The following is a 57671-nucleotide window of genomic DNA, read 5'->3' as shown; positions in this document are numbered from 1 at the left end:
GAGGCGCTCGCGGTCCTCGTCGGTGTAGGTGGCGACCGTGGCGATCTCGAAGTCGGCGAAGGCGGCGCGGAAGCCGGGGCGGCGGCGCAGGATGGTGATCCAGGACAGGCCGGACTGGAAGGCCTCCAGTGACAGCCGTTCGAACAGCGCGTCGTCGCCGTGGACCGGGCGGCCCCACTCCTCGTCGTGGTACGTCACGTAGTCCGGCGTGGACAGCGCCCAGGGGCAGCGGAGCGCGCCGTCCGGGCCGGCCAGGGCGGTGCCGTCGCTCATCGCTGCTCGTCCTCCCGGCCCGGCTTGTCCATGGGGACGCGGGCGGCGGCCTGCGCACCGGCCAGGGCGGACTCCAGGTCGGCGATCCGGGCTTCCCGCTCGGCGAGCTCGGCGGCGAGGCGGTTGAGGGCGTCGTCGACGTCGGCCATGCGGTAGCCGCGGGCGGCGAGGGGGAAGCGCAGGGTGTCGATGTCCGCGCGGCCGACCGGGCGGTCCAGGGGCAGCGGGTCCTGCAGCCGTTCGGGAGCGGCCTCGGGGAGCGGGCCGTGCTCGCCGCCGCCGACCACGGCGAGGGTCACCGCGGCGACCACGACGGCGAGGGCGACGACCAGGAAGAAGAACATAACCATCGCTGAGGTCCCCACGCGGAGTGTGCCGGCATACGTGTGGCGTACGCCGACGTCGGATGTGTCAGGGTCCGATCGTGCCATGCGAGTCTGACAGTTAGGGTCGCAGGCGGCCGCAAAGGGCCAGGACCAGGACGAACGAGGAGAGGTCACAGGGGATGCTCAGGCTGGGCAGGCGGGAGTTCGACCCGCGCGAGCCGGTGATCATGGCGATCGTGAACCGGACCCCGGACTCGTTCTACGACCAGGGCGCCACGTTCCGCGACGAGCCGGCCCTGGCCCGGGTGGAGCAGGCGGTGGCCGAGGGTGCGGCGATCATCGACATCGGCGGGGTCAAGGCGGGACCCGGCGAGGAGGTGACCGCGCAGGAGGAGGCGCGGCGGACGGTGGGGTTCGTCGCGGAGGTGCGGCGGCGGTTCCCCGACGTGGTCATCAGTGTCGACACCTGGCGGCACGAGGTCGGCCGGGCCGTGTGCGAGGCCGGCGCGGATCTGCTGAACGACGCGTGGGGCGGGGTGGATCCGCGGCTCGCGGAGGTCGCCGCACGGTACGGGGTGGGACTGGTGTGCACGCACGCGGGCGGGGCGGAGCCGCGTACGCGGCCGCATCGGGTGACGTACGACGACGTCATGGCGGACATCCTGCGGGTGACGCTCGGGCTGGCCGAGCGGGCGGTGGCGTTGGGCGTGCCGCGGGAGTCGGTGCTGATCGATCCCGGGCACGACTTCGGGAAGAACACGCGGCACAGTCTGGAGGCGACGCGGCGGCTCGGGGAGATGGTCGAGACGGGGTGGCCGGTGCTGGTGTCGCTGTCCAACAAGGACTTCGTCGGTGAGAGCCTGAACAAGCCGGTGAAGGAGCGGGTGATCGGTACGTTGGCGACGACGGCGGTGTCCGCGTGGCTCGGGGCGCAGGTGTACCGGGTGCACGAGGTGGCCGAGACCCGTCAGGTGCTGGAGATGGTGTCGGCGATCGGCGGGTGGCGCGAGCCGACCGTCGCCCGCCGGGGCCTGGCCTGAGGCCCCCGAGGCCTCGCCCGCCATGCCGTCCGATGCCGGATCACGTCGTCCAGGCCGGTCCGGCGATCGAGGACGAGGCCGCGCAGGCCGATGCGGGAGGGGCGAGGGGGCGGCCGGTGGCCGTCACCCCCCTACGCCGCGTGACGACGGCGGCCCCGGCCCGGCGCTAGCGTCCCGCCTCCTTGGACACCAACGCGACCGCCTCGTCGACGTCGTCCGTCAGGTGGAACAGCTGAAGGTCCTTCTCCGCCGCCTTGCCCTGGGCGACCAGGGTGTTGCGGAGCCAGTCGACCAGGCCGCCCCAGTACTCGGTGCCGAAGAGGACGATGGGGAAGCGGGTGACCTTCTGCGTCTGGACCAGGGTCAGGGCCTCGAAGAGTTCGTCCAGGGTGCCCATGCCGCCGGGCAGCACCACGAAACCCTGCGCGTACTTGACGAACATCATTTTGCGCACGAAGAAGTACCGGAAGTTCAGGCCGATGTCGACATAGGGGTTGAGCCCTTGTTCGAACGGCAGCTCGATGCCGAGGCCGACCGAGATACCGCCCGCCTCGACCGCGCCCTTGTTGGCCGCCTCCATCGCCCCGGGGCCGCCGCCGGTGATGACCGCGAAACCCGCCTCCACCAGGCCCCGGCCGAGCCGGACGCCGTACTCGTACTCGGTGGACTCCACCGGCGTCCGGGCGGAACCGAACACGCTGATGGCGGGCGGGAGTTCGGCGAGCGTGCCGAAGCCCTCGATGAACTCCGACTGGATGCGCAGGACACGCCACGGGTCGGTGTGGACCCAGTCCGACGGGCCGCCCGCGTCCAGCAGTCGCTGGTCCGTCGTGCTCGCCGTCACCTGGCTCCGTCGACGGAGGACCGGCCCGAGACGCTGCTCCTCCGGCGGCTGCTGCTTGCCCTCAGGGTTGCCGGTAGCCATGTGCGCTCCCTCCGCTAGCGGGGTGTTTCCACCTCAGCGTAGATCCACACCGGTTACGGAGGGGGGACATGCGCATGTCTGCAACAAAGCGCCCACGAGGAGAGCCCCCCGCGCGCCCCTCGCACCGCTCACGCCGTCAGCCAGGTCCGCAGCCGCTCCTCCCCCGCGAGGATCTTCGCCGTCTCCACCCGCTCGTCCCGCCTGTGCGCCAAGTGCGGGTTGCCGGGCCCGTAGTTGACCGCCGGGATGCCCAGCGCGCTGAAGCGGGAGACGTCCGTCCAGCCGTACTTGGGCTGCGGGGTGCCGCCCACGGCCTCGATGAAGGCCGCCGCGGCCGGGTGGGACAGGCCGGGCAGCGCGCCACCGCTGTGGTCGTCGACCACGAAGTCGCTCACACCGCAGTCCGCGAACACCTCACGGACGTGGGCGATCGCCTCCTCCTCCGTACGGTCCGGGGCGTAGCGGAAGTTGACCGTCACCACGCACTCGTCGGGGATGACATTGCCCGCCACACCGCCCGAAATGCCCACCGCGTTCAGGCCCTCGCGGTACTCCAGGCCGTCGATGACCGGGTGGCGGGGCTGGTACGAGGCGAGGCGGGCCAGGATGGGGGCCGCCGCGTGGATGGCGTTGGAACCCATCCAGCCGCGCGCCGAGTGGGCCCGCTCGCCCGCCGTCCTCAGCTGGACGCGCAGGGTGCCCTGGCAGCCGCCCTCGACCTGCCCGTCGGAGGGCTCCAGCAGCACCGCGAAGTCGCCCTCCAGCCACTCGGGGTGGGCGTCGGCGACGTGCCCGAGGCCGTTGAGGTCGGCGGCGACCTCCTCGTTGTCGTAGAAGACGAAGGTCAGGTCGCGGTTCGGGGCCGGGACCGTGGCCGCGATGCGCAGCTGCACCGCGACACCCGCCTTCATGTCGCAGGTGCCGCAGCCCCACAGCACACCGTCCTCGTCCAGCCGGGACGGCACGTTGCCGGCGATCGGCACCGTGTCGATGTGCCCGGCGAGGATCACCCGCTGCGACCGGCCCAGGTCGGTGCGGGCGACGACGTTGTTGCCGTACCGGTCGACCGTCAGGTGCGGCAGGGCCCGCAGCGCGTTCTCGATCGCGTCCGCAAGGGGCTTCTCGTCGCCGCTCTCCGAGGGGAGGTCGACGAGCTGGGCGGTGAGTCGTGCGGCGTCCAGGGCAAGGTCAAGCGGGAAGTCGGCCATACGTCGACCCTAGCGTCCCCGGCCTGGGAGCACTTTCCGCAGCAGGCGCCTGCCACGGCTTACTCTCCAGTACCTTGTACGCGTGCCAGAGCCGTCCCCCACTCGTCGGCGTCGCGGCCGCCTCTTGCGTATCGGGGCGGCCTTCGTCGTCCTGCTCGCGGTCGCGGGCTATCTCGCGGTGCAGTACATCACCGGAGGCGCCGGCAGCCCGGGATGCAGGGTCGCCTCGGCCGACGACGACGGGGCGACGTACGAGTTCACTCCCGAACAGGCGGTCAACGCCGCGACGATCACCGCCGTCGGCACCGCCCGCGGTCTGCCCGAACGGGCCGTCACCATCGCCCTCGCCACCGCGCTGCAGGAGTCCGCGCTGCGCAACATCGGCCACGGCGACCGCGACTCGCTCGGTCTGTTCCAGCAGCGGCCCTCGCAGGGCTGGGGAACCGAGGAGCAGATCATGGACCCGATCTACTCGGCGGGCATGTTCTACGACCACCTGGTCAAGGTCCCCGGCTACACCCGGCTGCCCCTGACCGTCGCCGCCCAGCGCGTGCAACGCAGCGGCTTCCCGCAGGCGTACGCCAAGCACGAACCCGACGCGACCCTGCTCGCCGCCGCCCTCACGGGGCGCGCCGCCGCCACGCTGACCTGCGAGGGCCGGCCGGGCGCCACCCCGACCGCCGGTCCGGACGCGGCGCGCTCCGCGCTGGTACGGGACTTCGGACAGAACGCCGTCCAGCAGGCCGGGGCCGAGGTGGGCGCCGCCACGCCGACGCCCACGCCGACCCTGGTCACCGAGACGAGCGGGCGGACGGTGACCGTGCCGGTGACCGAGGACGGCGACGGGCGCGGCGTCCGGGAACGCGGCTGGCAGATCGCGCACTGGGCCGTGGCCAACGCCTCCGCGTTGCGTATCGAACGCGTCCTCTACGGCGGCCGGGAATGGGTCGCCGGACACACCGACAGCCGGTGGCGGAACGCGACGAACGCGGAGCGCACGGGAAGCACGGACGCCGCGAACGCCGTCCGGATCGTCACTGCGCAGTAGTACGAGCGGTCATCCCCAGGGGTTACATCGGCCCCCTCGGGGCGACGGGGTGCTCAGGTTTTCGTGACCTCACCCTCGCATCCGCCAAAAGCCTTGGAAACACGGCGCCGTAAGGATTCGGCACACTTTCCGACCAGGTGTTCTTTGCCCGCTTTTATCCGCAGCCGATTATGCGACGCATTGCCAACTCTTTACGTTGGCCCGCCGCAACCTTCGCGGGCTTCGAGCGGTAGTCACTGCGTCCGAGCCGGGTGAGCGCGACCGCCACCGCGACCGACATCGCGGGGTCGACTCCCGGGCACGGCTGGACACTTCACCGTTCTCTCCCGTCGAAGGAGCACCATGTCCCTCCCCCTGACCCGTCGGATCGCCCGTGCCGCGCTGCTCGTCGCAGCGGGGGCGGCTGCCGGGGTCGGTGCGGCCGGCTCCGCCAGCGCTGCCCCCGAACTGCCCGCCACCGGCAACCTCGGCGGGCTGACCGCCCTGGACGCGGCGAACGTCGGCAACACCGTCGACAGCGCGGCCCAGAGCGTGACCGGAACCGCTGGTGACGCCGGCAGCAAGGCGGTCAAGAAGGCGGTGCCGGTCGCGGGCAAGACCGGTGGCCAGGCCGCGAAGAAGGCGATGCCGGCGGTGCAGAAGGTCGCGGGTGACGCCGCCGGGGCCGCCGGGGCTGTCGTGGGCGACGCGGCGTCGTCCGCCGCCACCACGGGTGGGCTGCCGACGGACGGGCTGACCCAGGGCGGGCTGCCCACGCCGTCCCTGCCGACCAAGGGTCTGTCGATCGGCTGAGTGCCGAGCGCCGCTCCCTGAGCGAAGGGGTCCAGGACCGTTCCCTGGACCCCTTCGCCGCGTTCACGCGAGGCGCGCGACCGCCGCCGCCACCCGCTCGTCCGTCGCCGTCAGGGCCACGCGGACGAAGTTCTCGCCCGCCGGACCGTAGAAGTCGCCGGGCGCGACCAGGATGCCCCGGTCTGCCAGGTGGGCGACCGTGGTCCAGCAGGACTCGTCCCTTGTCGCCCACAGGTAGAGGCCGGCCTCGCTGTGCTCGATGCGGAAGCCGTGGCCCAGCAGGGCCTCGCGCAGGGCCGCGCGGCGGGCGGCGTACCGCTCGCGCTGCTCGTGGACGTGGGTGTCGTCGCCGAGGGCCGCCACGACCGCCGCCTGCGTCGGCGCGGACGTCATCATGCCGCCGTGCTTGCGGATCTCCAGCAGCGGCCCGAGGACGGCCGGGTCGCCGGCCAGGAAGGCGGCGCGGTAGCCCGCGAGGTTGGAGCGCTTGGACAGGGAGTGCACCGAGACGATGCCCTCGTACGAGCCGCCGTTGACGTCCGGGTGGAGCACCGAGACCGGGTCGGCCTCCCAGCCGAGTTCGAGGTAGCACTCGTCGGAGAAGACCAGCACGCCGTGCTCGCGGGCCCAGGCGACGATCCGGGTCAGCTCCTGCTTCGACAGCACCTTGCCCGTCGGGTTGGAGGGCGAGTTCAGCCACAGGAGCTTCAGGTCCGCCGGGTCCAGCTCCGCCGGGTCGTCGTACACCACGTGGTCCGCGCGGGCCAGGCGCGCGCCCACCTCGTACGTCGGGTAGGCCAGACGCGGGTGGGCGACCGTGTCGCCGGGGCCGAGGCCCAGCTGGGTGGGGAGCCAGGCGACGAGTTCCTTGGAACCGACGATCGGCAGGACGTGGTGGTGGGTGACGTCCCGGGCGCCGAGGCGGCGCCGCAGCCAGCCGGTGATCGCGTCGCGCAGTTCGGGCGTGCCCCAGACGGTCGGGTAGCCGGGCGAGTCGGCGGCGGCGACCAGCGCCTTCTGGATCAGCTCGGGGACCGGGTCGACCGGGGTGCCGACGGAGAGGTCGACGATGCCGTCCGGGTGCTCGGCGGCCGTCTTCTTGTACGGCGCGAGCTTGTCCCAGGGGAAGGTGGGCAGGCGGTCGGAGACTGCGGACACGGTGTCTGGCTCACTTTCTGGTGCGGCAAACGCCTCGGTCCCGTGCGGCGACGATCGGGTGATCGGGCCGTACGGGACCGAGGCGGCGCGGTTCTGGGCCGCTTACGAAGTCACTCGCCCTGCGGCGGCAGCGCGGCGACGAAGGGGTGGTCCCGCTCGATCAGGCCGAGCTTGCTCGCGCCGCCGGGCGAGCCCAGCTCGTCGAAGAACTCGACGTTCGCCTTGTAGTAGTCCTTCCACTCCTCCGGCACGTCGTCCTCGTAGAAGATCGCCTCGACCGGGCAGACCGGCTCACATGCACCACAGTCGACGCATTCGTCCGGGTGGATGTACAAGGACCGTGAGCCCTCGTAGATGCAGTCGACCGGGCACTCCTCGATGCACGCCTTGTCCTTGACGTCGACACAAGGCTGCGCGATGACGTAGGTCACGCTGTCGTTCCTCCTCGATAGGGCGCTGGCGGGCCTCCTCAGGCTCCGCCGCCTGGCGCGCGGGAGCGCGGCGTCGTCGATGCCCGCCCCTAGTATCTCCGTTCCTGGGCATGATCCGAACAGGAGGGGTGAACCGACCCGTGGAAATATCGGCGACTGGACGCCTTGAGGTCCGTATCACCGCTGCTGACGTGGGCAAACGAGTCTCCGTACGGCGGTTGGGGGACCCTGGTGTCACGGTGCAGAAATTCACCGACACGGTGGGTGTTCTCACATCCTGGAACGACGGTGTGCTCGTGATCACACGACGGGACGGCGAACAGGTCCGGATCGCGGAGAGTTCGCTGGTCGCGGGCAAGGTGGTGCCCCCGGCGCCGGCCCGGCGCCGGGGCCCCGCCGCCTCCTTCGAGGAGCTGGCCCGGGTCGCCGCGCGGGCCTGGCGGCCGCTGGAGAGCGAGCGGCTGGGCGAGTGGGAGCTGCGGGCGGCGGTCGAGAAGGTGCCGCGCGAAGCGCGTCCGTGGGGGGCGGTGGCCGGGCGACGGGCGGGCTTCACGCGGCGCGCCAACTCCGTGCTGCCGCTGGGCGACCCCGGCGTGTCGCTGGACGAGGCCCTGAGCGCCGTACGGCGCTGGTACGGCGACCGGGGCCTGCCCGCGTACGTCCAGACCGCCACCGGGGCCGAGGGCACGCAGGAGTTGCTGTGCGCGGAGCTGGAGCGGCGGGGGTGGGTGCGGGAGGTCTCCGCCGAGCTGTGGACCGGTAGGCTCGCGCCGGTCGCCGACCGGGCCGAGGGCGCCGGGGTGGTGCTGTCCCGGGAGGCGGACGCGGGATGGCTGGCGCGGTACCAGCGCAAGGGGGTGAGCGAGGTCGCGCTGCGGGTGCTCGGCAGCGGCGGTTCGGTGTGGTTCGCGAGCGTGCGCGGCCGGGGCCCGGTACCGGCGGCGATCGGGCGGTGCGTCGTCGACGGGCGGTGGGCCGGGTTCGCCGCCGTGGAGGTGGACCCCGCGCTGCGGCGCAGAGGGCTGGCGAGCGAGGTGATGGCCGCGCTGGCCCGGCGGGCGCTGGACGAGGGCGCGTCGGCGGCGTGGCTCCAGGTCGAGACGGACAATGCCGGTGCACGGGCGTTGTACGCCGGGCTGGGCCTCGGTGTGCATCACACGTACCACCACGTCCGGGAGCCGGAGGGCAGGTAGTCATGCGTCCACCCTTCCCGCCACCGCCGGAGCGGTCGGCCGAGCTGCGGCGCCGGTTCGCCGAGGAGGCGCGGTCCGAGCGGCCCGATCTGGCGACGCTGTGTCTGCTGGTGGGCGCGCAGGCCGACGCGGCCCTGGACGAGGCGGGCATCGACGCCGCCCAGGTGGAGCTGGACCGGCTGGCCGGGCTGCTGCCGTTCCGGCCGGGTGGGGCGCGGGCCTGGGCCGAGGCGATGCGGGAGCTGCTGGGTGAGCGGTGCGGCTTCCACGGCTCCGCCGCGGACTACCAGCGGCTGGAGTCGTCGCTGCTGCACGCCGTCCTGCAGCGGCGGCGGGGACTGCCGATCCTGCTGTCGGTGGTGTGGATGGAGGTGGCGCGGCGGGCGGGAGCGCCGGTGTACGGCGTGGCGTTGCCGGGGCACTTCGTGGTCGGGTTCGGCGGGGCGACGGGCGAGCCGTCCGCCGGGCTGTCCGGCGGGGCCGAGGAGCAGGTGCTCGCGGATCCCTTCGACGCCGGACGGGTGCTGAGCGGGCACGACACCGAGTTGCTGGTGGTGGGGGCCACGGGGGCGCCGCTCGACCCCTCGATGCTGGCGCCCGCCGATCCGCTGGACGTGGTGCTGCGGATCCTGAACAACATCCGGGCGTGGGCCGCCGCCCGGGCCGAGCGCTCGGACGTGGGGCTGTGGGCCGTGGAGCTGTCGTTGCTGCTGCCCTCGCATCCGGCCCGGCTGCGGTACGAGCGGGCCCAGCTGCTGTTGCGGCGGGGCGACTTCCTGGGTGGGGCCGCCGAGTTCGACGCGTACGCCGACCTGGTGGAGGTCGTGGACGAGGAGGCGGCGGAGCGGGTGCGGGGGGAGGCGCGGGCCGCTCGCGCCCTGTTGAACTGATGGGGCGGTAGCGGCCGTGTCGGGGCCGGTCACGCGGCCCCCGCGCCCCGGGTCCGCCGCCCCTGACGTACGGCGGGAGCGGGCACCCGACGGGTTCGGGTGCCCCCCTCCCTCGCTAGCTCGGGTCGGTGTCGATCGTCGCCACGCGGTTCGACGTGCTCTTCAGGGCCGGGCGCAGGGCGCCGATCACGTCCTGGACGGTGACCGGGGTCTTCTGCCCCGTGCCCCGGGTGATCAGGACGTCGTCGAAGGTGCTGCCGTACAGCTCCTTCAGGGCGGCCTCGTCATAGGTGTCGACGAGCTTGCCGTCGACCGCCTGGACGCGGAGGAACTTCCACAGGGACTTCTCCGGGCTGAAGGCGATCGAGTGGGCCGCGTCGGTCTGGACGGTGACGATGCCGGACATCGCCGGCTCGGCGAACTCCTTCATCATCCGGTCGACCTCGGCGTTGGACACCGTCGGCTTCTTGGCGGTGGTCGGCACCCGGACGGGCGTGGCCGTGCCGGTCGCCACCTGGGTGCGGTAGGCGTCCTCGACGGCGTCGGTGGACCCGTCGACGTCGATGCCCTTGCCGGCCTTGCCGTAGACGGCGACCGCCTTGCCGGACTCGAACCTGATGGTGCCCTCGGTCGCGCTCCCCGCGCCGCCCGCCGCGGCCTGGAGGGCGGAGTGCAGCTTCTCCTCGTCGACCGGCATGACCGGCTCCACGACCCGTTCCTGGCCGAAGAGCGAGCCGATCACGGAGACCGGGTTGTAGTCGCTCCTCGCGGCGGCGTCGACCGTGGCGTCGGCGTCGAACTGCAGGCCCGACTGGTCCGGCCTGAGCGAGACGGTCTCGCCGTCGACGGACAGCTTCAGCGGATTGTCGACGCGGTCGCCGAGGGCCTCGTCGAGCTTCTTCACGGCGTCGTCGCGGGTGCCGCCGCCGATGTCCACGCCGAGCACGGTGGTGCCCTTGGGCACGTCGGAGTGGTTCATCAGCAGCCCGGCGCCGTAGGCCACACCGGCGATGGCGAACACGCCGCCGCCGAGCAGCACCAGCTTGTTGCGGCCCTTCTTTTTCTTCTTGGGCGCCGCGGCGGGCGCGGTCTGCCGCGGCGGTTCGGACCGCTTCGGCGGGGTGTGCGGCAGCGGTCCGCCGGCGGCGGGGCCCGCACCGAACGGGGTGCTCCGGTCGGCGGGCGGCACGACCGGGATGCCGCTCGTGAGGGTGTCCCCGGAGACGTTGGCGACCGGCATGCCGAAGGGGCTGCCGGGGGGCGGCTCGGGGGCCGGCTGCTGCGGCGTGAGGATCGCGGTGTCGTCGCTCAGCCCGCCGCCGGGGCCGGGGTGCGGGACGCCGGCGGGCGCTCCCGCCGCGCGGGGCCGGGTGAGCTGGCTGTCGCCGGTGACCGGGCCGCCGGTCGGGCCCGCGGGGCCCTGCGGGCCGGACGGTCCGCCGGGGCCGGCCGGGCCGCCGTAACCGCTCAGCCCGTCGCGGCTGTCGCGGGCGGCGCCCTGACCGCCGTACGGGCTGTGCGTGCCGTAGGGGTCCTGACCGTGGGGCGCACCCTGGCCGTTCTGCCCGTTCTGGCCGGCTTGTTCGTGCTCGGCGAAGTACGGCAGGTCGTCGCGGCGCGGCTCGCCGGGGCGGGAGCCGTTGCCGTTGCCCAGGGGGCCCGCCGTGAGGGCCTCGGTGACGTCGAAGGAGCCGGTGCCGCCACCGTGGCCGGGGGCCACCGGGCCGCCGGTCGCGCCGGGCAGGCCGGCGCCCTTGGGGCCGGCCGGGCGGGCTCCGGTCTGCGGGGCGGGCCTGGAGCCGCCCGGCACGGTCATGGAACCGACGACACCGCCGGGACGCGCGGCGCCCGGAGCGGCCGAACCGCCCGGCGTCGCCGTTCCGTTGGCGGCGCCGCCGCCCGGACCGGGCTTGGCCGGACCGGACTTGCGGGACGCAGGCGCGAACCAGTCGCTCGTCTTCTCCTCGGCGGGCCCCGGCTGTTGCTGCTCGGCAGGGGTCTCGGCCGCGCCCGGGGAGGAGGCCGCGCCCTGCGCCGCCGCCTCGGTGTCGGTGCCGCCGTCGCCCTCGGCGTCGGCGACGGGCTTGCGGACGACGACCGGCGGAATGGGCCGTGATCCGGGGATGTTGATCCGGATCCGGGTCGTCAGCGTGGTCTCGGTCTTGCGCTCCTCGGCCCCTGCGCCCGAACGGCCCGCGTCCGCACCGCTGTCGGAAGCCGTGGGGGTGCCGTAGGGCGGCGTGCCCGAGGGGTATGCGGTACCCCCGCGCCCGTTGGGCCCGGAGGACGGACTGTCAGTTTCACGACTCAAGGCAGGTTCTCCCGGTTGGCTCCACCGCCCGGCACGACCTCGGAAACGCGGGCGGCTCGGCGGCGGCTCCACCATACTGGCCACTACGCGCGTGTTTCCCGCGACGGTTGGGGAAACCCGCACGCGACTCGCACCACCGCACGAGGGCGAACCGGTACGTCATTCGCCAAGTCGGACGGACCGGCCCCCGGGTCCCCGCGCCGGCGCGAGGGTGGCACAGATCACAGCGACGGCCATGCCGCCGAGGAGGTAGGCGTACGAGCCCACGCCCGCGGCGAAGAGGAAGTCGCCCTCCGGCCGGCTGGCGGTGAGCAGGATGACGGAGAGCAGCCAGCCGGCCGCGCCCGCCACGGCCCCGGCCCGGCCACGGGTCACCCACGCCCCGCCGAGGAAGGCTCCGGCGGCCGCCGCGAGCGCCAGCAGCAGCCCGCCCGGGAACCAGGCGGCCTGCACCAGCGCCCCGGCGGCTCCGACCAGCAGGCCGAGCGCGAACAGGCCGAGGTAGGCCGCGATCCGCCCGGCGGAGGGCGGTCGCAGCGGCTGCGCGAGCGGTGTCGGGTGCCGGTCGCTCATGACGCCACCTCGATCCCGGCGAACAGGTCCGTCTCCCGCCCCTGGGCCCTTCGGCCCCCGGCCGGGGGAACCCCGGTCCCGCCGCGCACCAACTCGTAGTACTCCGTGGTGAGCAGCGGCTGCGCGAGCTGGTTGGACAGCGCGAAGTACGGCTCGGCGACCTCGATCTGCGTGGCGTGCGCGGCCATCGCGGCGGCCTTGGCAGCGGCGTACGCGGTGCCGTCGACCTCGGTGGTGATCCGCTCGTCGTCGACCACACCGGGCACGTCGTCGATCACGGCGCTCTTGGCGAAGGCCAGGCCGGGCAGCGCGTCCGCGAGGCGGGCGAAGGCCTCCTCGGCGACCGTGCGCGGGACGCGGTTCCAGTAGACCTTGGCGATGCCGAGGCCCGCCTCGTCGGCCAGCTCGGCGGCGCGCATGGCGATGCGGTGGGCCTGGATGTGGTCGGGGTGGCCGTAGCCGCCGTCCGGGTCGTAGGTGACGAGGACCTGCGGCCGTACCTCGCGGATCACCTCGACGAGGTGGGCCGCGGCCTCGTCGACGTCCGCCCGCCACAGGCAGCCGGGGTCGTCGTTGTCGGGCAGGCCCATCATCCCGGAGTCCTGGTAGCGGCCCGCCCCGCCGAGCAGACGGACGTCGTCGACGCCCAACTCCCGCATCGCGGCGGTCAGTTCGCGCAACCGGTGCTCGCCGAGGGCAGCACCGGTCAGATGCGCGAGCCCGGGCGGGATCACCTCGCCACGCTCACCGAGGGTGCAGGTGACCAGGGTCACATGGGCACCCTCGGCCGCGTACTTGGCCATGGTCGCGCCGTTGTTGATCGACTCATCGTCGGGGTGCGCGTGCACGAGCAGCAGACGCCTCCCGGAGCGAGGTGGGGGTCCCCCCTGCTCGAAGAGCTCGGGGGAGGGCTGTTCCGTCATGGCCCCACCCTACGAGCCGACCGGGACGGTCAGAACTTGATGCTGCCGATCATGCCGGCGATGTTCGTGGTCAGCTCGCTGATCGTGGGCGCCACGGTCGACGAGGCCAGGTAGAAGCCCAGCAGCATGCACACGACGGCATGCCCGGCCTTCAGCCCTGACTTCTTGATCAGCAGGAAGACGATGATCGCCAGCAGCACCACCGCCGAAATCGAGAGTGCCACGGCGGCTCACCTCCAAGAACCCGGGATGTGGGGGAAACAGTGCGAGGGAACGTGTACATCCATACAGCGGCCAGCAGGTTCATACCCACACAGCGCTAGTGATCATAACTATCCGTACGCGCGCATCGAATGGCGCACAGCCGCACAAGGGGGCGCATGGCCAATATGGTCGGGGCATGACGACCGAGCCTGACTCCTTCCCCAGACGGCACGCCCGCACCCAGCGGTTCACGCTCGGCGCGCCGCGTTCGTTCACCGTGGCCCCCGACGGTTCCCGTGTCGTGTTCCTGCGCTCGCAATCCGGTACGGACCGGGCGAACGCTCTGTGGGTGCTCGACCTGGCGGACGCCGCCGAGCGCCTGGCGGCCGACCCGCGCGCCCTGCTGGGCGGGGCCGCGGAAGACCTCTCGCCCGAGGAGCGGGCGCGCCGCGAACGCAGCCGTGAGGGCGGAGCCGGCATCGTCGGCTACGCGACCGACGCGGCTGCGGAGTTGGCGGCTTTCGCCTTGTCAGGGCGGCTTTTCACGGCCGAGCTGCGGGCCGGCACGGCACGCGAACTCCCTGTCGAGGCACCGGTGATCGACCCGCGCCCCTCCCCCGACGGACGGCACGTCGCGTACGTCGCGCAGGGCGCCCTGCGGGTGATCGGCGCCGAGGGCGACGGCGACCGGGCGCTCGCGGAACCCGACGGCGAGTCGGTTTCCTATGGTCTGGCCGAGTTCATCGCGGCCGAGGAAATGGGGCGTTCGCGAGGTTTCTGGTGGGCGCCGGAGTCCGACCGGCTGCTGGTGGCGCGGGTGGACGACACGCCGGTACGGCGGTGGTGGATCTCCGATCCGGCCCAGCCGGAACGTGACCCACAACACGTCCCCTATCCGGCGGCCGGCACGGAGAACGCGGACGTCCGGCTGTTCGTGATCGGCCTGGACGGGACGCGCACGGAGGTCGTCTGGGACCGGGCGCGGTACCCGTATCTGGCGCGAGTGCACTGGTCAGCGGCGGGTGCGCCGCTGCTCCTTGTGCAGGCGCGTGACCAGCGCAGCCAGCTGTACCTGGCGGTCGATCCGGACACGGGCGCGACCCGGATGGTGCACGCCGACGAAGATCCGATTTGGCTTGATCTTTTCCCTGGGGTGCCGTGCTGGTCCCCCTCGGGGCAGCTGGTGCGGATCGCCGACGAGGGCGGCGCGCGAGTGCTCGCGGTGGGTGAACGCCCGCTGACCGGGCCGCAGTTGCATCTGCGGGCCGTGCTCGACGTCTCGGACGACGACGTGCTCGTGTCGGCGTCGGCCGGCCAGGGGGCGGCGGCTCCCGAGACCGGCGAGGTGCACGTCTACCGCGTCAACGAACTCGGCGTCGAGCGGCTGTCGCGGGAACCGGGCGTGCACGCGGCGGTGCGCGCCGGGGACGTGACCGTCCTCGTCTCGGCGACGCCGGACCGGCCGGGCTCCACGGTGCGGGTGCTGCGCGAGGGCGACCGGAAGGAGACGGGCGCCTCCCCGGCCGAAGACTGGGGGACGGTGACGGTCATCCCGTCGTACGCCGAAGATCCCGGTATGTCCCCGCGCGTGACCCTGACCGAGGGGGGCGCACGGAGGATTCCGTGCGCCGTGCTTATGCCGCGGGACTACCACGATGACACTCCCCTCCCGGTTCTTCTCGACCCCTACGGCGGCCCGCACGGCCCCCGCGTGGTCGCCGCGCACAACGCGCACCTGACCTCGCAGTGGTTCGCCGACCAGGGGTTCGCGGTGGTCGTCGCCGACGGACGCGGCACGCCCGGCCGCTCCCCCGCCTGGGAGAAGGCGGTCAGGGACGACTTCACCGTCTCCCTCGACGACCAGGTCGAGGCGCTCCAGGACCTCGCGCGAAGCCACCCGCTGGACCTCGCCCGGGTCGCGATCCGCGGCTGGTCCTACGGCGGCTGGCTGGCCGCCCTGGCCGTGCTGCGCCGCCCGGACGTCTTCCACGCGGGCATCGCCGGCGCCCCGGTGACGGACTGGCGGCTGTACGACACGCACTACACCGAGCGGTATCTGGGCCACCCGGCCGACTCCCCCGAGGCGTACGCGAAGAGCTCCCTGATCACCGACGACGGCCTGTCGTCCCCGGCCGAGCCGCACCGCCCGCTGATGATCGTGCACGGCCTGGCCGACGACAACGTGGTGGTCGCCCACGCCCTGCGCCTGTCGTCCGCCCTGCTCGCCTCGGGCCGCCCGCACGAGGTGCTCCCGCTGTCCGGCGTCACGCACATGACCCCGCAGGAGCAGGTCGCCGAGAACCTGCTGCTGCTCCAGGTGGACTTCCTCAGGCGTTCGCTGCGGCTCGCGTAGGCACGGCAACGGGCCGGGGTGACATGGCGGCACCCCGGCCCGTTCACGGCACCCGCACGGCCGTACGTCCTGAAGGATGGCGCGTCCGTATATCGGTGCAGGGTCGGCGGAGTTGCCTGTGTGTTACCGCGTCTCCCCGGGTGCCACGACCTGCCGCTCCTCCGCGAAATGGCACGCCGAGGCATGGGCCGCCGGGCCGGTGGTCCCGCGGTACTCGGCCGGGACCGCCAGTACCGGGACCTCCACGGCGCAGCGCTCCCGGGCCTTGAAGCACCGGGTGCGGAAGCGGCAGCCGGACGGGATGTTCGTCGGGGAGGGCACGTCACCGGCGAGGATGATCCGCTCGCGGTGTTCACGGGCCTCCGGGTCGGGCACGGGGACGGCGGAGAGCAGGGCCTGGGTGTAGGGGTGCGTGGGGTGGTCGTAGATCTCGGTGTGCCGGCCGATCTCCACGATCCGGCCGAGGTACATCACCGCCACCCGGTCGGAGATGTGCCGGACGACGGACAGGTCGTGCGCGATGAAGAGGTAGGAGAGCTCGAACTCCCGCTGCAGGCGGTCCAGCAGGTTGATCACCTGTGCCTGCACGGACACGTCCAGCGCGGAGACCGGTTCGTCGGCGACGATGATCTCCGGGCGCAGCGCCAGCCCCCGCGCGATGCCGATGCGCTGGCGCTGGCCGCCGGAGAACTGGTGCGGGTAGCGGTTGATGTACTCGGGGTTGAGGCCCACGACCTCCAGCAGCTCCCGCACCCTCCGGCGCCGGTCGCCCTTCGGCGCCGCCTCGGGGTGGATCTCGTACGGCTCCCCGATGATGTCTCCCACCGTCATCCGGGGGTTGAGCGAGGTGTACGGGTCCTGGAACACCATCTGGATGTTGCGCCGGACCGCCTTCAGCGCCTTGCCGGACAACTCGGTGACGTCCTCGCCCTTGTACCGGATCACCCCGGCCGTCGGCTTCTCCAGGTGCACCAGCATCCTGGCGACCGTCGACTTGCCGCAGCCGGACTCGCCGACGATGCCGAGGGTCTCGCCCCGGTCGAGCGTGAAGTCGACGCCGTCGACGGCCTTCACGGAGCCGACCTGCTTCCTGAACAGGACGCCCGTGGTGAGCGGGTAGTGCTTGACGAGGCCGCTGACCTCGAGAATCGGCTCAGCCATCCAGGCACTCCCGCCAGAAGTGACAGGCGCTCCCCCGCTGTTCGGACACGTCGTACAGCGGGGGGACGTCCGTGCGGCACACGTCCCGGGCCATGGGGCAGCGCGGGTGGAAGGCACAGCCCGGCGGGATGTGCAGCAGGCTCGGCGGCAGGCCCCTGATGGCGTACAGCTCCCGGCCCTTGTGGTCCAGGCGCGGGACGGATTCGAGCAGCCCGCGTGTGTACGGGTGCGCCGGCGCCTTGTAGATGTCGTGCACCGGTGCCGACTCCACGATCCGGCCCGCGTACATCACCGCGATCCGGTCGGCGACGTCGGCGACCACGCCGAGGTCGTGGGTGATCAGGATCAGGCCCATGTCCGTCTCGCGCCGCAGCTCCGCGAGCAGCTCCATGACCTGGGCCTGGACGGTGACGTCCAGGGCGGTGGTGGGCTCGTCGGCGATGATCAGGGCGGGTTCCAGGGCCAGCGCCATCGCGATCATCACGCGTTGGCGCATGCCGCCGGAGAACTGGTGCGGGTACTGCCTCACCCGCTCCTTGGCGCCTGGGATGCGCACCCGGTCCATCAGCTCGACGGCCCTGGCCCGGGCGTCCTTCTTCGACATGCCCCGGTGGACGACGAACATCTCGCCGAGCTGGTCGCCCACGGTCAGGGCGGGGTTGAGCGAGGACAGGGCGTCCTGGAAGATCATGGCCATCTCGGCGCCGCGGACCCTGCGCCGCTCCTCCTCCTTGAGCGTGAGCAGGTCCCTGCCCCGGAAGAGGACCTCGCCGCCGGTGATCCGCCCGGGCGGCGTGTCGAGGATGCCCATGACGGCCTGCGCGGTGACGGACTTGCCGGAACCCGACTCGCCGAGCACGGCGAGCGTCTCGCCCGCGTCCACGCCGTAGCTGACGCCGTTGACGGCCTTGGCGACGCCGTCCCGGGTGCGGAACTCCACGTGCAGGTCACGTACGTCGAGCAGCATGACGGCACCTCACCTCAGCTTGGGGTCGAGGGCGTCGCGCACCGCGTCGCCGAGCATGATGAACGCCAGCACGGTGACGGCTAGCGCCCCGGAGGGCCAGAGCAGTGCGTGCGGGGCGTTGCGGATGTAGGGCGAGGCGGCGGAGATGTCGATGCCCCAGGAGACGCTGGGCGGCTTCAGGCCGACGCCGAGGTAGGACAGGGTCGCCTCCAGGGCGATGTACGTGCCGAGCGCGATGGTCGACACCACGATCACCGGCGCCACGGCGTTGGGCGCGATGTGCCGCAGCAGCAGCCGGGAGTTGGAGGCGCCGAGGGCGCGGGCGGCCTGGACGTAGTCGTTCTGCCGGGCGGTGATGACCGCGCCGCGGGCGATCCGGGAGATCTGCGGCCAGCCGAGCAGCACCATGAACCCGATGACCGGCCAGATGGTGTTGCTGGTCACCACCGACAGCAGGACGAGACCGCCGAGGACGACCGGGATCGCGAAGAAGATGTCGGTCGTCCGCGACAGGATCGAGTCCCCGACGCCGCCGAAGAAGCCGGCGAGCCCGCCGAGGACGCTGCCGAGGACCGCGACGCCGAGCGTGGCGCAGACGCCGACCGCGACGGACGTACGCGCGCCGTAGACCGTGCGCGTGTAGACGTCGCAGCCCTGTCCGTCGTACCCGAAGGGGGCGCCGGGCTGGGAGCCCTCCTGGGCCTTGGCCAGGTCACAGCGCAGCGGGCTGCCGGAGGCGATCGCGGACGGCCACAGCGAGATGAACACCAGGAAGAGGATCACCAGGGCGGAGGCGATGAAGACCGGGTTGCGGCGCAGGTCGTGCCAGGCGTCGGACCACAGCGAGCGGGGCTTGCCGGCGGGGCCGCCGCCGACGGGGCCGCCCGGCGCCCGCTCCACCGTCCGCGCCTCGCCGGCGGCGAGGTCCATCGCGCCGCCCATGCCCGTCCCGGCGATGGCGCCCTCGGGCGCACCTGTCTGCTGAGCGTCAGGCATAGCGGATCCTCGGGTCGAGTACGGCGTACAGGAGGTCGACGAGGAGGTTGGCGAGCAGGAAGACCAGGACGAGGACGGTCACGAAGCCGACGACGGTCTGGGTGTTCTGGCGGAGGATGCCCTGGTAGAGCTGGTATCCGACGCCGTGGATGTTGAAGATGCGCTCGGTGACGATGGCGCCGCCCATCAGCGCGCCGATGTCGGTGCCGATGAAGGTGACGACCGGGATGAGGGAGTTGCGCAGCAGGTGGCGGGTGACGACCCGGCGTCGGGGCAGCCCTTTGGCGACGGCCGTGCGGACGTAGTCGGAGCGGCGGTTCTCCGCGATGGACGTACGGGTCAGCCGGGTGACGTAGGCCAGGGAGACGGAGGCGAGGACCAGCCCGGGCACGATCAGCTCGTCGAAGGGGGCCTCGGGGGACACCGAGGGGCGGATCCAGCCCCACTGGACACCGAGCAGCAGTTGCAGCAGCAGGCCGGTGACGAAGGTGGGGACGGAGATGACCACCAGGGTCACCAGCAGGACGGAGGTGTCGACGGGGTGGCCCCGGCGCAGACCGGTGATCACACCCAGGGTGATACCGATGACGATCTCGAAGAGGATCGCGACGATCGTCAGCCGGATGGTGACCGGGAAGGCGCTGCCCATCAGCTCGGTGACCGGCTGGCCGTTGAAGGCGGTGCCGAAGTCGCCGGTGAAGACGTTGCCCATGTAGGTCAGGTATTGCTGCCAGACGGGCTTGTCGAGGCCGAACTCCTTCCTGAGCTGGGCGGCCGTCGCCGGGTCGCACTCCCGTTCACCGCACAGGCCGGCGATGGGATCGCCCATCACGTTGACCATCAGGAAGATCAGCAGGGTGGCCCCGAAGAAGACCGGGATCATCTGCAGCAGCCGCCGGACGACGTACCGTCCCATGGCGCCGCCTCAGCTGACCTTGATCTCGTTGTAGACCGGGACGCTGAAGGGGTTGAGCTTCACGTCGGACAGCCGCTCCGAGTAGCCCGCGCTGCCGTTCTGGTACCACAGCGGGATGGCGGCCATGTCGTCCCGGACAACCTCCTCGGCCTGCTGGAAGGTCGCGACGGCCTTGGCGGTGTCGCTCTCGGCGTTGGCGCGGTCGATCAGCTCGTCGAACTTCTCGTTGGACCACTTGCCGTCGTTGGAGGAGGCGTTGGTGTAGTACAGCGGCTGGAGGAAGTTCTGGATCAGCGGGTAGTCCATCTGCCAGCCGGCGCGGAACGGGCCGGTCATCTCGTGGTCGGTGATCCGGCCGCGGAAGTCGGCGAACGTGCCGACCGGGTTGGTGACGCAGGCGCGCTCGTTGCCGAGGGCGTTGTTGATGGAGTTGCAGACCGCGTCCACCCACTGCTTGTGCGAGCCGGTGTCCGCGTTGACCGTGATCCTCACCTGGCCGCCGGGCAGCCCGCCGCCCTCCTCGATCAGCTTCTTCGCCGCGGCGGGGTCGTAATCGCACCACTCGCCGCACAGCCCCGCCCGGTAGCCGCCGCCCTTGCCGAGGACCGGTGAGGTCCAGTCAGTCGCCGGGGTGCGGGTCCGGTGGAAGATGGTCTCGGTGATCTGCTCCCGGTCGATCGCCCGGGACAGGCCCTTGCGGACCTTGTCCATGCCGGGCTTGTTCCAGTTCTTGTCGTAGTACGGGAAGGCGAGGGTCTGCAGGATGCCGGCGGGGGTGTTGAGGTAGCGGTCGCCGAGGTCCGCCCGGACGTTCTTCAGCTGCGCCGCGGGGACGTCGTCGACCAGGTCCAGGTTGCCGGCCATGAGGTCGGTGTAGGCGGTGTTGTTGTCGGTGTAGACCTTGAGGTCGACGCCGCCGTTGCGCGCCTTGTCGGGGCCGCGGTAGCCGTCCCAGGCGCGCAGCGACATCTGGGAGCCCTTGACGTACGCGTCGACGGCGTACGGGCCGTTGCCGACGGGCCGGCTCAGCCAGGCGTCGTGGTCGTCGAAGAAGGCCCTCGGCAGCGGGGCGAAGGCGGCGTAGCCGAGCGTGTCGGGGAAGCTCGAGAACTTCTGACGGAGTTTCACGGTGAAGGTGCGCTCGCCGGTGACCTTCAGGCCGGAGAGGGTCTCGGCGGTCTGCTCGCCGCCGTTCTCGGGGTGCACCTTGTCGTAGCCGTCGATGTAGCCGAAGAAGTAGGCGTTGCGCTGGTTGTTCCTCAGGCTCGCGCCGTAGTTCCAGGCGTCGACGAAGGAGCGGGCGGTGACCTTCTCGCCGTTGCTGAAGGTCCAGCCCTCCTTGACGGTGATGGTGAAGGTGCGCGAGTCGGTCGTCTCGATGCTCTCGGCGAGCATGTCCTCGGCCTTGCCGGTCTCCGGGTCGTACTTCTTCAGCCCGCGGAAGATCATGTCGAGGACCTTGCCGCCCTGGACCTCGTTGGTGTTGGCCGGCTCCAGCGGGTTCTGCGGGTCGCCCCAGGACGAGCTGAGCACCGCGCCGCCGTCGCCGCTGCCGCCGCCCGAGCCGCAGCCAGTGCCCACGAGGGCGAGCGCGGCCGCGCACGCGGCCCATCGGGCGTGCCGTGCTCCACGCATGGGGTGCCTCCTCAGGTGCGCTGCCGCCAGCGCCGGGGCGCTGACCCGTTCGACCAATATCCTGACCCCGTTACCGGTAAATATCGACACATAAGGTGAGCAATGCACACGGGGGCGGCCCTTTGGGCTAGAGCCTGTCGTCCGGATCGGGCCCCGGCGGAAGCACCCGGCGGCAGGCGTCAGCCCTTCCCCCGCCGTGAATCCCGGATTTCTGTACTGGTCGGCGAAGCAGCAGGCACACTGCCCGGATGGTTGATCGTTCCTTCTACGACGCCTCCCTCGCCGGGCCGTACGACACCCCTCAATCCATGGGACCGGGACCACACCCCTGCCGCCGAAGCACGGACCGGGACCACACCCCTGCCCCCGAAGCACGGACCGGGGGCACGATCCTGCCCACGAACGGCGGACCGGGGCACGCCGCTGCCCTCGGGGCGCGGACGGTGGCGGAGCCTGCCGGCCGTCGCGCCTCCCGCGGCAGCACGAGGCCGGCCGTCGCGCCTCCCGCGGCAGCACGAGGCCGGCCGTCGCGCCTCCCGCGGCAGCACGAGGCCGGCCGTCGCGCCTGTCGTGGCAGCACGAAGCCCCCGGGAGCCGCGCAGGCGGTTCCCGGGGGCCGTGGGAGTGGCTCAGTGCTGGTCCTGGGCCTCCTCCAGCGCCTTCAGCGCCGGGTCCATGACGACGTCCTCCGCGCGGGCCTCCGTGGTCGGCTCCTCCGGGAAGTGGCAGGCCGTCAGGTGCCCGGACCGGTTGCCGGAGATCTGGACCAGCGGCGGCTCCTCGGTCGCGCACTTGTCCTGCGCCTTCCAGCAGCGGGTGCGGAAGCGGCAGCCGGACGGCGGGTGGATCGGCGAGGGCACGTCACCGGCGAGGCGGATGCGCTCGCGCTGCTCGGTGTCGTCGTCGACCTGCACCTCGGGCACCGCGGAGAGCAGGGCGTGCGTGTAGGGGTGCCGAGGCCGGTTGTAGATGGAGTCCCGGTCCCCGACCTCGACCACCTTGCCGAGGTACATGACGGCCACGCGCTGCGAGAAGTGCCGCACGATCGCGAGGTCGTGGGCGATGAAGACGAACGCGATGCCCAGCTCGTCCTGGACCTTCTGGAGCAGGTTCACCACCTGCGCCTGGATCGACACGTCCAGCGCGGAGACCGGCTCGTCCGCGACGATCAGCTTCGGGTTCAGGGCCAGGGCACGGGCGACGCCGATGCGCTGGCGCTGACCGCCGGAGAACTCGTGCGGGAAGCGGTTGTAGTGCTCCGGGTTGAGGCCGACCAGTTCCAGCAGCTCCCGGACGCGGTTCTCCCGGCCGCCCGCGGGGGTGATCCCGTTGACCTCCATCGGCGCCTTGATGATGCTGCCGACGGTCTGTCGCGGGTTCAGCGACGAGTACGGGTCCTGGAAGATCATCTGGATCTCGGACCGCACCGGCGCCAGCTGCTTGCGCTTGGCACGCGTGATGTCCTGACCGGCGTAGGTGATCTGCCCGGCGGTCGGCTCCAGGAGCCTGGTGATCAGGCGTCCGGTGGTGGACTTGCCACAGCCCGACTCGCCGACCAGTCCGAGGCTCTCGCCCACCCCGACGCTGAGGTCGACGCCGTCGACGGCCTGGACGGCGCCGACCCTGCGTTTGATGGGGAAGCCGCCGTAGATCGGGAAGTGCTTGGTCAGGCCCTTGACCTCCAGGAGGGGTTCCGTGGAGGTGGACGTGGAGCCCTGCTGTGCGGGGAGGGTGAGGTTCTCGCTCATGATCTCGGTTCTCCCTAGCGCAGCCGGGGCTGGATCTCGTCGATGAAGATGGTCTGCTTCTGCTCCGTCGTGAGGTGGCAGGCCGCGGCCCGGCCCTCGCCCAGCGACGGACGGGACTCGGTGCACAGATTGCCGGACACCTTGTCACGGTAGGCGCAGCGCGGGTGGAAGGGGCAGCCGGACGGCGGGTTGAGCAGCGACGGCGGGCTGCCCGGGATCGGCGTCAGCTCCTGGTGGATGTCGCCGTCGAGGCGCGGCATGGAGCTGAGCAGACCCCAGGTGTAGGGGTGCGTCGGGGTGCGCAGCACCTCCTTGACGCTGCCGCGCTCCACGGCCCGGCCCGCGTACATCACCAACAGGTCGTCGGCCATGTTGGCGATGACACCGAGGTCGTGGGTGATGAAGATGATCGCGGAGCCGAACTCCTGCTGGAGGTCCTTGAGCAGGTCGAGGATCTGCGCCTGCACGGTCACGTCGAGCGCGGTGGTCGGCTCGTCGGCTATGAGCAGGTCGGGGTCGCACATCAGCGCCATGGCGATCATCGCGCGCTGGCGCATACCGCCGGAGAACTGGTGCGGGTAGTCGTCGAAGCGCACCTTGGGCTGCGGGATGCCGACCTTCTCCAGCATCTGGATCGCCCGGTCCTTCGCCTCCTTCTTGGAGGCGCCCATGTGCTTCATGTACGGCTCGGAGAGCTGCCGTCCCACCGTGTAGTACGGCGACAGCGCCGTCAGCGGGTCCTGGAAGATCATCGCCATCTTGTTGCCGCGGAGCTTCTCCAGCTCCTTCTCCTTGGCGGTGACGAGTTCCTGGCCGTCCAGGACGATCTCGCCGTCGATGGTGGTGGTCCGCGGGTTGTGCAGGCCCAGGATGGTCAGGTTGGTGACGGACTTGCCGGAACCCGACTCGCCGACGATGCCGAGGGTCCTGCCGCGCTTGACATCGAAGGAGAGCCCGTCGACCGCCTTGACGATGCCGTCCTCGGTGGAGAACTGCACCCGCAGGTCACGGACCGAGAGGAAGCTCTCGGGCCCGGTCTGGGCCGGGACGTCCTCGGTTTTGGTCAGTGTGGTCACGGTGGTTCGTTCTTCCTAGGAGAGCCGGACGCGCGGATCGATCCAGGCGTACGCGATGTCGACGAGGATGTTCAGGAGCAGGATGAAGAAGGCTCCGACCAGCATGACACCCATCGTCAGCGGAAGGTCCTTGGTGACCGCCCCGTCCACGGCAAGGCGGCCGATCCCCTGGAGGGAGAAGGTGAGTTCGGTGACGACACCGCCGCCGAGCAGGGCGCTCAGGTCGATGCCGAGGATGGTCACGATGGGGATGAGCGAGCCGCGCCAGGCGTAGCGGAAGAAGACGTACTTCTTGCCCATGCCCTTGGCGCGCGCGGTGCGCACGTGCTCCTCGGAGAGCTGCTCGATCATCGAGGAGCGCGCCATACGGGTGTACTGGGCGGTGAAGATCGTGGCCATCACGGCCATCGGGATCCACAGCCCGGCGAGCCAGCCGAGCGGATTGTCGGTGAACGGCACGTACTTGGGGTCCTCCACCCAGCCGGTGCTGTAGACGAAGATCAGCAGCACGATCGGGCCGAGGAAGTAGATCTGGAACGAGCTGAGCACCATGGACGCACCGGTGGCGACCTTGTCCACCATGCTGCCGCGCCGGTAGGCGGCGAGCATGCCCGCGCCGATGCCGAGGACGAGGAAGACGAACAGGGCGCCGACCGTCAGGGAGAGGGTCAGCGGGAAGCGGTCCATGATGATCGAGGTGACGTTGTCACCGTAGTAGAACGACCGGCCCAGGCACGGTGCGGGGCAGTCGCCCTCCGGGAAGTCACGGCCGGCGACGATGCCGGACATGAATTCGAAGAACTGCTGGGCGAGCGGCTGGTCGAGACCGAGGGCGTGCCGGATGTCCTCCAGTCGCGCGGGCGAGCAGTCCTTGCCACAGGCCAGGGAGGCGTAGTCGGAGGGCGCGGCGACGAAGAGGAAGAAAGTTGCGGCGCCGATCAGGAACAAGGTGACGACGGCACCGACCGAGCGCCGGAGGATGAACTGAAGCATGGCGGGGGGCTGCTCTCTGCGGAGACGGTGGATGGGTTCACGGAACCGCGGGGGCGCGCTCCGCCTGGTGCGCACCCCCGCGAACAGCCGTAGAGAGTTACGACTTCAGGTACAGCTGGGTGACGTCGATGTAGCTCGACTCAGTGCTGTAGCGGGCACCGCCGATGTTCGAGCCGTAGAGCTGGAACTGCTTGGTGTACCACAGCGGAGCGGCCGGGTTGACCTCCTCCAGGATGTACTTGTGAGCCTCTTCCCAGGTCTTGGCGGCCTGCTCGGGGGCCTCGGTCAGAGCCTTGGCGATCAGCTCCTGGACCTTCGGGTCCTTGATGTGCGAGTAGTTCGACGCACCGTCGGCGACCTGGTCACCGTCGTAGATCGGGGTCACGACCGTCGCGGCGGACGGCCAGTCCTGGCCCCAGCCGGTGATGTACATGTCGTACGGGTTCTTGAGCTTGCCGATCTGCTCGTAGTACGACGCGGCGTCGATCTCCTTGGAGACCACGTCGAAGCCGACCTTGCCGAGCGCGTCCTCGATGGCGACCTTGCGCTTCTGGCCCGCCTCGGAGTTGGCGTAGGCGAAGACGAGCTTCTTCTCGGCGGCCGGGACGTCCGCCAGCAGCTCCTTGGCCTTCTCGATGTTGCCCGCCGGCGTCTTCAGACGGCCGTAGGGGTCGTACTTCGCGTCGTAACCCGGCAGGGTCGGGGCGAACAGGTTCGGGGCGACGTCACCGCCGAACGCGCCACCCTCACCGGCGATCAGGGCCTTGGAGTTCACCGCGTAGGTGGCGGCGTCACGGACGGCCTTGTTCTTGACGCGGTCCAGGTTGAACGTCAGCTGCATGACGTAGGGCTGGTAGCCCTTGATCGTCCGCTTGTTGACGGCCGGGTCGCTGATGACGTCCTGGATCTGGGTGGAGTCGACACTGCCGGTGAACTGGATGGCGTTCTTGGCGTCGCCCTGGTCGGAGATCAGGCGCTTGGTCTGCGTCGACTCGGTGACACCGAACTGGAAGTTGAAGCCGTCGACGTACTGGTGACGGACCGAGTCGGTCTTCGGGTCCCAGTTCTCGTTCTTGACGAGCTTGAGGGTCTTGCCCGCCTTGAACTCCGCGATCTTGTAGGGACCGAGGGCGACCGGGGCCGTGTCGTACTTCGCCTTGGTGTCGGTCTTCTCCGGCACGATGGAGTAGCCCGGCATCGCCAGCGTCATCGGCAGGTCCGGACGCGGCTTGTCGAAGTGGAAGACGATCGTCTTGTCGTCCGGGGTCTCCAGGACCGAGTCCGGCAGGTGCTTCTTGCCGAAGCCGCCGTCCGGCAGCGCCTTGCGGTAGTCCGGGCCGCTCAGCCAGGTCTGGAGGTAGGTCGGGCCGTCGAAGATGAACTCCGCGTACAGGCGCTCGACGGTGTGGCGGACGTCGGCCGAGGTGATCTCGTTGCCGTTCTGGTCCTTGACGCCGTCCTTGAGCGTGAACGTCCAGGTCTTGTTGTCGTTGGACGGCTTGCCGGAGTCGGTCGCGAGGTCACCCACGACCGCGACGCCGCCCTTGCCGTCCTCCTGGAAGTTGGTCAGACCGCGGAAGACCAGGTTGGCGAACTGACCGGCGTCCGAGACGTATATCTGGCTCGGGTCCATGTGGGACAGACCCGACTCCTGGTAGACCGTGATGGTGCCGCCGGGCTTGGCCCCGGGGACCTCCTCGGCCGGACCGGTCGAGGCCGCGGCGTCCAGGTAGGCGACGCCCGCCGCCTGCTCCTTGGCCTTGTCCTGGTTCTCGCCCTTGTTCCCGCCGGAGTTGTTGCCGGTGTTCTCCGAGCAGCCGGTGAGCGCGAGGGAACCGGCCGCGATGGCGACCAGCATGGCGCGTCCTCTGCGCGAGGTGAACGACTTCATAGCGGTGTATGCACCTACCTGTCGGTTGTTATCCATGAGTACTGCCTGACGCGGCTGGTAGGCCGACGCGGGGGCGGCAGCCACCCCCCACCAATGGACGGCTCAGCGCCCGGACTTGGGGTCGAAGGCATCCCGTACCGAGTCTCCGAGGAGGTTGAAGCACAGGATGAAGATCACCAGCGCCACACCCGGGAAGAAGATGAACGCGGGGTCCTGCTGGGTGTAGTTCGCGCCGGCGGCGAACAGACGCCCCCAGTCCGGGGTGGGCTCGACGAAGCCGACGCCCGCGAAGGAAAGGAAGGCGATGGTCAGGATGGTGCTGGGCAGCTGATACGTGAACTGCACCAGCACCGGCGTGACGATGTTCGGCAGGACCTCCTTGCGGATGATCCGGCCCGGCGAGGCCCCGGAGACCTTGGCGGCCTCGATGAACTCCCGCTCACGCAGCGCCAGCACCACGGAACGGACGAGACGGGACATACCCATCCAACCGAGCACCCACAGCACGATCAGGATCGCCAGCGCCCGGAAGTACGTGGGCGTCTCGTCGCGCGGGTCCACGAAGAACGAGGTCACCACGGGCATGAAGGCGATGAAGAAGAGCTGCGAGGGGAAGGACAGGAAGAAGTCCGTGACCCGGCCGAGCCAGTAGTCGGTACGACCCGCGAAGTAGCCACCGATCAGACCGAGGACCACACCGGTGACCGTCAGCAGCACCGACACGCCCAGCGCCATGAACAGCGACGTCCGCATGCCGTACACCAGCATCGCGAACAGGTCCCGGCCGTACTGCGGCTCCACGCCGAACCAGTGCTCGGCCGACATGCCGCCGAAGTAGCCGAGCGGAAGCCCGAAGTCGTCCAGGACGGGCTTGTCCGCGTACGTCGGGTCCTGGCCGTAGAGGGTGTACGGGTCCGTGCCGCTGATCATGGTGAGCAGCGGTGCGCACAGCGCGATGACGAAGAAGAAAATCACTACGCCGGCGCAGATCATCCCTGTACGGTCACGCTTGAAGCGCTGCCACATCAACTGCCCGGGGGAACGACCCTCAAGCTTCGTTGCTCCCTTGGCGACTTCCGACGTCGCCTCGAGCTCTGGGTCCAAGGCGACCGTGGACCCGGAGCCCTCGGCCTTGGTTGGACTGGTCATGTGTTTCTTCCCCCGGGGGGTTGGAGAGTTGAGCGCAGCACAGATACCGGCAGGTTCTGTGGTTTGGGGGAACTTTCGCCAAGTGCATCAACGCGCGTCAAGGGCGGAAGGCACAGGGATCTCCCTACCGCCCATTTTTTGAGCAAAAATTGCAAAGATTGACACCTGCGCGCGCTTGACAGGCGAGACGTGAAATCGGCGAACCGGACATAGTGGGAGGGATTTTTGTTTACATGTCCGAAACTTGATCGCCGGGGCACCGATATCCGAACAGGGCTTCACGGGCCGCTGACAGGCTGCTGAATGAGCCCACAACAACGACCCGTCTCCCTCCCGCGCGGGAGGGAGACGGGTCGTGTCAGAGGGCCCTTGGAGGGCCGTCAGCCGTGCTTGGCGCGGCTCGCGGCGCGGGCCCGCTCACGCTGGTCCAGCACCACCTTGCGGATGCGAACGGCCTCCGGGGTAACCTCGACGCACTCGTCGTCGCGGCAGAACTCCAGGGACTGCTCCAGCGACAGCTTGCGCGGCGGGACGATCGACTCGGTCACATCGGCGGTGGAGGACCGCATGTTCGTGAGCTTCTTCTCCTTGGTGATGTTGACGTCCATGTCGTCCGAGCGCGAGTTCTCGCCGACGATCATGCCCTCGTACACCTCGGTGCCCGGCTCCACGAAGAGCACGCCGCGCTCCTGGAGGTTCGTCATCGCGAACGCGGTGACGGCACCGGAGCGGTCCGCGACGAGCGAGCCGTTGTTACGGGTCTGCAGGGTGCCGAACCAGGGCTCGAAGCCCTCGTGGATGGAGTGCCCGATGCCCGTGCCGCGGGTCTGGGTCAGGAACTCCGTCCGGAAACCGATCAGACCGCGGGACGGGACGACGAACTCCATGCGGACCCAGCCCGAGCCGTGGTTGGACATGTTGTCCATACGGCCCTTGCGCACACCCATGAGCTGGGTGACCGCGCCCATGTGCTCCTCGGGCACGTCGATGGTCATGCGCTCGACGGGCTCGTAGACCTTGCCGTCGACGTCCTTGGTGACCACCTGGGGCTTGCCGACGGTCAGCTCGTAGCCTTCCCGGCGCATCGTCTCGACGAGGATGGCCAGCGCCAGCTCGCCACGGCCCTGCACCTCCCAGGCGTCCGGGCGCTCGGTGTCCAGCACGCGCAGGGAGACGTTGCCGACCAGCTCGCGGTCCAGCCGGTCCTTGACCTGCCGTGCGGTCACCTTGCGGTCCTTCACGGCCGCCTTCGCGTCGGCGCCCTTGCCGGTGCCGCCCTTGCCGACCAGCGGCGAGGTGTTGGTACCGATGACCATCGAGATGGCAGGCTCGTCGACCGTGATGAGCGGCAGCGCGACCGGGTTCTCGGTGTCGGCCAGGGTCTCGCCGATCATGATGTCCGGGATACCGGCGACGGCGCAGATGTCACCGGGGCCGGCCTTCTCGGCGGGGCCGCGGGTGAGGGCCTCGGTCATCAGCAGCTCGGAGATGCGGACGTTGGTCACGGAGCCGTCGCGCTTCATCCAGGCGACCGTCTGACCCTTGCGCAGCTCGCCCTGCTGGACGCGCAGCAGCGCGATACGGCCGAGGAAGTTGTCGGCGTCGAGGTTGGTGACGTGCGCCTGCAGCGGGGCGCCCTCGTCGTAGGTCGGGGCCGGGATGTGCTCCAGGATCGTGGAGAAGAACGGCTCCAGGCTGTCACTGTCGGCCGGGACGGTGCCGTCCTGCGGCTTGGTCAGCGAGGCGATGCCGTCGCGGCCGCAGGCGTAGACGATCGGGAACTCGATCTGGTCCTCGTCGGCGTCCAGGTCGAGGAAGAGGTCGTAGGCCTCGTTGACGACCTCGTCGATGCGGGCGTCCGGGCGGTCCGTCTTGTTGATGCACAGGATGACGGGGAGCCGGGCCTGGAGCGCCTTGCGCAGCACGAAGCGGGTCTGCGGCAGCGGGCCCTCGGAGGCGTCGACGAGGAGCACGACACCGTCGACCATCGACAGACCGCGCTCGACCTCGCCGCCGAAGTCGGCGTGGCCGGGGGTGTCGATGATGTTGATCGTGATCGGGTCCCCGCCGTCCTTCGGGTGGTACTTGACCGCGGTGTTCTTGGCGAGGATCGTGATGCCCTTCTCACGCTCCAGGTCGTTCGAGTCCATCATGCGGTCGTCGACGGAGTCGAGCTGGTGCGCGGCGAAGGCACCGGCCTGCTTGAGCATGGCGTCGACGATGGTCGTCTTGCCGTGGTCTACGTGGGCGACGATGGCGACGTTGCGGATGTCGTGGCGCGTGGCCATATTGCGGCGTACTCCCGGGATGGTGAGGACGGCTGCGCGTAGGACTGAGTTACGCGCGCCCTGCCGGGCTTGACACGCCACGGCCTCACCCCATGGTACGGGGCTGCCGCGACTGGGGCTTGCGCGGATGCGTCGGTGCAGGTGGGAGCCGTTTCGTCGCCCCACCCGCACCGAGTGCGCCGGCCGCGGGACGCGCCCTGATCAGTCCTTGTCCGCCCGCTGCGGACCCGCCGCCTTCTGGGCCTTCTTCAAGAAGCCCATGTCCTCGTACACCGGTGTCTCGAAGCCGAAGGACCCGGCGTTGGCAAGGGTCTTGCGGACGGCGGTGAGCTGCGGGCGCTGGTAGAGGGGGATCGAGCCGGCGGCGGCCCAGATGCGGGAGTCGGCCTTGCGCACGAGGTCGCGCGCCTCCTCCTCGTCCAGCGTGGCGATGGCCTGGTCGAAGAGCTGGTCGACCTGGTCGGTGCCGACCCGCGTGTAGTTCTGCTCGACGCTCAGGGAGCCGTCGGCGGCCGGTACCGGCTTGGCGTAGATCGGCCGGGCGTCGGTCGCGGGGAACGCCGACGCCGGCCAGGAGTACAGCGCCAGGTCGTACTCGCCGTTGGCGATGTGGTCCTTGAAGTAGCTCTCGTCGGAGACCTTCGTCGTCTCCGTGCGGATTCCCACCCGCTGCAGCATGCGCGAGATGCGGTCGGCGACCTGGTGCAGCGTGTCGGACCCCGCTCCCGAGGGCAGCACGAACCGCAGGGTGAGCGGCTTGCCGTCCTTGGCGAGCGGCCCGGCCGCGGCCCCCGGCGCCGCGGTGCCCTTGGGGGCGTACGCCCCCTGCGCCCCGCCGCCCTGCTGGAGGTGCTGCTTGCCGTCCTGGGCGAGACTGCGGGGGTCCTTCTCGGGCTCGCGCCCGTCGGGTTCCTCGCCCGCCTTGCCGTCCTCCTCCCCCACGATGTACGTCCCGTCGTCCTCCCCCGCCGACTGCTCGGACCCGGGCGACGCCGACTGCCCCTCGGCACCCGCCGCCTTCTCCTTCTTCGTCTGGTCCTTCAGCGGTCCGCCGCGCACCCATCCCGCGTCGGCGAGCAGGGCCTGTGCCTCCTTGGTGTCCTCGCCGCCGAGCGCCCCGCTGTTGTCGGCGTACGCGGCCTGCCCGGCCAGCGCGAGGTGGCTGCCGACCGGCACCGCGGGCAGCCCGAGCGGCTTCAGGACGACCTCCGCCAGTTCCTTGCGGTCCAGGGCGCGGGCGACAGCCCGGCGGACCCGTTCGTCGGCGAGCGGACCGCCGGCGCCGTTGAGGGCGAGCTGGGTGTAGGCCGGTTCCAGCGACTTGCGGACCTCGTAGCGGGCCAGCGCCCCCGTGTCCGGGGCCTCCGCCGCCTTGGCGCCCTGCAGCGGCGTCCCGGTTCCCTTGGGGCGCCCGGCGATCTCGACGCGCCGGGCGGTGGCGGCGTCGATGTCGGCCACGTCCACGGTCCCGGCGGCCAGCGCGCCGGCCCGCTCCACGCGCGGCACGGCCCGCAGCACGATCTTGGAGAGCTTGGCCGGCTCACCCCACCAGCGCGGGCTGCGCACGAGGGTGACCTCGTCCTTCTTCCGGTCGACCTGCTGCACGGTGAACGGTCCGGCGGTGACCTTGAGCTTGCTGCGGGCCCCGTCGTTGAAGGAATCGGGCGTGCCCATGACCTCCTTCGGGTACAGCGGCGAGAACAGCGACTTCCAGTCGGCGTAGGGCCGGCTGAAGGTGACCTTGACCTCCAGGTTGCTGCCGCCCCGCTCGATCCGCTCGATCCGGTCGTACCCGGCGTTGCGCGCGGTCCAGTAGGCGCTGTCCTTCCCGGACAGGGCCCGCCACTGGGCGGCGAAGTCGGCCGCGCCCAGCTCCCGGCCGTCGGTCCAGACGGCCTGCTGGTTGAGCTTGTAGAGGACCACCTGGCGCGGCTCGGTCTCGACGACCTCGGCGGACTCCAGGTAGTCGGGGTTGATCTCCGGCCGCCCGCTGTCGTCCAGCCGGTACAGCGACGGCAGCACCGCCTGGGCGATCCGGGTGGTGGTCGCGTCGGCGTCGGCCTGGAAGGTGTTCAGCGTGTCCGGCACGGCGTCCACGGCCCAGTACAGGGTGCCGCCGTCGGCGACCTGCGCCCGGGCGGCGGGCGCGATGTCCTGTACGGCCAGCGGCTTGCCGGCCTCGTCGTCCGAGCCGCATCCGGTCAGCGCGGGCACCGCGAGCACACCCGCGGTGAGGAGGGCGACCGAGCGCAGCACTGCGCGCGGACCGACGCCGTCGTGGGACATCTCTGGTTACCTCCGGGGGCCGCGGGGGTTACGATCACTTTTGGCGGTATATGGAGCTGATCAGATGTTCTCGGCTCTACGCGGCCACTGAAGAGGAAAGGGTTCAGCAACAGCGGGCGACACGGCGGCGACGGCCGGTAACCCCACCCGTGCGGCGCAACGCACCCCGGGATGCACCTGTACGCCTCGGCCAATCGGTGCACGTCCCTTCCCAGCGGCAGGTGTGACGCGCAACACTCGCAGGCGCATGACCGTTGCCACCCACGGCCGCAGGGCCGACGGAAGTGAGGTCACGTCATGTCCGTGCACGACGAACTGACATCGGTGCAGCGCTGTCTGGACGACCTGTCCCGGTCGCTGGGCCGCCTGGAGCAGCAGCTCGGCACCGGCGGGCTCGACATACGCCGCGTGCGCACCGACTGCGAGCACCTGCGCGAGAGCGTCGCGCTGCTCCGCGAGGCGTCCAGCACACCGGCCGCGCAGCGGCGTCCGGAGCTCGTCACCATTCCCGACACGCCGTACGACAACAGCCTGTGGGTCGACACGGACGACGAGGGACTCGGCGCCCGCGACCGACGCGCACCCTGACCGATCCGAGTCCCGACCGACCGGAGTCACACCTTGGCCACTGGTACGGAACCCACAACCTCAGATCCCCGTCCCCCGGGCGGCGTCCGGTCGGCGTCCCGCGCCGCGATCGCCGCGCCGCACCTGCGGACCGACCGCTGGTGGCTGGCGCCGGCCGCCACCGCCGCCGGGCTGTTCGCCTTCATCGTGTACTCGACCTGGCGGGCCTTCGCGAACGCCGACTACTACGCGGCCCCGTACGTATCGCCGTTCTACTCCCCTTGCCTGGCGGAGAACTGCGAGCCGATGAAGGCGGGCCCGAACTGGGAGATCTTCGGCGGCTGGTGGGGCATCTCCCCCGCGATCATCATCCTGATCTTCCCGCTCGGCTTCCGCCTGACCTGCTACTACTACCGGAAGGCCTACTACCGGGGCTTCTGGGCGTCCCCGCCGGCCTGCGCGGTGGCCGAGCCGCACAAGAAGTACACCGGGGAGACCCGCTTCCCGCTGGTGCTGCAGAACATCCACCGGTACTTCTTCTACGCCGCGATCCTCGTCGCCGGCATCCTGACGTACGACACCGTGCTCGCCTTCCGCGACGAGAACTACGCGTGGGGCCACATGGGCCTCGGCACGCTGGTGTTCCTCGTCAACATCGTGCTGATCTGGGCGTACACGATCTCCTGCCACTCCTGCCGGCACATCGTCGGCGGCAAGCTCAAGCACTTCTCCAGACACCCGGTGCGCTACCGGATGTGGCAGTGGGTCGGGAGGCTGAACGCCCGTCACATGCTGCTCGCCTGGACGTCGTTGGTGAGCGTGGCGCTCGCCGACTTCTACGTCTATCTCCTCGCGTCCGGTGTCTTCGACGATCCGCGCTTCTTCTAGATGAGTGGGGCCCTGTGATGTCCGTGGTGGAGCGACAGCAGTGGGACGTCGTCGTGGTCGGCGCGGGCGGCGCCGGGCTGCGTGCCGCCATCGAGGCCCGCGAGCGCGGCGCCCGTACCGCCGTGATCTGCAAGTCGCTGTTCGGCAAGGCGCACACGGTGATGGCCGAGGGCGGCATCGCCGCCGCGATGGCCAACGCGAACCCGCACGACAACTGGCAGGTGCACTTCCGGGACACCCTGCGCGGCGGCAAGTTCCTGAACCAGTGGCGGATGGCCGAACTGCACGCCCAGGAGGCCCCGGACCGGGTGTGGGAGCTGGAGACCTGGGGCGCCCTGTTCGACCGTACGAAGGACGGCCGGATCTCCCAGCGCAACTTCGGCGGCCACGAGTACCCGCGCCTCGCCCACGTCGGCGACCGCACCGGCCTCGAGCTGATCCGCACCCTGCAGCAGAAGATCGTCGCGCTGCAGCAGGAGGACTTCAAGGAGACCGGTGACTACGAGTCCCGCCTGAAGGTCTTCCAGGAGTGCACGGTCACCCGCGTCCTCAAGGACGAGGACGGCTCCCGGGTGAGCGGTGTCTTCGCCTACGAGCGGGAGTCGGGCCGCTTCTTCGTCCTTCAGGCCCCCGCCGTGGTGATCGCGACTGGTGGCATCGGCAAGTCCTTCAAGGTCACGTCGAACTCCTGGGAGTACACGGGCGACGGCCACGCGCTGGCCCTGCTGGCCGGGGCGCCCCTGCTGAACATGGAGTTCGTGCAGTTCCACCCGACCGGCATGGTCTGGCCGCCCTCGGTGAAGGGCATCCTCGTCACCGAGTCCGTCCGCGGCGACGGCGGCGTGCTGCGCAACTCCGAGGGCAAGCGGTTCATGTTCGACTACATCCCGGACGTCTTCAAGGAGAAGTACGCCGAGACGGAGGACGAGGCCGACCGCTGGTACGACGACCCGGACACCAACCGGCGCCCCCCGGAGCTGCTCCCCCGCGACGAGGTCGCCCGGGCGATCAACACCGAGGTCAAGGAGGGCCGAGGCTCCCCGCACGGCGGTGTGTTCCTGGACGTGTCGACGCGGATGCCCGCCGAGGTGATCAAGCGCCGGCTGCCGTCGATGTACCACCAGTTCAAGGAGCTGGCCGACGTCGACATCACCGCCGAGGCGATGGAGGTCGGGCCCACCTGCCACTACGTGATGGGCGGCATCGCCGTCGACTCCGACTCGGCGGCGGCCCGCGGGGTGCCGGGGTTGTACGCGGCCGGTGAGGTGGCCGGCGGGATGCACGGCTCCAACCGGCTCGGCGGCAACTCGCTCTCCGACCTGCTGGTGTTCGGCCGCCGGGCGGGACAGTACGCCGCCGAGTACGCGGCCTCGGTGGCGACGACCCGGCCCCGGGTGGACGACGTCCAGGTGGACAGCGCGGCGGCGGAGGCCCTGCGCCCCTTCTCCGCCGAGGCGGAGATCGAGGAGCCCGCCGGGGGCCCGCCGGAGAACCCGTACACCCTCCACCAGGAACTGCAGCAGACTATGAACGACCTGGTCGGCATCATCCGCCGCGAGGCGGAGATGAAGCAGGCCCTGGAGAAGCTGGCCGAGCTGCGGGTACGGGCCCGCCGCGCGGGCGTCGAGGGCCACCGCCAGTTCAACCCGGGCTGGCACCTCGCCCTGGACCTGAGGAACATGCTGCTGGTCAGCGAGTGCGTGGCGCGGGCTGCGCTGGAGCGCAACGAGTCGCGCGGCGGCCACACCCGCGAGGACCACCCGTCGATGGACCGCAGGTGGCGGCGTATCAATCTGCTCTGCCGGCTCACCGACCCCACGGGCGGCCTGGCGGCCACGGACCCGGTCCGGGGCCAGATCACCCTTACCCGCGAGACCACCGAACCCATCCGACCCGACCTGCTCGCCCTGTTCGACAAGGAGGAGCTGGTCAAGTACCTCGCCGAAGAGGAGCTGTACGAGTGAGCAGCTACGAATCCCGCTTCAAGGTGTGGCGCGGGGACGCGGACGGGGGCGGCCTGGAGGACTTCCGGGTCGAGGTGAACGACGGCGAGGTGGTGCTGGACATCATCCACCGCCTCCAGGCGACCCAGGCCCCCGACCTGGCCGTGCGCTGGAACTGCAAGGCGGGCAAGTGCGGTTCGTGCTCCGCCGAGATCAACGGGCGGCCCCGGCTGATGTGCATGACCCGGATGTCGGTGTTCGACCGCGAGGAGACGATCACCGTCACCCCGCTGCGCGCCTTCCCGGTCGTACGGGATCTCGTCACGGACGTCGGCTTCAACTACGAGAAGGCGCGCGAGGTCCCGTCCTTCGTGCCGCCGGCCGGTCTGGGGCCCGGCGAGTACCGCATGATGCAGGAGGACGTGGACCGGTCACAGGAGTTCCGGAAGTGCATCGAGTGCTTCCTGTGCCAGGACACCTGCCATGTGGTCCGCGACCACGAGGAGAACAAGCAGGCGTTCGCGGGACCGCGTTTCCTGATGCGCGTCGCGGAACTTGACATGCATCCGCTGGACGCGGCGGCCGAGTCCGGCCTCGACCGCAAACGCACGGCCCAGGACGAACACGGCCTCGGCTACTGCAACATCACCAAGTGCTGCACCGAGGTCTGCCCCGAGGGCATCAAGATCACCGACAACGCACTGATCCCGCTGAAGGAGCGGGCCGTCGACCGCAAGTACGACCCGCTGGTCTGGCTCGGCAACAAGATCCGTCGGCGGTCCGCGTCAGCCGAGTGAGCCCCGCAGGTACCCCGAGTGCGCCACCTGTCCGAGGAAGGTGAACCGGGTGTCGGAGGCCATGTGCTTCTCGAAGGCCTCCTTGATGCCCAGCCACTTCGGATGCCCGAAGTCGTCGAGGACGACGATGCCGCCAGGGGCGATGATCTGCTCGGCCCACTCCAGGTCCTTGGCCACGCCTTCGGCGGAGTGGTCGCCGTCGACGACGATCACGCCGTAGGCGCGGTCGGAGACGGCGGCACGCACCTCGGGGTCCTCGGAGACGCCCTGCTGGATCCGGGCCGCGGCACCGGCCGCGCCCACCAGCGCGAGATGGGCGCGCACGGCGGCCTCCCGCACCGGCGTGCCCGTCACGTCCCCACCCATGGTGGTACCGGGCTGCAGCTGCTGACCGGCCAGCGGATCGACGATCGTCAGCCGCGGATCCCGCCCCGTCCGCTCCATCATGCGGATGAGGGCCGCGCCGAACATCGTGCCGCCGGCCACACGGCCGACGCCCAGCGCCTCCATCGCGATGAGCAGCCGGAACGCCTGGCCGACGGCCCGCTCCGCGCCGTCACCGTCGCCGGTGACACGGGTCAGCTCCCCGATGGTCCGGTTCCGGTGCGGCGCCGACGGCAACCGTGAGGCACCCCGCCCGGTCCCGTCGAAGAACCGTTCCAGGGGGCGCTGCCGGGCGCGCACCCTCTTCAGCTCCTGTTGCACCGCGTCGTAGGAGGTGTTGCCGAGGACCCGCCGGACCTCGCGCTCGACGCGCTGGTCGATCAGTGCGGCGACGGGCCGCAGGGCGCGGCCGGGCGACCCTGCTGGTGAGTAGCGCTCGCATGGATGGGTGACCCTCACAGGGAGTAGGGGAAGTGGCGTGGACCGTAGGCCGCGCACAGCCGCTCCACAACTAACGGGGGTACCCCTCCAGGGAGAGCACACCTGACGACTGTCCGACGAACGGGTGACGTAGGGACGCGGGGCGGGCCGCCGCTCGAGCGCTCGCCCCGCACGTCGTCCACGTAAGGGACGCACCCCACTCGCGGAGCCGCATTCCTGCTCATACGCTCCGAAATGTGACGCCCTCCTCGATCCGCGGCCGACCCCGGCGTGCCGCCTCGCGCACACCCGCGCGGATCGCGCACGCCACTCTCGGCACAGTGATCGCGGTCCTGTGGCTGCTGTGGCCGGAGCTGACCGACTCCTCGGGCGGCGACCGCCGGGCCGCGGCCACCCCGCAGCCGACGGCGCAGGACCAGGTCGAGGAGACGCCCATCGCCGACTTCGTCCTCCCGCTCCTCGCGCTGGGCACGGCGGTGGTGCTGGCCGCCTACGGCTACCTGCGCAGGAGCCGGCGGACCCGCACGCGCACCACGCCCAGCGGCCTCCCGTCCGGCAGGCCCGCCGCCCCGTCACCTCCCGCCGAACCGGACGAACAGGCACGGGCGTTACTGGTGGAGGCCGACAACTGCGTCCGCACCAGCCGCGAGGAACTCGCCTTCGCCGAGGCCGCGTCGGGCCCGGAGGCCGTGGAACCCTTCGTCCGGGCGCTGCGGGAGGCGGAGTGGGAGCTGTCGGCCGCGTTCGCCATGCGGCAGCGGTACGACGACGGTGTCCCGTCCGAGGCATCGGCCCGGCGGCAGGCGCTCGCCGGGATCGCCGGGCGGTGCGCGGAGGCCGGACGGCGGCTGGACGCGGAGGCGGGGGCGTTCGACGCGGTGCGCGGTCCGGAGTGCAGGACCGGGAAGGCGCTGGAGGTCGCGGAGGGCAGGTTCCGTGAGGTGGCCGGCCGTACGGCGACGGCGGAGGCGACCCTGGCGCGACTCGGCAGGCGGTACGCGTCGACGGCGTCCGCCCCGGTCGTCGGGTACGTCGAACAGGCCAAGGACCGCCTGGTGTTCACGACGCTCCACCTCAACCAGGCTCGTCAGCGCGCCGACCTGGGCGAGCCGGACCGCGCCGCCGCCCATCTGCGCGCCGCCGAGGGCGCGATCGCCCAGGCGGCGACCTTCGTGGACGCCGTCGACCGCCTCGCCGGGGAGCTGTCGACGGCCGAGACGCTGGTACCGGCGACCCTCACGGGGGCGGAGGCGGAGATCGCGGGGGCGCGGGAGCGGGTGACCCGGGCGGCGGACGGCGTTGTCGTGTCCGACCTTCCCGTCGGCGAGCTGACGTCGCGCCTGATGCACGCCGACGCCGTCCTTGCCGCCGTACGCGAGACGCTGTCGACCGGGCCGTACGACCCCCTCGACGTCCTGCGTCGCGTCGTGCGGGCCGTCGTTCCGGTCGCGGCGGGGCGGGCCGGGGTCCTGCCGGTGGCCGGTGAGCTGGTCGCCCGGAGCGCCACGGCCGCGGCGGCCGGCTTCGTCTCGACGCACCGGGGTGCGGTGGGCAGCGAGGCCCGTACGCGCCTGGCGTCCGCGCACCGGCTCCTGACCGACGAGCCCCTCACCGCCGACACCCTCGCCCGCACCGCCCTGCATCTGGCCGAACAGGACGTCCGGGTCCACGGCACCCCCGTCCTCACGACGACCCCGCACTCGACGGGCGTCGGCGGGGCGCTCCTGGGCGGCATCCTGCTGCCCGACGACTCAACTCCCGGGCCGCCCGCGAGCTTCGGCGGCCCACGGTGCCGCGCGCGCCGTAACTTCCCACTCTCGTAACAAACTTCGCGCCCCACAGGACTCGGCACACCCCCCTTATATGATGATCCGAGAGATCCTGTTGAGGGTCGGTCCGATGACGCGCGGACGAGCGGGGGCAGTTGAGCGTGATCACACCGGAGCAGATTCCGCAGTTCACTGGTGACTTGGCCCAGTTGGAGGCGGATTACGCGGCGTTGAAGACGGACGCGGGCCATGTCCGTGACGCGGGCGCCGATGTGCATTCCCGGTTCCAGGGGTTGTCGGCGTATTACCGGGCGCCGGAGGCCGAGCAGTTGTTCGCGACGACGAAGCCGGTCAAGGACCGGGCGGACGGGTTCGCCGACGACTTGGAGAAGGTGTCGGGTGCGTTGTCGTCGTACGCGACGGAGATCCGTCCGCTGGTGGACCGGCTGAAGCAGCTGAAGGCGGAGGCGACGGCCTTCGTCGCGTCGGTGAAGGACGACGACGAGTGGGAGTACGACGAGGACAAGGTTGGCGAGCACAACCAGCTGCGCGACGACATCACCGCGACGGTCGCGGCGTTCTGGGCGGCGGAGCGCACGTGCCACAACAAGATCACCGCGTTGTGGGGCGGCACGCAGATGGTCGCCGGGGACGGCTCGGACCGTAAGGACCAGTACGGGTTCTCCGCGGAGGACATGAAGAACGCGAAGCTTCCCTGGGGTGACCCGGTGGAGGAGAAGCATCACTGGTACGAGGTCGGCCACTGGGTGAAGTCGTTCGTGTGGGACGGCCTGATCGTGGACGGTATCTGGGGCACGATCAAGGGCTTGGGCACGCTGGTCGGTTTCGGTGGCTGGGAGGCGATGGGCCAGGCCTGGAAGGGCCTGGCGCAGCTGGCCACGGGCCTGGTCCTGTCGTCGCTGCCGGGGGTGAGCGCGGCGTTCTGGCTGCTGCCCGACGACAAGCTGCCCTCGTGGATCCGTGACTCGCGCACGGCGATGAAGGAGACCGGCAAGGCGCTGGTGGCGTGGGACCAGTGGGGCAAGAACCCCGCCCGCGCCGCCGGAGCCGTCACCTTCAACGTGCTGACGACCGTGTTCACCGGCGGTGCGGGGGGTGCGGTGTCGGGTGCGGGCAAGGCCGGCGCGGTGGCGAAGGTGCTGGGCACGACGGCGAAGGTCATCGACCCGATGACGTACATCGCCAAGGGCGCGGGTGCGGGCCTGTCGAAGATCGGCGACATCAGCGCGGCGCTGAAGGGCGTCGGCAATATCGAGATCCCCCGGCTGCCCGACAACGCGATCACCCTCCCCGAGGGCACCGTGCGGCTGCCGGAGGGAACGGTGCGGCTGCCGGAGGGTGCGGCGATCCCCACCGGCGGCATCAGGATCCCCGAGGGCGGTGCGGTCACCCTCCCGGAGGGCACCGCACTGCCGCCCGGCGCGGTCGACCTGGGCAACGGCGCCGTGAAGCTGCCCGAGGGCACCCCGGTCCCCGCAGGCGCGGTGGAGCTGCCCGAGGGCGCGGTCAAGCTCCCCGACGACGCCCCGGTCCTGCCGGAGGGCACGGTCAAGCTGCCCACCGAGGACGGCGCCCCGGCCCGCTACTACGACCCCGAGGGCAACATCCTCGACGAGGGCGGCAACGTCATCCAGAAGTCCGACGACGGCCCCGGCGACGTCGTCGACCAGCCCGGGGTGCCCCGCGACGGTGCCGATCTCCCCCGGGTGGACTCCCCGGTCCGCGAGCCGGCGATGGCCGGCGCCGCGACCGGCACCGCCGACAACGCCGGCCAGCACATCCGCCTCGGCAACGCCCTCGACGACCTCGGCGACATCGGCCGCACCGGCGACGACGCCACACCCCCCACCGGCACCACCGACGACCTCCCCGGCGGCACCGCGAACAACCTCCCCGGCGGCACCGCCGGCAACCTGCCGACCAACAGCCTCGACAACGCGACCCCGGTCACCGGCACGGGGGACAACCTGCCGGGTGGTCGTACGGACGATCTCGGCACGGGTGGCACCCATGCCGAGGGGCCGGGGACAGGCGGCGGACACACCGACGGTCCCGGCACCGGCGGCGGTCCTCTCGACCCGCCGTCAGGGGGTGCCGTCCTCCCGGGCGGTCTGGACGACGCGGCACGCGGCTCGGACGACGCGGCACGCCACGCGGCCGAGGCGGCACGCCGTGAGGAGTACGAGGCCGCACGTCAGAAGCCGGCCGACGAGCGGACGCCCGCCGAACGGGCGGCGATAACCCGCGAGCACGTCCGCCTGGCCAACGAGGACCCGGTCTGGCGGGCGGAGCACTACGACAAGTGGGGCCCCGGCAAGCGGAACAACGCCGAAGAGATGGTCGACGGCCAGCTCCTGCCCAAGCTCGTCGAGAAGCCGGGCGGCGGCTGGATGGCGGCGGACGCCATGCCGTACGCGAACCCGGACAGGTTCCACCTGACCCCGCTGGACAGGGGCCGGTCCACGGTCCCCGCGGAGAACCTCGGCCACCTGGACGACGTATCGGCGAAGCGCTTCGCCGGCATGCAGCTGACCGACGCCCAGAAGACGTTCGACGCGACGCCCACTGACGAGGCCGCCGAAGCGCTCGCCAAGGCGCAGGACCACTTCAACGCGACGGTCGGCGAAGGAGTGGGCAACAACAGCAAGCTCGGCGAAGCCCTCGGCGAGGAAGCCGCGCGCCGCCACATGCTCATGCAGAAGGAGTTCGACGGCGCCAGGGAGATCACCGACCTGCCCGAAACGGCCAACGGCTCCAAGCGGTTCGACCAGCTCTGGCGGGACAAGGACGGCAACCTCATCATCGTCGAGGCGAAGGGCCCCAACGCACGGCTGGACTGGCGTCAGGGCAACGGTGTCCAGGACAGCGGCACCATGGTCAAGCAGGGAACGATCGAGTACGTCCGCACGATCGTGGCGGACATGGAGGAACGCGCCCTCTTCTCCCCGAACGACGCCAAGTACGCCGCGGAGATCAGGGCGGCCATCGAGAACAAGTCCCTGCGCTACGTCCTTGTCCAGGCTGCCGAGAACACCGGTAAGTATGCTGGCGCCCAGCTGCAGCACTTCAAGATCTTCTAAGGAGAATCGCGTTGGTCTCGACGATCACCCGCCCTCCCCTCCCCATGGAGAACGCGGAACAGGGCCTCGCCGTGCTCCAGGAGAACGCGCAGGGGCTGATCGACGGTCTTGAGGAACGCTCCACCAGGCTGGGAGACGCCCAGCGCACCACGCTCACCCTGGCCATGTCCCGCTGCCTGGTGGATCCGCGGGCCTCGGTCTTCCCCACCTGGGACGCCTGGGTCAACGCGATGCAGGTGGGCTCCGCCGTGTTCGCCGCCGCGACCACGTCGGACGACCACGTCCAGTGCCGTATCGCGCACAAGGACCGCACGCTGGAGGCCACCGGGCCGCAGTGGTACGTCAATCCGGGCAGTTGGCTGAGCGCCTTCTACCTCGCCGTGGTGTGCCGGGAACGGGACCGGATCACAGCGCTGTGCGAGGTGCCCCTGTCTCTGCTCCGCGAGAACGGCGGGCAGTTCGAGGAGTACCACTTCGGCTGGGTCGACACGCTGCAGACGTACTGGCGCGGCGGTTCGGACCTGGGCACCAAGCTCGTGGCCGCGGTCGACGGCACGGACCCGGCGGCGGCCCGCGATCCGGAGACCGCCGGCAAGCTGCTGTACCCGCCGATGGAGATGTTCCACCGCTTCGTGCGCCAGGACACCGACGGATTCCACCGTGCGCTCGTCCACGCCCTGCAACTGCACAAGGAGTACTGGACCGAGGAGAGCCGCGCCTTCCAGGCGTCGGGTCTCGTCGCACTCGCTCCCCTCGCCATGGCCTGCTTCGCCCACGACGCCGGCCTTCCCGTCGAGGTGGACTCCGAATACCTGCCGGCGGTCCTGCTGGGCCGCAACTGGCTCGGTGAGTTCCCCACCTAAGGCACGAACCGGGCGGTGGGGCGGGCGGTCGGCCCTGCACCGCCTGGCCGTCCGTTCCGCCTAGAACAGGCTCAGCAGCGCCTCCGCCGGATCCGCCACGCCGTTCTCCCCGTCCGGCAGCGGCAGTTCGAACCACACCGTCTTGCCGCGGTGGGTGCGGCGGGAGCCCCACGCGGCCGACAACAGGCCGACGAGCTGGAGGCCCCGGCCACCCTCGTCGGTGTCGCGGGCGCGGCGGCGGCGCGGCTGGACCAGGCCCGAGTCCCACACCTCGCAGACAAGGGTGCGGTCCAGCAGCAGACGGAGTCGGATCTCGCCCTCGCCGTACCGCAGCGCGTTCGTCACCAGCTCGCTGACCAGCAGCTCCGTCGTGTCGACCAGCGGCTCCATGTCCCAGCTGAGGAGCTGACCGCGGGCGTACTCGCGGGCCCGGCCCACGCTGCGCGGCTCGCGCGGCAGCGTCCAGTCGCCGACCGACTCGGTGGGCAGGCCCTGGACGCGTGCCATGAGCAGGGCGATGTCGTCCTCGCCGTGATGGGTGTCGAGGGTGTGGAGGACCTGGTCGCAGACGTCCTCCAGGGGACGCGCCGGGTCGGTGAGCGCGCCGACGAAGGCCTGGAGGCCCTCGTCCAGCGGGTGGTCGCGGGATTCGACCAGTCCATCCGTGTAGAGCGCGAGCAGCGCACCCTCGGGGAGTTCGACCTCGACCTCCTCGAAGGGCTCTCCGCCCACGCCGAGCGGCAGGCCCGGCGGTACGTCGAGCATCAGCGCCGCCTCGCCGGGTTCGACCAGGACCGGCGGGAGGTGCCCGGCGTTGGCGAAGGTGCACCGGCGGGTGACGGAGTCGTAGACCGCGTACACGCAGGTCGCCAGGTACACCTCGGACAGGTCCGCCTCGCGGGGGCGGCGGGCGGCGCGGGTGGCCTGCTGGATGCCGCCGGGGGCGCCGAGGCCGCGGGCGATCTCGTCCAACTGGGCGAGCACCTCGGCCGGTTCGAGGTCGAGCTGGGCCAGCGTGCGGACGGCCGTGCGCAGTTCGCCCATGGCGACCGCGGCGCGCAGGCCCCGGCCCATGACGTCGCCGACCACCAGCGCCGTACGGTGGCCGGGCAGTTCGATGACGTCGAACCAGTCGCCGCCGACCTCGCTGGGGCGGCCGGTGGAGGCGTTCCCGGGCAGGTAGCGGCAGGCAATGTCGAGGCCCGAGGCGACCGGGTCGCCGGGCGGGAGCAGGGACCGCTGCAGTATCAACGCGCGTTCGTGCTCACGACGGTAGAGGCGCGCGTTGTCGATGCAGACCGCGGCGCGCGCGGCGAGCTCGACCGCGAGGTCGCGGTCCCGGTCGCCGAACGGCTCGCTGCCCTTGGTGCGGGAGAACTGCGCGAGTCCCACGACCGTGTCGTGGGCGACCATCGGCACGGCGAGCGTCGACTGGACGAGGCCGCCGTCCTCGGCTGGGACGGTCTGCGGGCGGGCGGTGCGCAGGGCGTCGGCGCAGGGCGAGTTGAAGGGGAAGTGGTGGACGGCGCCGACGGTGACCGGCTTGCCTGCGCCCATGAACGGGGCGTCGGAGACGGCGCTGGCGAAAGCGACGCGGCGCACCTCCGCGCTGCCGTCGGCAAGACCCTGCGGAGTCTGGTCGCCCACCAGCAGTCCCTGGTAGAGGTCGACGGTGGCCAGGTCGCAGAAGCCGGGGACCACGACGTCGAGGAGTTCGCGGGCGGTGGTCTCCAGGTCGAGGGAGTTGCCGATGCGCGCGCCGGCCTCGTTGAGCAGGGCGAGATTGCGCCGGGCCGCGGCGGCCTCGCGGGCGGCGGCGCGGCGTGAGGTGATGTCGATTCCCAGCCAGGCGATGCCGATGGGGCGGCCGGTTCCGCTGTGCACGCGGTAGAGGTTGACCGACCAGTGACGCCGGTCGTCGGAGCCGGGCACGAAGCCCGTGACGTGCATGTCCGTGATGCTGTTGCCGGTCTCCAGGACCCGGCGCAGCGTCGCGGAGACCCGCTCGGCCTCGCCGCGCGGCAGATAGTCGTGAACCCCGCGGCCACGGTGGTCGTCGGGCGTGCCGCCGAAGATGGACGCGAACCGCTCGTTGGCGCGTCGCACCTTCAGATCGGCGTCGATCAGCAGGAAGCCGAACGGGGATTGACCGAATATCGCCTGAGAGGCGGCGAGGTCGGTCTCGATGCGGCGCAGCACCCGCACGTCGACGACGATGCAGACGGCGGCCTTGTCGCCGTCCTCGGTGCGGGTCGGCATCACGTAGACCTCGGCGAGCCCCGTGCCGCCGCGTCCGCCGTCGGCCCTGTCCGGCAGCCGGAAGGGCACCACGCCGGTCCACTCCCGTCCGTCCAGGATCTCGGCCATCTTCCGCTGTCCGCGCTCGCGCAGATCGGGGTCGACGAAGGCCTCGATGGGGTCCATCCCGACGGCGCGCTCGGCCGGGATGCCGAAGAGGTTCTCGGCGCGCAGGCTCCACTGGTCGACGAGTCCGTCGGGGCCGATGGAGAAGGAGGCGACCTTGATGTAGTCGTACATCGAGCCGGGCGGACTGCTCTGCCACATGGCGTCGGCGGGCGGCATCTGTCCGGAGGCATCCGCCGCCTCCGTCCTCGCGCCGCCCGACGGGTCCTCCGACTCCGTGGCCCTCGCTGGTATCTCGCTCACGCGAACCGTCCCCTCCAGCTCACCGCGTCCGGCACCGGTCACCGGAGGCGGCTGCCCGCAGTATCCAGCACTACGGCGCCGCACAACACGGTGTTCACGATCACAGCACGGTCCAGGCGGTTTTCAGACCGTACCGCGACAACACTTCCAGTCTTCTAACCAGGGGACACGCCCTCGAATCACCCCTTTGGGCAACGTCTTCCGGCCGGATCCCGTCCGTGGACAGGAGTACGACGGCTGTAAGGGGTCGACGACCCGCTCTCAGCCCGGGACGGCGAGCTCGAACCAGACCGTCTTGCCCGACTCCCCGGGCCGGGTGCCCCAGCGGCGCGAGGAGGAAGCCACGAGTTGCAGCCCGCGTCCGCTCTCGTCCTCGGGGCGGGCGGCGCGTTCACGGGGCGGGTCCGGAATCGGGTCGGAGACTTCCACGAGCAGGACGTCGGACAGGCCGGCGGGGCGCACCAGGCGCACCCCGATGGGGCCCGTGGCGTGCCGAAGGGCGTTCGTCACCAGCTCACTGACCAGCAGTGCTGTGATGTCGCTCACACTCTCGAGCGCCCAGCCGTTCAGCTGGCCGCGGACGACGGAGCGCGCCGCGCGCACGGCCGTGGGGTCGGCGGGAAAGGTCCACTCGGCGCAGTCGCCTTCGGTGTCGATCACGCCGATCACTTCCCAGGACAGTGAGCCCACCCATGTCCGGTTTCGTGGGGTTAATGGGCACATACCCCCTATACGTGGGGCAGTACCGCCGGGAAGGGCGCACGGTGGCACGAACGGCGTACCGGTCGAATGGGTGCGCCGACAGTGCGCCGGCAGCGGGGGCGACCGCGCCGATCACGCCGGTGACGCTCCCCCGCGCCCAGAGCTCACGCCGGTCCTACGTCAGTGCTCCACACCGGCGTTCAGCGCCTGCGCCACCTCTCGGACCGCCCCCACGTCCTGCTCCAGCCACTCGACGCTCCACAGCGTCCCGGCCGTCAGCCAGCGCAACTCGTCGTGATCCTGAAGGGCCTTCGCCTCGGGCGAGCCGGCCCGCAGCCGCGCGGTCCACACCTGAAGGACGTACGGCGGGGTGAGCATCCACTCCCCCGGCACGCGCCGCACGGCCTCCGCCTCGACGCCGAGTTCCTCCCGCAACTCCCGCACCAGGGCCGCCTCGGGCGTCTCGCCGGGTTCGACCTTGCCGCCGGGAAGTTCCCAGCGGCCGGCCAGCTCGGGGGGCGCGCTGCGGCGCGCGGCGAGCAGCCGGCCGCCGTCGAGCAGGGCGGCGCCCACCACCACGATCCGTTCCGTCATGCGCCGGAGCCTACGGGAGCTCTCCGGCGGCGGCGCTCAGGCCTCGTCCCCGTTCTGCCCGATGCGCTCGACCCAATAGAGCTGCTTGTGGCCCCGGCTGTCGAGGCTGTCCGCGATCTTCTGGGCCTCGGCCCGGGTCGCGTACCGGCCCACGCGGTAGCGATTGCCGTTGTCGTCCTGCCGTATGACCAGCCACGGAAGAGTCACCGTGCTGTCGTTCATCGCACCCCTCCGCTTCCCGCCCTCGGCCCGCGCGCCCCGCCCGCTAAGGAAACCGCAATCCGCATATGCCCGAGCCTACGCCTAACCTTCACGCAGCGAATACGCCTTTTCACAAAGAGGTACGCAACAAGCCAGCGTCGGGGGGCGCACAAGCCTGGACGCGCCGTCCGCAGACCTCGGCGCATTCGGTCGGGGGCACACCCGGTAGGGCGGGGACCACCTGCGAGAACGTCCGGAATTCACCGGCGCGTGACCCAGCCCCCGGCACGCCCGTGCCGGGAGCAACTGCCGCACAGTTGTGCGCTACTTCACGGGGAGGTGATACGCAACGCGGTAGCGGTCGGCCGGGATCACGACGTCGGCCGTCTCGACCGGGCGTCCGGAGGCGTAGAAGGTGCGCTGCACGACGAGGACGACATGTCCGGGGACACCACCGAGCGCGAGCAGCTCCTCGGCCAGTCCGGGGCGGGCGCCGACCTCCTCGGTGACGTTGTCCACCACGACGTCGATGGCGGCCATGCGCTCGACGACGCCCATGCCGCCGAGCGGCCCCTCCTCGGGGAGCATCACCGGCGTGCGCCCCGTGACGGCGAGCGGCTCCCAGGAGGTGGACAGCATCATCGGCTCACCGTTGTCCCGGAAGAGGTACTTGGTGCACATCACCCGGTCGCCGAGGCGGATGCCGAGCCGCTCGGCGATGGCGCCGCTCGCCTCGGTCTGCTCGCTGCTGGACTCCCAGGTGCCGCGCCCCGAGGCGTCGGCCTGCTCCTGCCGGAACGGCGTGGCACCGCCGGCCGGACGGTATCCGGAGCGGGCGATGCTCCGGGGCGCGGGCCGCTCCCGCACGTAGGTCCCGGAGCCGGAGCGGCCCTCGACCAGCCCCTCCGCCATGAGCACCTTGCGCGCCTCCAGCGCGACCGTGTCCGAGACCCCGTACTCCTCGCGGATTCTCGCCTGTGAGGGCAGGCGGGTGTGCGGTGGAAGCAGACCGTCGACGATCTTCTGGCGGAGATCACCCGCGACGCGCAGGTACGCCGGCTGCTCACCGAATGTCACTGGCCGCTCCCATCAGGTTGTACAGACAGCAACAGCGTGGCAACCGTCGGTTGTGCCAGGCAAGCGAAGGCCAGAGAATCACTCGATGTGATGACTTCTGGCCCCCACAGGCTTCACGCAGGCACTTTCTCCCCGCTATGGGGCTGATCACTCCCCCGGACGGCCAGGGCTGATCACTTCGGGGGGACCGGATCCCTCCCGTCGCAGCAGGAGTGGATCATCGCCGGCGGCGCGCTCACACGTCCGTGTCCGGGGCGGCCTCAGCGGACTCGTCGGCGGGCGGGGTGGTGTCCAGTCCCAGGGCCTCGCGCGCCGCGACGGTGGTGGGGCTGTCGTAGAACCCGTAGGCCTCGTCGTAGTGCGTGTAGAAGGTGTCCGCGTCGCCCGCGTCCGCCGCCTTCTCCCACTCGTCCCGGGCCGACTCCAGCTCCGTCACCAGGGCGGCCATGGGCTGTTCGGCGTCCGCGGGCCAGGTGTGGGCCTCCAGCGCCGCGGCCTGCACGAGGAGCACCTCGTGGACGTCCCGTGCCCAGACCCGGTTCGCCGCCAGGTCCTCCTCGGGGAACGCCTCGGGCTCCTCGGCCAGCACGGCGTCGATGGCGCGGGCCGCGTCGAGATGGACGACCTGGTCCGCGCCGAGGGTGGTCTCGTCGTTGCGCAGCGAACCGGTCAGGCTGCCCTTCTCGTCGGTGTTGCCGAACAGGCAGGTGATCTCCCGGTCGCCGAGGCTCCAACTGTCCCGGGTCGGCGTCAGGTAGTACACGTCGACGTCGTCGGGCAGGGCCCAGCTGTCCATGGCGTACTCGCTCTCGAGCGCGTAGCACTTGTCGTCGGCGACCTTCGTGATGTGGTCGTCGCCGGGGAACGTGCCGCCGGGCAGGGTGACGGTGGCGAACACCTCGCCGTCGTGCTTGCCGGAGCAGGGCACCACGTCGACGTCGTACGTCTCCCCCTCCAACGACCCACTGGGCTGGTTGAAGCACTCCCCCTTGTTCGGCGAGACGACCGCGCTGTCCCGCGCGCCCTCCTTGAAGCCCTCCCAGAAGGCGGACACGGCGCCCGTCGAGAGCGACAGCGACAGCAGCACCAGCCCGACGGTCGACAGCACGGCCCCGGTGACCGCCATGCCCTTGCCGCGCTCCCCCTTGCGTTTGATCTGCCGCAGCGCGATCAGGCCGAGCACCAGCCCGACGGCGGGCAGGAAGCAGAGGATGCCGAGCACGAGGGCGGCGATCGCGACGCCGTTGACCGGCGGCAGCCCAGCCGGCGGGTACGGGCCCCACGCCCCGTTCGGCGGCTGAGCCCCGTACGGACCCTGGCCGCCGTACGGACCCTGGCCGCCGTACGGACCCTGGGCCTGCGGAGCCTGGTACGGACCGTAGGGGCCATGAGGGTCCTGCGGTTGCTGGGGCCCGGGGGGCGGGGGTATGGACACAGGTACGGTGCTCCTGGTTCGGGCCTCGGACGAGGCAGGGGAACTGACGTACGTCTCACGCACGAGATGTACGACTGGCGCATGGTATGCGGGGAACGAGTGGGGGCGGAATGCGGATTGCGCGGGCCACGACGCAGGCGGTGAACGGGCTGACGGCCCGCTGGGCCGGGACCGTCACGGACGGCACGGCCTTCTCGGCGGCCGGGGTGTGGCCCCTGCTCGCCTTCCTCGCGGACGGGGCCGGGGGTGCGGCGCGGGCGGAGCTGGCGGACGCGCTGGGCCTGCCCGCGGACCACGCCGCCGGGGCCGCACGGGAGTTGCTCACCGCCATGGAAGCGATGCCGGGCCTGAACTCGGCCCTGGGCCTGTGGACGAAGCGCACGCTGGAGTTGAAGGAGGCCTGGGAGACGGGGCTGCCCGCGGAGGCGCACGGGGTGCTCACCGGGGACCTCGGGGCCGACCGGGCGGTGCTGGACACGTGGGCGGGCAAGCGCACGGGCGGGCTGATCGAGCGTATGCCGGTCGAGCTCACGGACGGCACCGCGATGGTCCTGGCGAGTGCGATGGCCCTGCGGACGGACTGGCTGCGGCCCTTCGAGGAGATGCCGCTGTGGCCGACCGACGGGCCCTGGAGGGGTCGGACCCTCGTGGGCCTGAACCGCCGGAGCGCCCTGCTGGACCGGGTCGGCGTCGCCGACACACCCGACGGTTGCGTCACCGAGCTGAAAGTACTGGGCGGCCACGGCGTCAGCGTCCATCTGCTGCTGGGCGAGGAGCGGATGACACCGGGTCAGGTGCTGACGGCGGGCGTGGACATCCTCGCGGGACGGCACACCGTGGTGCCGGGGCCCCGGCTGCCGTACGGGGACGCGGGGCCGGGCCTGCGCGTCGAGGAGACGTGGTGCGTCACCCCGCAGCCGCCGACGCTCTCCGTGCGGACGGTGGCGTACGACGTGACGGCCGAGCACGATCTATTGGAGGCGCACCGCCTGTTCGGGCTGACGACGGCGCGGGACGCCACGCGAGGCCACTTCCCCGGTGTCAGCGACAGCCCATTGGCCGTCGGTTCGGCCCGGCAGTCCGCGCTGGCGCGGTTCGGCGCACTGGGATTCCGGGCCGGAGCGGTGACGGCGGTCGCCATGGTGGCGGGTGGCGGGATACCCGAGCTCCGTTACGTGACCACCCTGGCCCGTGCCACCTTCGACCGGCCCTTCGGCTTCCTCGCCCTCGACCGCCGTACGCGTCTCGTCCTCGCGGCGGGCTGGGTCACGGACCCGAAGCCCTACCGCGAGGACGAGACGAGCGATCAGTGGTGATGCGAGGTCAGAACTGCAGCGCCCAGGCGTCGATGCGTCCGGTGTCGTAGCGCGCGTTGTCGCTGACCCTCAGCTTCCACGTGCCGCCTGCGACCTCGGAGGAGGCGTTGACGGTGTACGTGGTGTCGATGTTGTCCGCACTGCCGCCGGTGCCGTAGCCCTTGAGCGTGTACGCCGTGCCGTCGGGGGCGATCAGCTGCACCTGGAGGTCACCGATGTAGGTGTGGACGATGTGGACCTCGACGGCGAGCGCGGAGGGCGCGTTGCCGGAGACGCCGGTGACCGTCACCGGGGACTCGACCGTGGCGTTGTCGGCGATGGCGTAGTCCCCGGTGTTCTCGAAGCGCGGGCCGGGAGGCGTGGGGGTGCCGCCGCCGACGTACAGCAGGAGGTTGGGCGAGCCGGAGCCGGGGCTCGTGACGACGTTGGGGGTGGCCGCGGACGTCAGCGCGGTGGACACCTGGGCGGGCGTGGCCGTGGGGTTGGCGGCCAGGTAGAGCGCCGCCGCTCCGGCGACGTGCGGGGTCGCCATCGACGTGCCGGAGATGGTGTTGGTGGCCGAGTCGCCCGTGTTCCAGGCGGACGTGATGGACGAGCCGGGGGCGAACAGGTCGAGGACCGAGCCGTAGTTGGAGTAGCTCGCCTTGGCGTCGGTGCTGGTGGTGGCGCCGACGGTGATCGCCTCCGTCACGCGCGCGGGCGACCTGGTCGAGGCGTTGGTGGTTTCGTTGCCGGCGGCGACGGCGAAGGTGACGCCGGTGCCGATGGCGTTGCGCACGGCGGTGTCGATGGCCGTGTCCGCGCCGCCGCCGAGGGACATGTTGGCGACGGCCGGCTTGACCGCGTTCCGGGCGACCCAGTCGATGCCGGCGACGACCTGCGCGGTCGTGCCGGAGCCGGAGTTGTTGAGCACTCGGACGCCGACGACGTTCGCCTTCTTGGCGACGCCGTAGGCGCCGCCGGCGACCGTGCCGGCGACATGGGTGCCGTGGCCGTGGCCGTCCTGGGCGGTGTTGTCGTTGTCGACGGCGTCGTAGCCGTAGGAGGCGCGGCCGCCGAAGTCGCTGTGGGTGATGCGCACGCCCGTGTCGATGACGTACGCCGTGACGCCCTGCCCGGCGCTGTCCGGGTAGGTGTACGAGTTGTTGAGCGGGAGGTTGCGCTGGTCGACGCGGTCCAGGCCCCAGGAGGGCGGGCTGGGCTGGGTCGCGGCGATGGTGAAGGTGCGGTTCTGGACGACGGAGGCGACGGCCGGGTCGGCGGCGAGACGTTTCGCCTCGTCCGCGTCGGCCTCGATCGCGTAACCGTTCAGGGCCTTGGTGTACGTACGCTCGATGGTGGCGCCGTACTTCTTGGCCAGCGCGCGCCCCTCGGCGGTGCCCGAGCGGGCCTGGTCCGCCTTGAGGGTCACGATGTAGCTGTCGGCGACGGCGTTCGCCGCGCCCTCGTACTGGATGCGGCCTTCGGCCGCCGGGGCCGCCCCGGCGGGCAGGGCGGAGACGAGGCCCGCGGCGAGCGCCGCGCTGGTCAGGGCGCCGATCGCAGGCAGTCTTCGCCGGGTGGTGCGGTGGGGAGTACGCATCACTGCCATCTGAGGGGTCCTCCTCAATCGGTGGTGCGCTGGCGTGGGGGCGACGCCTCAGATGGGCAGGAACATGACAAGCCGTTGCGGCTCACCTGTGCGTCAGCCGAAAGATTGAGGCTTCCACAGGAATTGCACAAGGGCCCTGCACGGATGTAACCGGCCCGCCATACGGCCGACATGACGGAGCGTCAAGGCCCTCCCGGAGCCGAATCCGCTCCGGGAGGGCCTCGCCGGTCGCTCACTCGTCGAACGCGGTGTCCCGGGTCCGCTCCTCCCACGCCGTGACGTCGGCCCGCACCTGGTCCAGGTGGTCCAGCACGGCGGTCACCGAGTCGTCGCCGAGCGGCAGGCGCAGCGGCGTGCGTTCGGCGTCCAGCGCGGCACGGATGAGCGCCGCCGCCTTCGCCGGGTCGCCGGCCTGGGTGCCGTCACCGCCGGAGACGTACGCCCGCGTCCGGCTCACCTTCTCGTACACCCCGCTGTCGGCGCTGAACCCGGCTCGGCCGCCCTCGAACAGCGAGGTCCGAAACGCCCCCGGCTCCACGATCAGCACCTTGATGCCCACGTCGGACACCTCGTCGGCGAGCGCCTCCGACATGCCCTCCAGGGCGAACTTCGTCCCGCTGTACGCCGAGAAGCCCGCGAACGACATCTGCCCGCCCACGCTGCTCATCTGCACGATCGCGCCCGACCGCCGTTCGCGCATGTGCGGCAGCACGGCGCGCACCAGCGCCGCGGGACCCAGGACGTGCACGTCGAACAGGGCGCGCAGTTCGTCGTCGGCCGTCTCCTCGAAGGCGCCGACGTGAGTGCGGCCGGCATTGTTGACGAGGACGTCGATGCGTCCGTGCCGGGCGACGACGTCCCGTACGGCGGCGTCGACGGCGAGGACGTCGGTGACGTCCAGCCGGAACGCCTCCATCCGGTCGGGGTGGGCCGCGACCAGGCCGTCCAGCGCGTCGGTGCGCCGGGCGGCGCCGACCACCACGTCACCGGCGGCGAGCGCCGCCTCGGTGAGCGCCCGCCCGAAACCGCTGCTCGCCCCCGTGATCAGCCAGACCTTGTTCATCGACCCTCCGTCGACAACACGATGCACACCTCAACATCCCGGTTTTATGGTAATCAGCTCCGCCGCTTTCGCCGCTCATAGGATTGTTGTGCACCGCGGGGCGAGGTCCCCTTTCACTTGCTTTCACTTGCTTTCACCTGCCGAACCATTTGCATCATGTCTCGTTGATCAAAGCATGAGGAAAATGATCCTGCCCGCAGTGATCACTGCGGCGACCGGCATGATGTTGTCCATGTCCCCCGCTCAGGCGGAGACATCCGCAACCGCTGCAGTGGCCCACAGCGAGGGTGCGGAACCGAACCCGCTCGGGAGTCTGGTGCAGGGGGGACCCATTTCACTTCCGGAGCCCCTCATCCAGCTCCTTCCGTTCGGCAAAGAAGTCTGAGACTAGTGCCCGAGAGTGGCCTGCGGGACGGCACCCATAACCTGATTGGTGCACCTGCGTTTACGAAATGCGGGTGAGTGCCCGCGATGATGTCAGGAAGGCAGTGAACCTATGAGACGGGCTACCCGAAACGGTGTGATTGCCGTCGTCGCCGCTTCCGGCGCGATGGTCATGGCACTCCCGGTGTCCGCCGCGCTCGCGGCCGACGGAGCCGGCGCCGACGGCACGACGGTCGGCTCGCCCGGGCTGGCCTCCGGCAACACCATCCAGATCCCGGTGGACGTGCCGGTGAACGTCTGCGGCAACACGGTGGACGTCGTCGGACTGCTCAACCCGGCCGCGGGCAACACCTGCGCCAACAAGGGCGCGGCGAAGGCCGGTGGTGTGAAGGACGACGACAGTTCGGCGCAGAGCGGCGGATCGGCGGCCGGTGGCAGTACGGAGGCCACCGGCGGATCGGCGACGTCCGGCGGGGCATCGGCCGAGGCCCTCACCTCGGATTCGCCCGGGCTGATCGCAGGCAACGGCATCCAGCTCCCCGTCGACCTGCCGGTGAACGTTTCCGGCAACAGTGTCAACGTGGCCGGCCTGGGCAACCCGGTCTTCGGGAACGAGTCGGTCAACGGGCCCGGGACCGAGACCCTCCAGCCACCGAGCACCCCGGCTGCGAACACCCCGGCGCCGAAGCCCCCGGTCACGGACACCCCGGCCCCGAAGCCCCAGGCCCCGGAGTCTCCCACGATCTCCCGATCCCAGCCGAGCCCGCACCTGGGGACGCCCACGCTGGCCCACACCGGAGCGGACCTCACGGCCACCGCTGTGGCCGGCAGCGCCGCGCTCCTCGTCACGGGCGCGACCCTGTACCGCCGCTACCGCCCGGGCCGCAATCACTGACCCGGACGCGCACGACTCCACCGGGTACGCCCCGGTCCGGACGAGTAGCGGGTCAAGCCGCCGTCACCGTCGCCAATGAGCGTCGGGGCGGCGGCGGTCTGCTGTTCTGGACCGGTCCCGCCGGCTCGCCCGCTCCCGATCGAGTCCGGTTCGGGTGGCGCCGAAAACGACATAGCGGTCCTACAGCAGGCAGAAAGAGGGACGCCAGCGGGTGCTGGCGTCCCTCTTTCTGTTGCGGTCGTCGTCACATGTGACGGTGGCGCGGCGTTCTGCCAGGAGGACCTGTGCGGGTCAGAGCGCCTGGCTGTTGCAACCCATGTCTGAACCGAGGTGGTTCTGCTGTGCCCCGGGGTTGCCCTCGCCGTTCAGCAGATTGCCTGCCAGGCCGGTGAGGGCGCCAACGCTGCCGAGCACCTCGATGTTCATGTCGTGCGAGCGGCACTCGATGCCCTGCGTGATGTCGAGGTCGCTGTACGGCTCGTCGGCCACGGCGGTGTTGCCACCGAGTGAGCCGACGCTGCCGAGAATGGCGCTCACGAGGACGACCTTCTGAAACTTGCGCATGGGTTCTCCGTTGATCGAGCGGATGGGGTTCGTAGCACGTGGTGTTGGGATTGAGGGCGGCACCAGGGGAGGCCGTCAGCCGAGCCGGGGAAGTCCCATCTGGCCGAGGGGCGGTGCCGCGATCTGCCCGAGGCCGACCGGCGCCAACTGCGGTGCGCTCGCCGGCGAGATGAGCGGGCTGACGATCGGGTTCAGCTGCGGGTTGATCTGCGGGTTCACCTGGGGGGTGACCTGCATCGGGGGCTCAGGAGCGAAGGCCTGAGGTACGGCTACCTGCGGGGCCACTTGTGGCATGACCTGCGGCACCACCTGAGGCATGACCTGGGGCTGCTGCGGCTGAGGGGCCTGCGGTTGGTACTGCTGTGGATACTGCGGGGCAGGCTGCTGCTGGTGCGGGGACGCGGCCGCCTGCGCCGATCCGTGCGACGAGGCCGCGGCGTAGGCGTGACCGGTCTGCTGTGCCGGCGGGGCCTGCTGCTGATACTGCGGCGCGGGCTGCTGCTGGTACTGCGGCGCAGGTTGCTGCTGATACTGGGGAGCAGGTTGCTGCTGGTACTGCGGGGCAGGCTGCTGCTGGTACTGCGGCGCGGCGGCCTGCGCCGTTCCCTGCGATACGGCCGAGGCGGCAGGACCGGGCGGCGGGGCGGGCTGCGGGGCCGGGTAGTCGGGAGCCGACATTGGAGCGGCAGCGCCGTGTCCGGCGGGGACAGTGGCATGGCTGGCGTCGGCGCCAACGCCGGTCAGACCGCCGGCCGCTGCTACGACGAGCGCGGCCTTGTGAAGCTTGCGCATGAAACCCTCGGCCCTTCGATACCTGAATTGGTAATCCATTGCATTCAGTGCGCCGTCACGCATGCACTCGGTGCGATACTCACAGCCGCACCCTCAGCAGCGGTCAAGCTTGAGGAACCCGCGGACGTCGCATCGGAGCCGGCAGCACATTCCCTCACGCCTCTTCGGGTCCACGTTCGCTGCCCTCCCCACGTGGAACGAGGTTTTCCTCGCCGCGGTCACGGCACACACAGGTCCGTCACCCATTTGCCGCTACCGGCACGGGCGTCGTGGCGACTCTCTGCACCCTTGCGTCAAATGGGTGACCACGGCCCACCGCCCGTATCTGGCTTCGCGCTCACCTCGTTCCCCACGGGGCAAGAACGATGGTCTGTCGCAGCCGCACCAGGCGGCACAACAGCGGCAATCACGCTGCCACTTGAGCAATTCACCAGGTTCCGTGAACAGGTCAATGAAGGGCCGAGAATTTCATGCGCAAACTTCAGCGAGTCGCGCTCGTCGTAGCAGCAGCCGGTGGCCTGTCCGCCGTCGGCGCCGGCCCCAGCTCAGCCGTCACTCCGGTCGCCTACGACGGGACTGTGCCGCCTCCCGTCTCGCAGCCGGACGCCCAGGCCGCCTCGGCCACCTCCTCGCAGGCGTCCGTGCAGACCTACGGCTCGCCGGCTCCGCAGCAGGCGGCACCCCAGCGGGGCACCCAGGTCAGCCCGCAGGTCAACCCTCAGCTGAACCCGCAGATCAACCCTCACATTTCTCCGCAAGCCCCGCAGTCGGAGCAGGGCGGTCCGGTGGGCCAGGCCAACCTGTTCCGGCCGTACCAGGAATGCAGTCCGCAGAACCTGCTCGCCGCGAACGTACCGGTCGCCCTGCTCGCCGCCTCCCAGAC

General features: G+C 71.0%; 49 protein-coding genes (2 of these 49 running past the window's edge). 16 read left to right on the top strand and 33 right to left on the bottom strand.

Annotation, left to right across the window (positions count from 1 at the left end; genetic code table 11):
- On the bottom strand, window positions 1–273 hold the 5' end (the start) of the coding sequence (locus tag IPT68_RS23655; RefSeq protein WP_189696379.1) for a DNA-3-methyladenine glycosylase I. Its footprint begins 315 nt before the window's first position; 273 of the gene's 588 nt are visible here — the first part of the coding sequence; the start codon lies at window positions 271–273; its stop codon lies off the left edge, out of view.
- Window positions 270–623: a DivIVA domain-containing protein gene (locus tag IPT68_RS23650; RefSeq protein WP_189696378.1), complete on the bottom strand. Its 354-nt coding sequence runs from the start codon at window positions 621–623 to the stop codon at window positions 270–272. The genes IPT68_RS23655 and IPT68_RS23650 overlap by 4 nt, the downstream gene beginning before the upstream one ends.
- Before the next feature lie 155 nt (window positions 624–778).
- Between IPT68_RS23650 and folP the strand changes: the two genes are divergently transcribed.
- A complete protein-coding gene (folP, locus tag IPT68_RS23645; protein WP_189696377.1) occupies window positions 779–1639 on the top strand; it encodes a dihydropteroate synthase in 861 nt (286 codons plus the stop codon).
- A gap of 166 nt (window positions 1640–1805) precedes the next feature.
- On the opposite strand, the gene IPT68_RS23640 is transcribed toward folP, so the two are convergent.
- Entirely contained in the window at window positions 1806–2564 is a 759-nt protein-coding gene (locus IPT68_RS23640; RefSeq protein ID WP_189696376.1) for an LOG family protein, read from the bottom strand.
- Between the two features lie 128 nt (window positions 2565–2692).
- Window positions 2693–3772, bottom strand: a complete 1080-nt coding sequence (gene dapE / locus IPT68_RS23635) for a succinyl-diaminopimelate desuccinylase (RefSeq protein WP_189696375.1) — start codon at window positions 3770–3772, stop codon at window positions 2693–2695.
- 82 nt (window positions 3773–3854) lie between these two features.
- Here dapE and IPT68_RS23630 point away from each other — a divergent pair, with 82 nt between their 5' ends.
- The gene (locus IPT68_RS23630) at window positions 3855–4820 is read left to right on the top strand and encodes a heavy metal transporter (protein ID WP_189696374.1); all 966 of its coding nucleotides are present in this window, start codon (window positions 3855–3857) and stop codon (window positions 4818–4820) included.
- Between the two features lie 342 nt (window positions 4821–5162).
- A complete protein-coding gene (locus IPT68_RS23625; RefSeq protein ID WP_189696373.1) occupies window positions 5163–5612 on the top strand; it encodes an ATP-binding protein in 450 nt (149 codons plus the stop codon).
- Between the two features lie 63 nt (window positions 5613–5675).
- Here the strand turns inward: IPT68_RS23625 and IPT68_RS23620 are convergent, their stop codons facing one another.
- Together IPT68_RS23620 and fdxA are read right to left on the bottom strand one after the other, a co-directional pair.
- On the bottom strand, window positions 5676–6770 hold the full coding sequence (locus tag IPT68_RS23620; RefSeq protein WP_189696372.1) for a bifunctional succinyldiaminopimelate transaminase/glutamate-prephenate aminotransferase: 1095 nt from the start codon (window positions 6768–6770) through the stop codon (window positions 5676–5678).
- Window positions 6771–6880: 110 nt separating this feature from the next.
- On the bottom strand, window positions 6881–7201 hold the full coding sequence (fdxA, locus tag IPT68_RS23615; protein ID WP_023546973.1) for a ferredoxin: 321 nt from the start codon (window positions 7199–7201) through the stop codon (window positions 6881–6883).
- A 140-nt stretch (window positions 7202–7341) separates the two neighbouring features.
- On the opposite strand from fdxA, the gene IPT68_RS23610 reads away from it, so the two are divergent.
- Window positions 7342–8394 (top strand): GNAT family N-acetyltransferase, encoded by a 1053-nt coding sequence (locus IPT68_RS23610; RefSeq protein ID WP_189696672.1) that lies wholly within the window; start codon window positions 7342–7344, stop codon window positions 8392–8394.
- 2 nt (window positions 8395–8396) lie between these two features.
- A complete protein-coding gene (locus IPT68_RS23605) occupies window positions 8397–9284 on the top strand; it encodes a transglutaminase-like domain-containing protein (protein WP_189696371.1) in 888 nt (295 codons plus the stop codon).
- Window positions 9285–9399: 115 nt separating this feature from the next.
- Here IPT68_RS23605 and IPT68_RS23600 read toward each other — a convergent pair whose 3' ends face one another.
- From IPT68_RS23600 to IPT68_RS23585, 4 genes are all read right to left on the bottom strand, one after another.
- Window positions 9400–11595: a hypothetical protein gene (locus tag IPT68_RS23600; protein ID WP_189696370.1), complete on the bottom strand. Its 2196-nt coding sequence runs from the start codon at window positions 11593–11595 to the stop codon at window positions 9400–9402.
- Between the two features lie 159 nt (window positions 11596–11754).
- The gene (locus IPT68_RS23595; protein WP_189696369.1) at window positions 11755–12168 is read right to left on the bottom strand and encodes a DUF6113 family protein; all 414 of its coding nucleotides are present in this window, start codon (window positions 12166–12168) and stop codon (window positions 11755–11757) included.
- Window positions 12165–13091 (bottom strand): N-acetyl-1-D-myo-inositol-2-amino-2-deoxy-alpha-D-glucopyranoside deacetylase, encoded by a 927-nt coding sequence (gene mshB / locus IPT68_RS23590; protein WP_189696368.1) that lies wholly within the window; start codon window positions 13089–13091, stop codon window positions 12165–12167. Before mshB ends, IPT68_RS23595 begins: the two co-directional genes overlap by 4 nt.
- Before the next feature lie 29 nt (window positions 13092–13120).
- On the bottom strand, window positions 13121–13315 hold the full coding sequence (locus IPT68_RS23585) for a hypothetical protein (RefSeq protein WP_019755516.1): 195 nt from the start codon (window positions 13313–13315) through the stop codon (window positions 13121–13123).
- A 176-nt stretch (window positions 13316–13491) separates the two neighbouring features.
- Between IPT68_RS23585 and IPT68_RS23580 the strand changes: the two genes are divergently transcribed.
- Window positions 13492–15648, top strand: a complete 2157-nt coding sequence (locus IPT68_RS23580) for a prolyl oligopeptidase family serine peptidase (RefSeq protein WP_189696367.1) — start codon at window positions 13492–13494, stop codon at window positions 15646–15648.
- A 123-nt stretch (window positions 15649–15771) separates the two neighbouring features.
- Here IPT68_RS23580 and IPT68_RS23575 read toward each other — a convergent pair whose 3' ends face one another.
- The 12 genes from IPT68_RS23575 to IPT68_RS23520 all read right to left on the bottom strand — a co-directional run bounded on the left by IPT68_RS23575 (window position 15772) and on the right by IPT68_RS23520 (window position 32754).
- Window positions 15772–16809: an ABC transporter ATP-binding protein gene (locus IPT68_RS23575; protein ID WP_189696366.1), complete on the bottom strand. Its 1038-nt coding sequence runs from the start codon at window positions 16807–16809 to the stop codon at window positions 15772–15774.
- Window positions 16802–17776, bottom strand: a complete 975-nt coding sequence (locus tag IPT68_RS23570) for an ABC transporter ATP-binding protein (RefSeq protein ID WP_189696365.1) — start codon at window positions 17774–17776, stop codon at window positions 16802–16804. The genes IPT68_RS23575 and IPT68_RS23570 overlap by 8 nt, the downstream gene beginning before the upstream one ends.
- A 9-nt stretch (window positions 17777–17785) precedes the next feature.
- A complete protein-coding gene (locus tag IPT68_RS23565) occupies window positions 17786–18772 on the bottom strand; it encodes an ABC transporter permease (protein ID WP_189696364.1) in 987 nt (328 codons plus the stop codon).
- Window positions 18765–19688 carry an ABC transporter permease gene (locus tag IPT68_RS23560; protein WP_189696363.1) on the bottom strand — a complete coding sequence of 308 codons (924 nt, stop codon included), beginning with the start codon at window positions 19686–19688 and terminating at the stop codon, window positions 18765–18767. The genes IPT68_RS23565 and IPT68_RS23560 overlap by 8 nt, the downstream gene beginning before the upstream one ends.
- A 9-nt stretch (window positions 19689–19697) precedes the next feature.
- Window positions 19698–21323, bottom strand: coding sequence for a peptide ABC transporter substrate-binding protein (locus IPT68_RS23555; protein ID WP_189696362.1), 1626 nt, complete (start codon window positions 21321–21323; stop codon window positions 19698–19700).
- A 629-nt stretch (window positions 21324–21952) separates the two neighbouring features.
- Window positions 21953–23071 (bottom strand): ABC transporter ATP-binding protein, encoded by a 1119-nt coding sequence (locus IPT68_RS23550; protein ID WP_189696361.1) that lies wholly within the window; start codon window positions 23069–23071, stop codon window positions 21953–21955.
- Between the two features lie 14 nt (window positions 23072–23085).
- Window positions 23086–24147: an ABC transporter ATP-binding protein gene (locus IPT68_RS23545; RefSeq protein WP_189696360.1), complete on the bottom strand. Its 1062-nt coding sequence runs from the start codon at window positions 24145–24147 to the stop codon at window positions 23086–23088.
- A 15-nt stretch (window positions 24148–24162) separates the two neighbouring features.
- The gene (locus IPT68_RS23540; RefSeq protein ID WP_189696359.1) at window positions 24163–25140 is read right to left on the bottom strand and encodes an ABC transporter permease; all 978 of its coding nucleotides are present in this window, start codon (window positions 25138–25140) and stop codon (window positions 24163–24165) included.
- Between the two features lie 97 nt (window positions 25141–25237).
- Complete coding sequence (locus IPT68_RS23535; protein ID WP_189696358.1) at window positions 25238–27031, bottom strand: ABC transporter substrate-binding protein; 1794 nt, start codon at window positions 27029–27031, stop codon at window positions 25238–25240.
- A 102-nt stretch (window positions 27032–27133) separates the two neighbouring features.
- Window positions 27134–28180 carry an ABC transporter permease gene (locus IPT68_RS23530; RefSeq protein WP_189696357.1) on the bottom strand — a complete coding sequence of 349 codons (1047 nt, stop codon included), beginning with the start codon at window positions 28178–28180 and terminating at the stop codon, window positions 27134–27136.
- A 380-nt stretch (window positions 28181–28560) separates the two neighbouring features.
- Window positions 28561–30468 carry a translational GTPase TypA gene (gene typA, locus IPT68_RS23525; protein WP_189696356.1) on the bottom strand — a complete coding sequence of 636 codons (1908 nt, stop codon included), beginning with the start codon at window positions 30466–30468 and terminating at the stop codon, window positions 28561–28563.
- Window positions 30469–30669: 201 nt separating this feature from the next.
- Complete coding sequence (locus IPT68_RS23520) at window positions 30670–32754, bottom strand: ABC transporter family substrate-binding protein (protein WP_189696355.1); 2085 nt, start codon at window positions 32752–32754, stop codon at window positions 30670–30672.
- Between the two features lie 297 nt (window positions 32755–33051).
- Here IPT68_RS23520 and IPT68_RS23515 point away from each other — a divergent pair, with 297 nt between their 5' ends.
- The 4 genes from IPT68_RS23515 to IPT68_RS23500 are packed head-to-tail and all read left to right on the top strand — an operon-like array spanning window position 33052 to window position 36949.
- Window positions 33052–33342, top strand: coding sequence for a hypothetical protein (locus tag IPT68_RS23515; RefSeq protein ID WP_189696354.1), 291 nt, complete (start codon window positions 33052–33054; stop codon window positions 33340–33342).
- 33 nt (window positions 33343–33375) lie between these two features.
- On the top strand, window positions 33376–34209 hold the full coding sequence (locus IPT68_RS23510) for a hypothetical protein (protein ID WP_189696353.1): 834 nt from the start codon (window positions 33376–33378) through the stop codon (window positions 34207–34209).
- 17 nt (window positions 34210–34226) lie between these two features.
- Window positions 34227–36173 carry a fumarate reductase/succinate dehydrogenase flavoprotein subunit gene (locus tag IPT68_RS23505; RefSeq protein ID WP_189696352.1) on the top strand — a complete coding sequence of 649 codons (1947 nt, stop codon included), beginning with the start codon at window positions 34227–34229 and terminating at the stop codon, window positions 36171–36173.
- On the top strand, window positions 36170–36949 hold the full coding sequence (locus IPT68_RS23500) for a succinate dehydrogenase/fumarate reductase iron-sulfur subunit (protein ID WP_189696351.1): 780 nt from the start codon (window positions 36170–36172) through the stop codon (window positions 36947–36949). The genes IPT68_RS23505 and IPT68_RS23500 overlap by 4 nt, the downstream gene beginning before the upstream one ends.
- Here the strand turns inward: IPT68_RS23500 and IPT68_RS23495 are convergent.
- Window positions 36938–37792, bottom strand: coding sequence for a class I SAM-dependent methyltransferase (locus IPT68_RS23495; RefSeq protein WP_228039831.1), 855 nt, complete (start codon window positions 37790–37792; stop codon window positions 36938–36940). The genes IPT68_RS23500 and IPT68_RS23495 overlap by 12 nt on opposite strands.
- Before the next feature lie 218 nt (window positions 37793–38010).
- On the opposite strand from IPT68_RS23495, the gene IPT68_RS23490 reads away from it, so the two are divergent.
- From IPT68_RS23490 to IPT68_RS23480, 3 genes are all read left to right on the top strand, one after another.
- Window positions 38011–39597, top strand: coding sequence for a hypothetical protein (locus IPT68_RS23490; protein WP_189696350.1), 1587 nt, complete (start codon window positions 38011–38013; stop codon window positions 39595–39597).
- Window positions 39598–39704: 107 nt separating this feature from the next.
- Window positions 39705–42644: a hypothetical protein gene (locus IPT68_RS23485; RefSeq protein ID WP_189696671.1), complete on the top strand. Its 2940-nt coding sequence runs from the start codon at window positions 39705–39707 to the stop codon at window positions 42642–42644.
- A gap of 11 nt (window positions 42645–42655) precedes the next feature.
- Window positions 42656–43507: an immunity 49 family protein gene (locus IPT68_RS23480; protein ID WP_228039830.1), complete on the top strand. Its 852-nt coding sequence runs from the start codon at window positions 42656–42658 to the stop codon at window positions 43505–43507.
- A gap of 60 nt (window positions 43508–43567) precedes the next feature.
- Here IPT68_RS23480 and IPT68_RS23475 read toward each other — a convergent pair whose 3' ends face one another.
- The 6 genes from IPT68_RS23475 to IPT68_RS23450 all read right to left on the bottom strand — a co-directional run bounded on the left by IPT68_RS23475 (window position 43568) and on the right by IPT68_RS23450 (window position 50183).
- Entirely contained in the window at window positions 43568–46174 is a 2607-nt protein-coding gene (locus IPT68_RS23475) for a SpoIIE family protein phosphatase (RefSeq protein WP_189696349.1), read from the bottom strand.
- Between the two features lie 261 nt (window positions 46175–46435).
- Window positions 46436–46864, bottom strand: coding sequence for an ATP-binding protein (locus IPT68_RS23470; protein ID WP_189696348.1), 429 nt, complete (start codon window positions 46862–46864; stop codon window positions 46436–46438).
- A gap of 192 nt (window positions 46865–47056) precedes the next feature.
- Window positions 47057–47470, bottom strand: coding sequence for a (deoxy)nucleoside triphosphate pyrophosphohydrolase (locus IPT68_RS23465; RefSeq protein ID WP_189696347.1), 414 nt, complete (start codon window positions 47468–47470; stop codon window positions 47057–47059).
- Between the two features lie 36 nt (window positions 47471–47506).
- Window positions 47507–47692, bottom strand: a complete 186-nt coding sequence (locus tag IPT68_RS23460) for an SPOR domain-containing protein (protein ID WP_189696346.1) — start codon at window positions 47690–47692, stop codon at window positions 47507–47509.
- 303 nt (window positions 47693–47995) lie between these two features.
- On the bottom strand, window positions 47996–48748 hold the full coding sequence (locus IPT68_RS23455) for a GntR family transcriptional regulator (protein WP_189696345.1): 753 nt from the start codon (window positions 48746–48748) through the stop codon (window positions 47996–47998).
- 235 nt (window positions 48749–48983) lie between these two features.
- Complete coding sequence (locus IPT68_RS23450) at window positions 48984–50183, bottom strand: DUF4190 domain-containing protein (RefSeq protein ID WP_189696344.1); 1200 nt, start codon at window positions 50181–50183, stop codon at window positions 48984–48986.
- Between the two features lie 110 nt (window positions 50184–50293).
- Here IPT68_RS23450 and IPT68_RS23445 point away from each other — a divergent pair, with 110 nt between their 5' ends.
- On the top strand, window positions 50294–51499 hold the full coding sequence (locus IPT68_RS23445; protein WP_189696343.1) for a serpin family protein: 1206 nt from the start codon (window positions 50294–50296) through the stop codon (window positions 51497–51499).
- A 7-nt stretch (window positions 51500–51506) separates the two neighbouring features.
- On the opposite strand, the gene IPT68_RS23440 is transcribed toward IPT68_RS23445, so the two are convergent.
- Complete coding sequence (locus tag IPT68_RS23440) at window positions 51507–53090, bottom strand: S8 family peptidase (protein ID WP_189696342.1); 1584 nt, start codon at window positions 53088–53090, stop codon at window positions 51507–51509.
- Between the two features lie 232 nt (window positions 53091–53322).
- A complete protein-coding gene (locus IPT68_RS23435; RefSeq protein ID WP_189696341.1) occupies window positions 53323–54153 on the bottom strand; it encodes an SDR family NAD(P)-dependent oxidoreductase in 831 nt (276 codons plus the stop codon).
- A gap of 520 nt (window positions 54154–54673) precedes the next feature.
- Here IPT68_RS23435 and IPT68_RS23430 point away from each other — a divergent pair.
- Window positions 54674–55432: a chaplin gene (locus tag IPT68_RS23430; protein ID WP_228039829.1), complete on the top strand. Its 759-nt coding sequence runs from the start codon at window positions 54674–54676 to the stop codon at window positions 55430–55432.
- Between the two features lie 291 nt (window positions 55433–55723).
- On the opposite strand, the gene IPT68_RS23425 is transcribed toward IPT68_RS23430, so the two are convergent.
- Window positions 55724–55996, bottom strand: coding sequence for a hypothetical protein (locus IPT68_RS23425; protein ID WP_189696339.1), 273 nt, complete (start codon window positions 55994–55996; stop codon window positions 55724–55726).
- A gap of 75 nt (window positions 55997–56071) precedes the next feature.
- Window positions 56072–56788 (bottom strand): hypothetical protein, encoded by a 717-nt coding sequence (locus IPT68_RS23420; protein WP_189696338.1) that lies wholly within the window; start codon window positions 56786–56788, stop codon window positions 56072–56074.
- Window positions 56789–57258: 470 nt separating this feature from the next.
- Between IPT68_RS23420 and IPT68_RS23415 the strand changes: the two genes are divergently transcribed.
- Window positions 57259–57671, top strand: partial view of a hypothetical protein gene (locus IPT68_RS23415; protein WP_189696337.1) — the 5' portion only. The gene runs 67 nt beyond the window's last position; only the first 413 of its 480 coding nucleotides appear in the window; it begins with the start codon at window positions 57259–57261; its stop codon lies off the right edge, out of view.

It is taken from the genome of Streptomyces chromofuscus (assembly GCF_015160875.1).
In the GTDB taxonomy this organism is placed as follows: domain Bacteria; phylum Actinomycetota; class Actinomycetes; order Streptomycetales; family Streptomycetaceae; genus Streptomyces; species Streptomyces chromofuscus.
Note: the sequence above shows the minus strand (reverse complement) of the source record. Positions and strands in the feature narration are given on the sequence as shown.

Bases quoted from the DNA above. Each gene is read 5' to 3' on its own strand.
- IPT68_RS23650 (WP_189696378.1), bottom strand. From the start codon at position 623: ATGGTTATGTTCTTCTTCCTGGTCGTCGCCCTCGCCGTCGTGGTCGCC.
- folP (WP_189696377.1), top strand. From the start codon at position 779: ATGCTCAGGCTGGGCAGGCGGGAGTTCGACCCGCGCGAGCCGGTGATC.
- IPT68_RS23640 (WP_189696376.1), bottom strand. From the start codon at position 2,564: ATGGCTACCGGCAACCCTGAGGGCAAGCAGCAGCCGCCGGAGGAGCAG.
- dapE (WP_189696375.1), bottom strand. From the start codon at position 3,772: ATGGCCGACTTCCCGCTTGACCTTGCCCTGGACGCCGCACGACTCACC.
- IPT68_RS23625 (WP_189696373.1), top strand. From the start codon at position 5,163: ATGTCCCTCCCCCTGACCCGTCGGATCGCCCGTGCCGCGCTGCTCGTC.
- IPT68_RS23605 (WP_189696371.1), top strand. From the start codon at position 8,397: ATGCGTCCACCCTTCCCGCCACCGCCGGAGCGGTCGGCCGAGCTGCGG.
- IPT68_RS23595 (WP_189696369.1), bottom strand. From the start codon at position 12,168: ATGAGCGACCGGCACCCGACACCGCTCGCGCAGCCGCTGCGACCGCCC.
- mshB (WP_189696368.1), bottom strand. From the start codon at position 13,091: ATGACGGAACAGCCCTCCCCCGAGCTCTTCGAGCAGGGGGGACCCCCA.
- IPT68_RS23580 (WP_189696367.1), top strand. From the start codon at position 13,492: ATGACGACCGAGCCTGACTCCTTCCCCAGACGGCACGCCCGCACCCAG.
- IPT68_RS23575 (WP_189696366.1), bottom strand. From the start codon at position 16,809: ATGGCTGAGCCGATTCTCGAGGTCAGCGGCCTCGTCAAGCACTACCCG.
- IPT68_RS23570 (WP_189696365.1), bottom strand. From the start codon at position 17,776: ATGCTGCTCGACGTACGTGACCTGCACGTGGAGTTCCGCACCCGGGAC.
- IPT68_RS23565 (WP_189696364.1), bottom strand. From the start codon at position 18,772: ATGCCTGACGCTCAGCAGACAGGTGCGCCCGAGGGCGCCATCGCCGGG.
- IPT68_RS23560 (WP_189696363.1), bottom strand. From the start codon at position 19,688: ATGGGACGGTACGTCGTCCGGCGGCTGCTGCAGATGATCCCGGTCTTC.
- IPT68_RS23555 (WP_189696362.1), bottom strand. From the start codon at position 21,323: ATGCGTGGAGCACGGCACGCCCGATGGGCCGCGTGCGCGGCCGCGCTC.
- IPT68_RS23550 (WP_189696361.1), bottom strand. From the start codon at position 23,071: ATGAGCGAGAACCTCACCCTCCCCGCACAGCAGGGCTCCACGTCCACC.
- IPT68_RS23540 (WP_189696359.1), bottom strand. From the start codon at position 25,140: ATGCTTCAGTTCATCCTCCGGCGCTCGGTCGGTGCCGTCGTCACCTTG.
- IPT68_RS23535 (WP_189696358.1), bottom strand. From the start codon at position 27,031: ATGAAGTCGTTCACCTCGCGCAGAGGACGCGCCATGCTGGTCGCCATC.
- IPT68_RS23530 (WP_189696357.1), bottom strand. From the start codon at position 28,180: ATGACCAGTCCAACCAAGGCCGAGGGCTCCGGGTCCACGGTCGCCTTG.
- typA (WP_189696356.1), bottom strand. From the start codon at position 30,468: ATGGCCACGCGCCACGACATCCGCAACGTCGCCATCGTCGCCCACGTA.
- IPT68_RS23520 (WP_189696355.1), bottom strand. From the start codon at position 32,754: ATGTCCCACGACGGCGTCGGTCCGCGCGCAGTGCTGCGCTCGGTCGCC.
- IPT68_RS23515 (WP_189696354.1), top strand. From the start codon at position 33,052: ATGTCCGTGCACGACGAACTGACATCGGTGCAGCGCTGTCTGGACGAC.
- IPT68_RS23505 (WP_189696352.1), top strand. From the start codon at position 34,227: ATGTCCGTGGTGGAGCGACAGCAGTGGGACGTCGTCGTGGTCGGCGCG.
- IPT68_RS23465 (WP_189696347.1), bottom strand. From the start codon at position 47,470: ATGACGGAACGGATCGTGGTGGTGGGCGCCGCCCTGCTCGACGGCGGC.
- IPT68_RS23460 (WP_189696346.1), bottom strand. From the start codon at position 47,692: ATGAACGACAGCACGGTGACTCTTCCGTGGCTGGTCATACGGCAGGAC.
- IPT68_RS23445 (WP_189696343.1), top strand. From the start codon at position 50,294: ATGCGGATTGCGCGGGCCACGACGCAGGCGGTGAACGGGCTGACGGCC.
- IPT68_RS23440 (WP_189696342.1), bottom strand. From the start codon at position 53,090: ATGGCAGTGATGCGTACTCCCCACCGCACCACCCGGCGAAGACTGCCT.
- IPT68_RS23435 (WP_189696341.1), bottom strand. From the start codon at position 54,153: ATGAACAAGGTCTGGCTGATCACGGGGGCGAGCAGCGGTTTCGGGCGG.
- IPT68_RS23425 (WP_189696339.1), bottom strand. From the start codon at position 55,996: ATGCGCAAGTTTCAGAAGGTCGTCCTCGTGAGCGCCATTCTCGGCAGC.
- IPT68_RS23420 (WP_189696338.1), bottom strand. From the start codon at position 56,788: ATGCGCAAGCTTCACAAGGCCGCGCTCGTCGTAGCAGCGGCCGGCGGT.